The organism is Anaerobacillus sp. (genome assembly GCF_046314235.1).
In the GTDB taxonomy this organism is placed as follows: domain Bacteria; phylum Bacillota; class Bacilli; order Bacillales; family Anaerobacillaceae; genus Anaerobacillus.
Genome location: NZ_JBKBWN010000007.1, coordinates 115,343 through 172,845 on the forward strand (window position 1 = coordinate 115,343; position 57,503 = coordinate 172,845).

Sequence of the window (57,503 nt, forward strand, 5' to 3'; positions counted from 1 at the left end):
CAACAATCGATATAGAATTATTTGTAGAAAATGAGCAAATCAATATAGATGTAATTGATAATGGTTTTGGCATAACGGCAAGTGATTTTGAGTCAGTTTTTCAACCGTTTTACTCGTCGAAAGAGAGTTCAGGTTTAGGCCTGGCATTCTGCAAAAAGATAATCATTGAACATCGTGGCTGTATCAAGATCATCAATAGTAATAGTAAGGGGACGCATATTAGAGTGAGCCTCCCACAATTTGAATATAGCATGGCTGTAAATGTGTAAAATTCTTAAATGGATAGGGGAAATACAATGGCAGAAATTAAGTATGAAATCGAAAAAACATTTGGTGAGTTGTCAGAAAGTGCTAAAGGTTGGAAGAAGGAGTTAAACTTAATTAGTTGGAATGGCCGTGCAGCAAAATATGATTTACGTGAGTGGGATCCCAACCATGAAAAGATGGGTAAGGGAATGACGTTATCGAAAGAAGAATTGATCGCACTAAAGGAATTACTTAATAATATCGATATATCATAGACGGAGTATGAGTTAATCTCATGCTCTTTTTTTGTTTTTATAGGTTCGTTAAAGATGATTTTATAGAAATTGAATTCTCGTTATTTTTACCAATGATCAAATGTTCTTCGCGTTAAAAGTGAGAGGCACACTTTTTTCTCGAAGAACATTTGTTTTTAATGATAGGGAGGCTTTGTTCTTACCACCGCAGCGCTTCTAAATCAATTTCGGGAACAAGTCCTTCTTTTGCAGCGCGGCTTAGTAAGGCGAATACAGCTGCAAAACCGTCGTCGCCTAAATTGGCAGAAAACTTATTTACATATAAATCTATATGAGCTTGGGCAACTTCCACAGAAAGCTCCTGGGCATGGCTCATAATGTATTCACGGGATAATTCAGGATGAGCCCATGCATGTTCTACTGAGGACTGAATCCATTCGGTAATTTGTTTCAGATTCAAAGTGCGTCGCGCAATAATTGCTCCTAGCGGAATTGGCAAATTGGTATCTTCTTCCCACCAATTTCCTAGATCCGTTAAGAGTGATAAACCAAATGTATGATAAGTAAATCTCGCTTCATGAATAACTAGACCAGCATCAACTAGGCCATCGCGAACGGCAGGCATAATTTCATGAAATGGCATCACAACAATTTCTCCGACGCCACCTGGCACTTGTTGAGCAGTCCATAAACGAAATAATAAGTAGGCTGTCGAGCGTTCACTAGGGACGGCAACTCGTTTTCCTGCTAAGGTTGTTGGAGTCATTGAGTTGTCATTTGTTAAAACTAATGGACCACAGCCTCTACCTAAAGCACCACCACAAGGTAATAAAGCATATTCAGAAGATGCCCAAGGAAGAGCGCCATAAGAGATTTTCATAATATCTGGTCCATCGGGAGAAACAGCTAATTTGTTTGTAATATCAATATCTGCGTAAGTTACATCAAATGTTGGTGTACCCGGTATTAATCCGTGGACTAATGCGTGAAAGATAAAAGTATCATTTGGACATGGAGAAAAGATAATTTTCATTAAAGCACCTCCGTGAGTACTGAACTTACTTTTTCTAAAGCGCTAAGAGCTTCTTTGATTTTCCACGAGGCTTTGTTTCGTGGACCAACAGGGTTAGAGATTGTTCTAATTTCAAGAGTTGGTATGCCCATTTCTTTTGCAGCAAGTGCCACACCAAATCCCTCCATTGCTTCGACTGTAGCCCCAGGTATTCGAGCCGCTAGTTCTTCGGCTTTCTCACTAGTACCAGTTACTGTAGATAATGTAAGAATTGGACCGGTATATGTAGACAGATCTGCTTGATCTAGCGCTTTTGCAACTTTCTTTACCAGCTCATTGTCTACAGAAATTCTAGATGTCCCAAATCCTAATTGTTCGATACTAGAGAAGCCGTCACTAGATTCGGCACCTAAATCTGCAGCAATGATTTCAGTGGCAACGACAATTGAACCAACTTCGGCTCGGTTTTGAAAACCGCCACCAATCCCAGCGCTGATAACTAGATCGTAATGTTGCGCCGTTAATATTTTCGTTGTAGTAATAGCTGCCGCTACTGGTCCTACACCTCCAGCAACAACATCAAATCTTTGATCATTGTTTAGGCCACGCAATACAGCGTCGCGTTCGGCAGCTACGGCAGTCATAATTAATATGCGCATTTGTTTACTCTCCCTAATTAAGCTTATTATATGACCCAATTATACAACAACTATAGATACTTAACATACAACATGTAGTTTATGATTGTTTTGTTTTAAATAAGGGTATTAACCTTTGATAGATAGCAAAACCGAAAAGCACAACTTTTTGCTTTTCTTGGAAGAGTAGTTCTATGTATGTTAAGGTAATAGCAAGTGATTGTTTTGTTAGGAGGCAGGCGATGGACAAGAAAAGTGTTTTTATCATTGGCGGGATCTTCATTTTATTTTACTTTATGATTTTTCTAAAACCACCATCAGAGTTACCAACTGATGTACGAGCATCGATTTGGGATACAAGCTATTTAATAATGGTCGACATTTTAGTAGAGTCTTCTCCTTATGAGCCTTTAGCTGAAGAGGAAATTTCAGAGTATAATGATTTTATTGATAGCTTTAGTGCTGAGGCGACAGCAGATGAGCCTTTAACAGATAATGAAAAAGCAATTCTTTATCATTTAAAAGGATTAGTCTACCATGCTCAACAATTTCGGATCCTTTATCAAGAATGCGGTGAATGTTATACAGATGAAGCTAATGAGCAACTTAGTAAAATGGTCGAATCTGAATTAGAACTGCTACGGATTTATAATGTTAATGCAGCTGATTTTTATCCAAATTAAATTGCTAAAAAAAATTAAATATCGATGCGACTATGTTAAAATCAAGAACGCAAATCGCTTCCATGACAAAGTAAAATAAGGCTGTACCAAAGTGTCAGATCTCTTTGGTACAGCCTTATTTATTTGTGAGGAAGGGGGAGTCCTCATTTATCGAATAACCTACGTTATGAGTTCTCTTTCTTTTTTAACTTGGCACCTATCGCCCTAATGCGATCTTCCATTTCTGCTGCGGTTATCTTACCTTGAATAAATTTTTCATGTATTTTTTCTTTCATAACTGCCCTGTTCAAGCGATCTAAGTAATCCATTAATAACCACACCTTTCTATCAATCTACTAAACATCATTCCCAGGAATTGGCTAAGATATACTATGCTTTTAAAAAAAATTGAATATTTGAAATAAAAAATTCTGAAGTTTTTGAGAAAGCGCTTTAGATATGACGGTTTTTTGTCAATTATGGAAGAAAGCCTTTTCATTTTCGTTCGACCCAATCTTCGAAAAACATTCCCATTTTTGATCTGTTATAATTAGACACCGAAGTCAATTTTATCTAAGTGGAGGTTGTCATGACGTTATTAGATGATCCATTAATACTTATATTTGTTGTTTTGTTTGTAGGATCTCTTATTGGTCAGCTAGAGATTAAAGGAATAAATTTAGGGGCATCTGGAGTTTTACTGTTTGCAATGGTGTTAGGCCACTTTGGATATAAGATACCTGGAATTGTCCAAAACTTAGGGTTAAGTTTGTTTATCGTTGCAGTAGGACTTCAGGCAGGTCCGCGCTTTTTCCGAATGATGAGAAGTAGCGGATTAGTCTTTGCTATCTTAGGTTTTTTAATTATCGTAATTGCTACAATTACAACCATTATTGTATCGAAAGTATTTAACTTATCTGCGCCTTTAAGCATTGGGTTAATGACGGGCGCTCTTACGAGTACACCGGGGTTAGCGGCTGCACTCGAAGCAACAAAAGATCCGATTGTTTCAGTAGGGTATGGAATTGCCTATCCTTTTGGAGTAATTGCTGTTGTTTTATTTGTACAGCTTTTTCCAAGAGTTTTAAAAGTTGACTTACAAAAGGATTTACAAAAAACAATTAGTCCAATTAAACATAAAAGTTCATTAAAGAAAATAACGATTTTAATTGAAAATGATAGTGTTCATAAAAAAACAATAAAAGAACTGCAGAAAAGTTTAAAAAGTAATGCCGTTATAAGCCGTGTCATTCGTGGTGACCGAAATTTTCTAGGTCGAAATGATACTGTATTATTAAAAGGCGATGATATTATTGTCGTAGGATACCCAGAGGACTTAAATAAACTGAGAGATGCTTTTGGTTCAGAGGTTACAACGAATGTGAACATTCGCGAAAATCTCCAAATGTATCGAGTTGTTGTTGATTCAACTGCGATGATTGGTAAGAGTCTCCGCGAAATTAATTTGAGGGAAAAATTTAGTGTTACTGTTACTAGACTAGAAAGAGCCGGCTATGAATTTACCCCTACGGCAACGTGGCGTTTAGAACGAGGGGATGTCTTAACGGTTGTATGTAGTCGGGAACGAATTAAAGCAGTAGAAGAGTTATTCGGTACGAGACGACATGAAGAAGCGAATCTCCACATTTTTTCACTAAGCATCATATTGCTACTAGGAATTTTATTTGGGATGATGCCAATTCATATTCCAGGTTTAGGGACGATGACTCTAGGAGTCGCAGGTGGGCCATTATTAGTAGCTATCATTATTGGTCACTTCGGTAAACTCGGTCCAATTCAAGCGAGATTTTATCAGCCGTCCAATCGCGTTATCCGTGATGTCGGTTTGGTTTTATTTCTAGCAGGTGCTGGAACAACCGCTGGCGGTGGCTTAGTAGAAGTTGTCTTACAACAAGGTGTTGGTTTAATTATTGGAGGGGCGATCATAACAATAGTGCCAATGGTCGTTGCATTTTTTATCGCGAAAAAGTTATTCCATCTTAGTATCATCCATTCTTTAGGTGCAATTTGTGGTGGAATGACAAGTACCCCAGGGTTAGGGGCTTGTAACAACTTAGTCGATTCAGAAGACCCTGCGATTGCCTACGCTGCTGCTTATCCGATTGCATTAATCTTTGTAGCAATTTCTTCGCAACTATTAGTTCTTATACTTTAATATAGAGAGGTTGTCCAACGAGACAACCTCTCTATATTTATAAGACGATTATATGCTAGAATAGTTTTGTTGAGACAGCAAAGATAGGAGTTTTGCAACGATGAAAAAAACGCTTATTATTTTTATTCAATTATTTTTTCTTTGGCTTATAAATGAAGTAGGGTATTTATTAGTTGGAGTTTTCAATTTACCTCTGCCAGGAAATGTACTGGGGATGGTTATTTTGTTTGGTCTTTTATTAACGGGTGTAATTCCTTTAAAATGGGTAGAAGAAGCATCCACATTTCTAATTAAACATTTAGCTTTTTTCTTTATTCCAATTGCCGTAGGTTTAATGAATTTTGGACCGTTATTTTTACAAAATGGCATTTCCTTGCTTATTGTTATTATTGGAAGCGCCGCAATCGGAATTTACGTGACAGGTGCAATATCACAAAGCTTAGCTGAAAAGAAAGTAGGTGCAGAAAATGATCGTTCTCGTCACTCTGCTTAGCATTTCAATTACGGTGGCTGCCTATTTGTTATCAAAAGTAGTAGGGAAGCGTTATCCGTCGCCTTTTACAACACCTGTATTTTTCAGTACAGCTATTATCATGACTATTTTAGTTACGTTTGGTCTGACATTCGAGGATTACACAGTTGCCAAGGATATTATGACGTTTTTATTAGGTCCAGCTACAGTTGCTTTAGCTGTTCCATTATATAAAAATCGAATGATTATAAAAAAACATAGTGGACCTGCGTTAGTTGGGATCATCTTAGGAACAATGTCGACGATCGTTGGAGCAGTATTGTTAGCAAAACTGCTAACTCTTTCTAATGAAATTTTAGCATCTGTCAGTGTAAAGTCAGTAACGGTACCTGTAGCTGTGGAGATTGCTTCTATTATTGGTGGTGATCCAGCTTTAACAGCTGCCTTTGTTGTGGCAACTGGAATTCTTGGCACAATGATTGGACCATGGTTAATGAATTTGACGAACATTAATCACCCTCTTTCAAGAGGGTTAGCCCTAGGGACAATCTCTCATGGTCAAGGAACGGCGCAAGCGGCTACTGAAGGGGAGCTTCAAGGCGCTGTTGCAGGAGTGGCGATGGGCTTAGCGGCAATTTTCACAGCGATAGTAGCGCCACTTGTTGTCCCATTCTTTATTTAAAACAACGCTAACTAAAATTTTTGACGCTTCAAAGCCTTGGTATAAGTGAATTATTTATCAAAAAAAACCTTAATTAGAAATTAATGGTACTATTTATTAAAATTATACGTTATGATAATAGAGAAAAGTCTACTAGGGGAGTCCAAATTGCCGGACTGAGAAAAGAATGCATTCTTTGACCCTTGGAACCTGATCTGGATGATACCAGCGGAGGGAAGTAGTAAAATACAAGAGGGTGGCATTTTTGTCTCTTTCTTTGATTTTTCTTCTATCTACTACGAGTCGGGTTCTGTTAAACAGAGCCCGATTTTTTATGTAGAAAGGATAGTTTCCCGTTATTTGCTGTATCTTCAGTCGCAAATTCGATTTGAGGAGGAAGTTACATTGTCAATGCAAAAAGAAATGTCGATTGAGTTAAAGTCACAGTTTGCAGCTAGTAGGAAGGTTTATGTTCAGGGGTCTCGGAAGGATATTCAAATCCCAATGCGAGAGATTGAGTTAACGCCAACAACAGGGATTGCAGGCAGTAGCGAAAATGCGCCTGTACGAGTATATGATACTAGTGGCCCGTATACAGATGCGGGTTATGAAGTTGATGTTCGAAAGGGCCTACCGAAAATTAGGGCAAACTGGATTTCAGAACGTGGAGATGTAGAAGAATACGAAGGTAGAGAAATTAAACCAGAAGATAATGGTTATAAAAACGATGATCCCCGTGCTAATCTCGAGTGGTTTCCAAACAGAGTAAGCAAACCACTCCGTGCCAAAGCAGGGAAATGCGTCACGCAAATGCATTACGCAAAAAAAGGGATCATTACACCAGAAATGGAGTTTGTAGCGATTCGTGAAAATATGGATCCTGAATTTGTACGTGAGGAAATTGCTCGTGGACGTGCGATTATTCCGAATAATATTAACCATCCAGAAAGTGAGCCAATGATTATTGGTCGTAATTTTCATGTGAAAATTAATGCTAATATTGGAAATTCCGCGGTAACATCTTCAATTGAAGAAGAAGTTGAAAAAATGACGTGGGCAACAAGATGGGGCACAGATACGATTATGGATTTGTCGACTGGCAAAAATATTCATACGACAAGAGAATGGATTGTGCGTAATTCACCAGTTCCTGTTGGGACAGTGCCAATCTATCAAGCTCTTGAAAAGGTGAATGGGATTGCTGAAGACTTAACATGGGAAGTGTATCGTGACACGTTAATTGAGCAGGCTGAACAAGGAGTAGATTATTTTACAATCCATGCCGGGGTACTACTTCGCTATATTCCGATGACGATAAATCGAATGACCGGAATCGTCTCACGTGGTGGCTCCATATTAGCGCAATGGTGTTTAGCACATCATCAAGAAAATTTTCTTTACACACATTTTGAAGAGATTTGTAAACTATTAAAAGAGTATGATATAGCTGTTTCTCTTGGGGATGGCTTAAGACCAGGCTCAATTGCTGATGCTAATGATGAAGCGCAATTTGCTGAGCTGAAAACCTTGGGGGAATTGACGGATATCGCTTGGAAGCATGATGTTCAAGTCATGATCGAAGGACCAGGTCATGTCCCAATGCATAAAATTAAGGAAAACATGGATTTACAACTTGAAATTTGTAAGGAAGCGCCATTTTATACGTTAGGACCGCTTACGACCGATATTGCCCCGGGGTATGACCACATCACGTCGGCTATCGGAGCAGCAATGATTGGTTGGTACGGAACAGCGATGTTATGCTACGTGACACCAAAGGAGCATTTAGGTTTACCGAATAAAAATGATGTTCGTGAAGGTGTAATTACTTATAAAATAGCAGCACATGCGGCTGATTTAGCGAAAGGGCATCCCGGAGCGCAAATGAGAGATGACGCTTTATCAAAAGCTCGTTTCGAATTTCGTTGGCACGATCAATTTAACCTTTCCCTTGACCCAGAGCGAGCCCGCGAATTTCATGATGAAACTCTTCCGGTTGAAGGTGCCAAGACTGCCCATTTCTGCTCAATGTGTGGTCCTAAGTTTTGTTCGATGAGGATCTCACATGACATTCGCAATACCGCTTACGAAGATGGGAAGTCCGGAATAGAAGTAATTGATGAAGGGATGAAGCAAAAAGCAGAGGAGTTCGTTCGTGATGGAGCAAAAATCTACAAGTAACGTTGATCCTGTTCATCAGCTAATAGCAGAAATCCGATCATTAGAGATAAAAAAGAGGCAACTTCAGCTAAAACTGAAATTACTTCAAGATGGTTGTAATCACGACTTTTTAGAAACAGCTTTTATACGCAAATGCAAGAAGTGCAATTGGACTGAGAGTCTGTATTATTAATAGACAGAAGTGTCCGTCTACCTTAAGGAACGTTATAGAGAGCGGAGGTTTATCCCAAAGCTCTACTTAAACGGAGGTGACGGACACTTTTTGAAGTATAGTTTTAACATAAAAGCTGTCTTGCTCCTGCGATGGCTCGCTGTAAAGCAGATGTTTTCGAAGGAGTTTTCTTGCTCCTGTGATTACTCGTTGTAAAGCAGAAGTTTTCGAAGGAGTTTTCTTGCTCCTGCGATTACTCGTTGTATTGCAGATGTTTTCGAAGGAGTTTTCTTGCCCCTGCGATTACTCGTTGAATTGCAGATGTTTTCGACGAGTTTCTTGCTCTTGCAAAAAACCGTCACATATGCCGTGAAGGTCACGAGGTTGTAGCAGCTGGGGGCTTGTGTTTTTTCTTACATGTTCAGCTTTTTTATCACTGCTTTAAAAAAGATCCAATCTCTCAATGGTAATTAAGGTGATAATAACGAGAAATGGAATAGTCGTTTTTAAAATATCCCAGCGGTTAATTGCTTGTTTTTCACGATGGCGAATCGTTCCATTAAAACAGCGGGCAGTCATAGCGTTGTATACATTTTCAGCACGGTCAAGAGATTTAATAAGCAAACCTCCTGTGAGTTGCCCGTAAACTTTTAAGTTACGAATTGAAATCCCACCCGAAAAAAAACGAGATCTAGCAGCTAATTGCATTTTTTGAATATCATCAAAAAATAAAAATACATAGCGGTAAGATAGTAACAAAATCGTGATAATGATTGGCGGTACCTTTAGGTGGGCAAGACTGTCCATGAATTCATCGATTGATTGAGTATGCAGTAAAATCAACATAACTGTCATACAAGTAATGGCTTTTAAGAAAATGAGCGAGGCAAAAGAAACTCGATCAATTTCAATGGGGAAACCACCCCCTAAGATTAAGGGTACAGTCATAAGAAGTAAAAATGGTGTAATAATTAAATATCTCTTTAGCAATAAAGTGATCGATATTCCCATAGCAAGTGATCCCACCAAGGCGATGGCATAAGCAAACATAGCAATAGAAGTTGTTTTAAGACTAATTACCCCAAATATAAACAGGATGACTGCGATTAGCTTTGCCCGCGCTTCCCAGGAAAGAGCCCACTTCGTAATCCCTTCTAAGTCAGATTGAATATCCCCTTGTTCTTTTGCCAATTATCTCACCACCTTAAAACGAAGGGAGGAGTTCTCAAGTGTCGAGCCATCCTCATTTTTTATTGCGACCACCTTTTTTTAAGCTTATAAATGTGATTGATGCCCCCATCAATAAACCAATAATTAGGACTGCAATGTATGACAGTGGATTTGTGCTAGTACTAGCAGCATTATTTGCTGAAGGGTTAGTAGTATCGACTAATAGAGTTGTAGTCCTCCCTACTAATTCATACTCTGTATCTTCAAGAATTCCCGCTTCCTCTGTTTGGAAGCTTGCTTTGATTAACCACTCTCCGTTAGATTGAAGGTCAAATTCAAAGAAACCGTCATTAGCAGATACCCCCTCTAAAAGCTCCCCATCTGGCCCATATGCAGTTATAGTAGCTTCAGCAAGTGGCTCGCTTTCGAGTAACACTTTCCCTTTTAACTTTCCTTTTGTAAAGTTTCCTAAGCTAGTTTCTGGAACGATTTCTAACATTAGGCCAACCGGTTCACTAGCTGTTTCATTACCACTACCAACTTGGTGGACAGTTTTCGCCATCTGTAAGCTTAGTCTTGTAACTCCATCATCGGGAGTGTATGTACCAGGCTTTCGAGTCGCCCAAAAAACATATTCCCCTTTTTCAGTCGCAGGTATAAAGGCTCTTGCCTGAACCCCGATTTTCTCTAGATCTAGCTGTTCAACTTCGCCACTAGGATATCGGACAAAAAGTTCATAATTTTCATAGTTTGCTTGATCAAGAAAATCTCGTAAATGTCCCCACAACACATCAATTTGCAGTTCGTTGCTCGCTTTGTCTTCTTGAACTTGAATAAACAGCTCGTGAGCAAAGGCTTTTGGTGCGAAAATCAGAAATAGAACAAAAGTAGTTAAGAAAATTAACTTTTTCATTGAATGGATCACCTCTAGGTAGTTTTAGTTATGCTTACGATAATGAAAAAAAGTAGCAGTAAATAAAAGGATGGATACTCCTAATAGAGCTCGAATCCAGATAGGAATATCTAATTGGTTACTAGCGTGATCGCTTATCCACGTTGCACGATGACCGATTCCATCGTCAGCAATTAGTTGATGGACTCGTATCGTACGATCAAAGTATACATATCCGTTGTCATCGACATATTTTTCAAATAAGGAATGACCTTCTTCATCAAAGGCTTTAACAAGAGCAATCCCGGATTTAGTCCCATCATCATAACGAACTTTAATTTTACCAGGCTCGACTAGTTCTACAATCATACGATGTGCTAACACTGACTCAGGTTGTATGGCGAAAAATAGTAAGAAAAACATTAATAGCTTTTTTGTTCTGGTCACTTTTCCTGTCACCTCACCCCTTTTTCAAATATACTCGGCCGAGCAGCATCTAGATATTTCACTGAAAATCCGGTTAATACACCTTCTAAAAGCGCCAGTGGCAAATATGCAAATAATAGAATATTGATCACTGAAAAGGTGCCTTCACTATAGCGTTGGTCTGAAAAAAGGAGCAAGAGCATTAATAAGAGGACGCCACCACAAATAGCAGTAAAACCTGCAAGAAAGCCTTTCAGAAATGGCTTCTTTTTATAAAGTTTAGTAGAAAGCCAGTAAACGAACAAAGCAGGTAGCGACATTAGTAATGTGTTAGCGCCTAATGTACTTAAGCCCCCATGTTGGAATAAGGTGGCCTGGAGTATAAGCCCAATGAAAATCCCTAGCGGAGCTCTACGACCAAGCACTAATCCGAGAAAGCCACCTAATAGCGGATGTACTGAAGTCGGTCCAATCGGAATGTTAATTAGTGAGGATACGAAAAATGCCCCTGTCAGTAGGCTGATTTTTGGTACTTCTTCTTCTTTGATACCCTTTAATGAGTACGCGATAAGACCAACCGCCGCAATCGTTGTTCCGACTGCTACAGAGACGCTAAGCACACCATCTGCCACATGCATCTGACATCACCATCCTTTCGTGACTATTCATATGGTCTTAAATTCCAAAAAAGACCAACAACTTAGGTGGCACATCTTTGTGCATCATAGGTGCCTGGCACCCTAAATGGACAAAATAACAAAAAAGTCCACGTGGAGTGGACTTTTTCTGTTAAAGTATTCTGAATATAAATGGGAAACGATAATGCTCTCCCTCATATGCTCTAATAGCTGCAATGATAGTGAGAATAAAGGCTGCTATGCCTAGGACAATTAGTAGAAAAATACCGATGAGAAGAATGATTAAAATAGTGCTAATAATGCCATAGATAGTGAATGAGATTAAAAAGTTAAAATATTCTCTGCCGTGATGGTCTATAAATTCTGATTCATCCTTTTTTAAAAGCCAGATAACAAGTGGTCCGATAAATGCTGTAAAGAAACTAATTAAATAAATAAGCATAGCTAATGTGCGCTCTTCTTGTTCAACCATGGTTTTCACCTCCTTTTTAGGTTAATGTTTGTTATAATAGATCATACTTACTATACGAAAAAATAAGGAATGAGTTTCATGAGCATTATTTCTGTAGAAAATTTATATAAAACATATGGTGACAAAACGCTGTTTGACGAGCTTTCCTTCACAATTTCAGGAAAGGATAGAATAGGTCTGATTGGTGTAAATGGAACTGGAAAATCAACGATGTTAAAAATAATAGCTGGGCTTGAATCGATGGATCGTGGCAAGGTTACTCATGCTAATCAGTTTCACATTGAGTATTTACCACAACAGCCAGAGTTGGATCATTCGTTAACGGTCCTTGAACAAATTTATTATGGGGACTCAAGTATTATGACAGCAATGCGAAAATATGAGGAAGCATTAGCAAATTTAGAAGAAAATCCTGAAGATAAAAAACTACAGGAGCGTCTTTTTCAAAACCAGCAAAAAATGGATGAGCTAGATGCATGGGAGGCAAATACAGTTGCCAAAACAGTACTAACGCGCTTAGGGATTACTGATTTTTCAAAATCAGTTGGACTTTTATCAGGTGGCCAGAAAAAACGAGTCGCCATTGCTAAGGCGTTAATTCAACGTGCTGATCTGCTTATTTTAGATGAGCCGACGAACCATTTAGATAATGAAACAATTGAATGGCTGGAAGGATTTTTGTCTCAGTATAAAGGAGCACTTATTTTAGTCACCCATGATCGCTACTTTTTAAATCGAGTTACCAATCAGATTTTCGAATTAGATGGTGGTAGACTTTACACATATGAAGGAAATTACGAAATATTTTTAGAGAAAAAAGCTGAACGAGAACTGGTTGCTGAGCAAAATGAAGATAAGCGCCAAAACATCTTACGTCGTGAATTAGCATGGCTTCGCCGTGGTGCAAAAGCGCGGACAACGAAACAAAAAGCACGAATCCAGCGTGTTGATGAATTACAAAATCAAAAAGGGCCGACAGCTCATCAAAATGTAGAGTTTTCAATCGGTTCACAACGCTTAGGTGATAAAGTCATTGAAGTAGAAAACATTTCAAAGTCTTTAGGTGGAATGAAGCTGATTCATAATCTTAGTTATCTGGTTGTTCCAGGAGAGCGCCTTGGAATTATCGGGCCAAATGGAAGTGGTAAGACGACATTGTTAAATATCCTAGCAGGTCGAATGAAGGTTGACAGTGGCGTTATCGAGGTAGGAGAAACAGTTAAAGTCGGTTACTATACTCAAGGTGACGAGGAAATGAATGGTGAGTTACGTGTCATCGAGTTTATTAAAGAAGTTGCTGAAGTCGTTCATACGACAGGTGGTCATACCATTACTGCAGAGCAAATGCTCGAACGGTTTTTATTCTCAAGGCCAATGCAACGGACATTTATTAGAAGGCTCTCAGGTGGAGAACGCCGCCGCCTTTATCTTTTAAAAATTCTAATGTCCGAACCTAACGTTTTATTTTTAGATGAGCCAACAAATGATCTAGATATCCAAACACTAAGTATTCTAGAAGATTATTTAGATCATTTCCCTGGGGTTGTTATAACTGTATCCCACGATCGTTATTTTTTAGATAGGGTAGTCGATCGTCTCCTTGTGTTTAATGGCGATTCAATTAGCCGCTTCCAAGGTAGTTACTCTGACTATATGGAAGAAGAGAAAGAAAAGCGCGAGCTAGAAACTAATGCAGCACAAGTAACAAAGCAAGAGCAGCAGCCCCGCAAGGAAAAAAAGAAAAAGTTATCATATAAAGAACAGCAAGAATGGAACCAGATCGAGGACCTAATTGCTTCTCTTGAAGAAAAAAAGGAGACGCTTGAAGCTGAAATTGTCGCTGCCGGTAGTGATATTGGTAAGATTAATGAGCTCTTTGAAAAACAAAAGCAAGTAGAAGCTGATTTAGATACAGCGATGGAACGTTGGGAAGAACTTTCTTTATTGATTGAAGAAATTGAAAATAGTTAATTAATAAAGGGATACTCAAACGGTCGTTTTTTCATGACTTTTTGAGTACCCTTTTTATATTACAAGGAGGGTTGTAACATGACGATGGACATAGTGATTGCTGTTATAGCTATTTTTATTTTGCGTGAGCTTGTGAAAACAAAATCGGAACTAAAAGAGCTGAAGGAATATGTGAAAAAAATAGCAGAAAAATAAAAAAGGCGGGCTCAACGATGTTTGACAGAGAGGAGAGATCTCACTTTAAATAAACTACTGCCATGATAGTGAGGGAACTTTCATGGCAGTAGTTGAAAAAGCCTTTTGTTTGAAGTTTATTCTGTTACGAAAGCGTCCTTGAAGCCCTTGTCTTGAACGGTCTTTAGATTGAGAAATAACTCATAGTGTAGATATCCTTGAGAGAGCATTTTTTTGTATGAATTTAGGGCTAACTTAATTGATGTTTTCTTTATTTTGAGTTTAGTGGACTGGATTTACCATAAATTAGGAGTTAGTGTCCCTAAAGTTGAGTATAGTAGACTGAGTTTACCATAAATTAGGGGTTGCTGTCCTTAAAGCTGAGTTTAGTGGACTGAGTTTACCATAAATTAGGAGTTCCTGTCCTTAAAGTCGAGTATAGTGGACTGAGTTTACCAAAAATTAGGGGTTCTTGTCCTTAAAGCCGAGTATAGCGGACTGAGTTTACCATAAATTAGGAATTGTTGTCCTTAAAGCCAAGTTTAGTAGACTAAGTTTACCATAAATTAGGAATTGTTGTCCTTAAAGCCGAGTATAGCGGACTAAGTTTACCAGAAATTAGGAGTTACTGTCCTCAAAGTCGAGTATAGCGGACTGAGTTTACCATATATTACGAGTTGCTGTCCTTGAAGCTGAGTTTAGTGGACTGAGTTTACCATAAATTAGGAGTCTCTGTCCTTAAAGCCAAGTTTAGTAGACTGAATTTACCATAAATTAGGAATTACTGTCCTTAAAGCTAAGTTTAGTAGACTGAGTTTACCATAAATTAGGAATTGTTGTCCTTAAAGCCGAGTATAGCGGACTGAGTTTACCATAAATTAGGAGTTGCTGTCCTCAAAGCCGAATACAGCGGACTAAATTCTCCATAACCTGGGATCCCTTGTCCACGAAGCAAGGCTTCATGGACAGCCTTTCCCAAAAAACAAGGAGCTATTGTCCATGAACCAAGGTTTCTTGGCTGTATTATAGCTCCATAAACTCTGGAAGCGGATCTTTTAATTTAGTCCAATCCTCGTTCATCTCTTCTTGTGTCAGTAAACACTCGTTTAATCCAGCGATGATGCTTTCCTTATCAAAGCGAATGCCGATTAACACTAACTCTGTAATCCTGTCACCATACTCGGCGTCCCACATTTCTTTCAATTCAGGTTCTTCTTTTAATATAGCTTCTTGTTCTTCAGTAGAAAGCGATGCTATCCAGTAGCCAGCCGGTTCAAAGGAAACGGAAGGTCCTGCTTGGCTCATCAAAGCAATAATATTATTTCTAGTGGCTAGCCAGACCAATCCCTTTGCGCGGATGATTTCCTTTGGCCACTGTTCAATCCACTGCAACAGTCGCTCGGGATGAAATGGTTTTCGAGCTCGATAGACGAATGAGGAGATTCCGTACTCCTCGGTTTCGGGAACATGCTCGTGTTGTAACTCTTGGAGCCAGCCAGCTGACTGACTTGCTTCTTCTAAATCGAACAAACCAGTGTTTAGGATTTGATCTGCTTTTACTTGACCATGCGAGGAACGAATAAACTTTGCTCGTGGTTGTAATTTCCGCAAGATCGCTTCTAATTCAGTTAAATTTTCCTCGCTGACTAAGTCACATTTATTTAACACTAATACATCACAAAATTCGATTTGGTCAATTAACAGATCGACAACTTCGCGTTCATCTTCTTCATTAGCAGCTTGTTTTCGATCGGTAAGTGTTTCTCCTGATGAAAAGTCATGCCAAAAACGAAATGCGTCAACAACAGTAACCATCGTATCTAAGCGGCAATAGTCAGTAAGATCAATTTCACTTTCTTCATCCTTATATGAGAATGTTTGGGCAATCGGGAGTGGTTCTCCAATTCCCGTTGATTCAATCAAGATATAATCATATTTATTTTCCTCGGCTAATCGCTTTACTTCTATTAAAAGGTCCTCACGAAGAGTACAACAAATACAGCCGTTTGACATTTCTACTAGCTTTTCATCAATCCTTGATAGAGCTGCCCCTCCTTTAATAAGATCAGAATCTATATTAACCTCACTCAAATCATTTACGATAACAGCGACTTTTAAGCCTTCGCGGTTGTTTAATACATTATTTAGTATAGTTGTTTTTCCTGAGCCTAAATAGCCAGTCAAAACTGTAACAGGAATTCGTTTGTCAGCCACTAAAAACATCCTTTCTCTAAAAACCGTAATTATTACGTTTTGTATTGTAGCATAAAAGCCACTAACTAACAAAGTTTCACCTTAAAATTTGCATTCTATTAATACAATTTGTATATTAATTAAATAATAATTATTTCGATTTACGGAGGGAAGAACAACATGAAGAAATGGCTCATCATCGGTGGTGGTATCCAAGGTTGTACAATGGCCAGTTACCTAAGAAAAAGCTTATACATCCAAGCAAATGACATGGTAGTCATTGACCCGAAACCGCGTCCTCTAGAAAATTGGCGTAAATTCACAGAGAAGTTAGGAATGGCTTATTTACGATCACCTTCCATTCACCATTTAGATCCAAGTCCATTTTCACTAGAAAAATTTGCGAAACAACATAGAGATAAAGAATTTGTCCATTTTTATGCTCCGTATGACCGCCCAGATTTGCAATTGTTTAATAAACATTGTGAAGAGCTATTCTCACAAATAGATATTGAAAAAAGTTGGGTCCAAGGTAAGGTCAGCGGTTTAACGAAATCGACGAAAGGTTGGCTAGTTACTTTAGCAACTGGAGTTGAGTTAAAGGCAAAAAATGTGGTAATTGCGATTGGCTTAAGTGAGCAACTAAGATGGCCACAGTGGGCTTTGGAAGGGAAAGCACTTGGAGCCAATATTGCTCATGTGTTTGACGAGAAAGAGAACTTAAAAGAACGTGGCTCAGTTGTGATCGTTGGTGGTGGAATTAGTGCAGCGCATGCAACGATTAAATGGAGTGAAATGCTACCTGGTAAAGTCACATTGATCACTCGCCACCCGTTAACTGTTCATCAGTTTGATTCGGATCCTGGATGGTTGGGACCAAAATATATGAACAAATTTAGCAAAATTGAATGTTTTAAGGAACGTAGAGAAGCGATAAAGGCAGCAAGATATCCCGGCTCATTGCCATCCGAGTTAAAAACAAGGTTAGAAAAATCTAAAAAACAAGGCAATATAGATATATTAATTGATGAGGTATTGCAGGTCGCTACTGTTAAAGAGGAACTTCTCAAGTTGCAACTGAAATCTGGCGAAGAACTTGTAACAGGCGGAGTATTATTGGCTACAGGGTTTGAACAAAAACCTCCAGGGATGGATTGGTTACAGTTGTTAATCAAAACGTACTGCCTACCATGTGCTACTTGCGGCTATCCAATTCCTAAACCATCATTAGAGTGGGAGGAAGGTTTGTATTTGTTAGGTGCATTAGCAGAACTACAACTAGGACCAGTTGCCAGAAATATATCGGGAGCACGAAGAGGGGCGGAACGGATCATATCGACTTTTTAAAGAGGAGGACATTTGTGCTCCTTTTTTTGTTTGCTTCTATGATATAAAAAAAGGTGCGTTGCTTTCAATAAGTTCATTCGCAAAAAGGTAAGTCGAACATATGAATAAAAAGATGCAAATGATCAAGCAATATTCACCTCAACATATTATTGATAATTTTACTTTGTTAAAGGGTATGATAATAGGGTAAAACAGAAATAACATGGAAAATCAATCCTTTTTTTGTGAAAAAGTGACTAGTAAATTCGACCGCCGTTCGATATAATCCTTTAAGAACAACAATGAAAACGGTTTATAAACGGTCAAAGTTTGTTCACTGTTTCACAAACTTTTTTGTGCTACAATAAATTCAAGATAAGAAAAGGAGTTGAGCTAAATGATCTTATGTGAATGGAAAGACTTCTCAACAGATACTGATACTTACTCACAGCAAATGTTTGAAGAACTTGTTGGAGATGAATTCGATGCAATGATGTTTGAAGAGGGGAAGGAAATTCCTTCGTACATTTGGACAGTAAACTATGTTTGCATCATCAAAGAGAACTCAAAAATGTACAAAGACATCTCAATTACCAAAATCCAAAGAAACCCTGTTTGCGAGTAAAGAACCTTTTACTTTAAATATTTTTTAAAAAAATCACGTTGTAGCACAACTAAGGAGGATTTTCAAATGGCAGTAGTAGAGAAAGAAGTCAAAAAACAAGATGATGTTTCAAAAATGATTAACGCATTAGTTGAAAATGGTCAAGTTGCGTTAAAAGAATTTTTAACGTTTGACCAAGAAACAATTGATAAGATCGTAAAAGAAATGGCACTAGCTGGACTTGATCAACACATGCCGTTGGCTAAACTTGCAGTTGAGGAAACTGGCCGCGGTGTTTATGAAGATAAAATTATTAAGAATATGTTTTCAACAGAATATGTATACCACAACATTAAGTATGATAAAACAGTTGGTGTTATTAATGACAATGAGCACAGTGGTGTCATTGAAATTGCTGAACCAGTAGGAGTTGTCGCTGGGGTAACACCTGTAACAAATCCAACATCAACAACAATGTTTAAAGCGATCATCGCTATTAAAACTAGAAATCCAATTATTTTTGCTTTCCATCCTTCAGCACAAAAATGTAGTAGTGAAGCAGCTCGTATCGTTCGCGATGCAGCAGTAAAAGCTGGAGCACCAGAACATTGTGTTCAATGGATTGAAAAACCATCAATTGATGCGACACAACAATTAATGAACCATCCTGGTACTGCATTAGTACTTGCAACAGGTGGAGCAGGAATGGTTAAGTCAGCGTATAGCACTGGTAAACCTGCGTTAGGTGTAGGCCCTGGTAACGTTCCATGCTACATTGAAAAAACAGCTTCTGTAAAACGTTCAGTAAATGATTTAATTCTATCGAAATCATTTGATAATGGAATGATTTGTGCTTCTGAGCAAGCAGTAATCGTAGATAAAGAGATTTACGAAGAAGTTAAAAATGAAATGATTGCAAATAACTGCTACTTCTTAAACGAAGAAGAGAAGAAAAAAGTAGAAAAGTTAGTAATTAACGAGCAATCTTGCGCGGTAAATCCTGATATCGTAGGAAAGCCAGCATTTGAAATTGCCAAAAAAGCAGGAGTAAAAGTTCCTGAATTTACTAAAATTCTTGTTGCTGAATTAACAGGAGTAGGACCAGATCACCCACTATCAAGAGAAAAATTAAGTCCAGTATTAGCTTGCTACAAAGTAAACAGCACAGAAGAAGGCTTCAAACGTGCTGAAGAAATGTTAGAGTTCGGTGGTTTAGGACACTCTGCAGTTATTCACTCTAACGACGAAGAAGTTCTTACTAAATATGGTATTAGAATGAGAGCTTGCCGTATTATCGCTAACGCTCCATCATCTCAAGGGGCAATTGGTGACATTTACAATGCGTTCTTACCTTCACTAACTTTAGGTTGTGGATCTTATGGTAAAAACTCAGTATCTCAAAACGTTAGTACTGTTCATTTATTAAATATTAAGCGTCTTGCGAGAAGGAATGTTAATATGCAATGGTTTAAAGTTCCACCAAAGATTTTCTTTGAAAAGCATTCAACTCAATATTTAGCAAAAATGCCAAACATCACAAAAGCTCTAATTGTTACAGATCCGTTCATGGTTAAATTAGGCTATGTTGATAAAGTATTATACTACCTAAGACAACGCGCTGACTATGTGCATTGCGAAATCTTCTCAAATGTTGAGCCAGATCCATCAATTGAAACGGTTATGGCTGGTGCAGAAATGATGCACAACTTCCAACCAGATTGCATTATCGCTCTTGGTGGTGGTTCAGCAATGGACGCAGCAAAAGGTATGTGGGTATTCTATGAGCATCCAGATGCAGACTTCCATGGCTTAAAGCAAAAATTCTTAGATATTCGTAAGCGTGTCGTTAAATATCCTAAGTTAGGTAAAAAAGCTCAATTTGTAGCTATTCCAACAACATCTGGTACTGGATCTGAAGTAACTTCATTCTCAGTAATTACTGATAAAGCTAATAACACAAAATATCCATTAGCAGATTACGAGTTAACTCCAGACGTAGCGATTATTGATCCACAATTTGTTATGACTGTACCAAAAGGTGTAACAGCTGATACAGGTATGGACGTATTAACTCATGCAATTGAGGCTTATGTTTCTGTAATGGCTAACGATTACACTGATGGTCTAGCATTGAAAGCTATTCAACTAGTATTCAAGCATTTACCAACAGCATATCGTAATGGTAACGACGAAGTAGCACGTGAAAAAATGCATAATGCGTCAACAATTGCTGGTATGGCATTTGCAAATGCATTCCTAGGTATTAATCACAGTTTAGCTCACAAACTTGGAGCAGAATTCCATATCGCTCATGGTCGTGCAAACACAATCTTAATGCCACACGTAATTCGTTACAATGCGACAAAACCTAAGAAATTTGCTGCATTCCCTAAGTATGAGTCTTTCGTTGCTGACGAGCGCTATGCAGAGATTGCAAGAATGCTAGGATTACCAGCTAGTACTACTGAAGAGGGTGTTACAAGCTTAATTCAAGCAATCGTTAAATTAGCTAAAGAGTTAGATATTCCAATGAGCATCGAGGCTTGCGGAGTAGATAAGAAAGACTTTGAAGCAAAAGTAGATAAGTTAGCAGATCGTGCTTTTGAAGACCAATGTACAACTGCAAATCCGAAACTACCATTAGTAACAGAATTAGCAGATATTTATCGCAGTGCTTTTAAAGGAGTTTAATATATTTAAAGGGTCAGTTTTCCAAAATGGAGACTGACCCTTTTCCTTTTTCTTCAAATAAAGCGTTTTCTTTGAAAATAACTTAACACTATGGTAATGTTGTAAACGTAAAATGTATGATAATTATCTGATTTTTTATGGGAAATAGAGCAAGGTAAGAATGATCTTTAATTATTTGGAGGGTTTCTTGGAATGGGAAGAATGATTAGCAACAGCGAAGATCCATGGCAAAGTTTCTCTGGCCCTAATTTGGCGTATCTTATGGATATTTACGAGATTTACTTGGAAAGACCGGGTGAGGTCGAAGAAGAGTTAAGAAATATATTTGATATGTGGGGTCCACCGCTATCTATAGACGAAGCACAACTGACACCAAAGGTAACATCGAGTGTACCTGATTTAATGAAGGTAGTATCAGCAACAAAATTAGCGGATCATATACGGAATTATGGTCACTTATATGCTAACTTAAATCCAATTGATAATTCGAGAAAACAGGAATTAAATTTAGCAGACTTCCAACTGACAAAATCAGATTTAGAGAGGTTACCAGCGAATATCATTTGCGCTGTTGCCCCAATAAAGTTAGAAAACGCTTATGATGCTTTCTTATATTTGAAAGAATGTTATACAAAGACGATAGGTTTTGAATTAGGTCACGTCCATAAAGACGATCAAAAGCAATGGCTGACTGAACAAATTGAAAATAGAGCATTGCACCCTACGTTTAATACCGATAGGAAACTGAACCTTCTAAAAAGATTGACTGAAGTAGAAGAGTTTGAAAATTTCTTGCAACGCACATTTGTCGGGCAGAAACGATTTTCTGTTGAAGGACTAGATACACTTATTCCAATGTTACAAGAAGTAACTGAACAGTCCGTTGTTGATGGCTTTAAAAATGTCATGATCGGTATGGCTCACCGAGGGAGATTAAGTGTCTTGGCCCATGTTTTAAACAAGCCATATGAGAAAATTTTTGCGGAATTTCAGCAAGCCCCTAATAAAGAGCTTGTTCCTTCTGAAGGCTCTACAGGAATCAACTTTGGTTGGACTGGGGATGTAAAATACCATCTAGGTGCAGACTTAGAAATTATGAAAAAAGCAAGGGTGACACTAGCGAATAACCCTAGTCACCTCGAATTTGTTGCACCAGTTGTCCAAGGATTTACGAGAGCGGTTCAAGATAACCGATCAACAAAGGGGTATCCAGTTCAAGATACAAACAGTGCCTATTCAATTATTATACATGGTGATGCTGCTTTCCCGGGACAAGGAATTGTTTCTGAGACCTTGAATTTAAGCCGTTTAAATGGCTACTCTATTGGTGGGAGCATTCATATTATTGCTAATAACAATATCGGTTTTACAACGAATAGCACCGACTCAAGGTCTACATTATATGCAAGTGACTTGGCCAAAGGATTTGAAGTACCGATTATCCATGTAAATGCTGATGACCCAGAGGCTTGTCTATCAGCGATTTTGTTTGCATTTGAATATCGGAAAAAGTTTAAACAAGATTTCATTATTGATTTAATCGGCTATCGTCGTTATGGTCATAATGAAATGGACGAACCAGCAACTACTCAGCCAAAAATGTATGATATCATTCGTCAGCATCCAACCGTAAAAACACTTTATAAAGATTTATTAATAAAAGATGGGTTGTTGAAAGAAGACTCTACTCATTATGAGCAGGAGGCAAAACGAAGGTTACAGTCAAGCTATGAAACAGTTAAAAAACTAGGCAATGAAAAAGTAGCGAACGTAAATCGCTCTGGAAATGTCATTCACCCATTTGACGACATTGAAACGAAGGTCTCAAAGGAACTGCTTATTGAAATAAACGAACAATTACTAAAATGGCCTGAAGAGTTTGCAGTTTTTCCAAAACTAGCAAATATTTTAACGCGCCGTAAAGCAGCTTTCGGTGATGAAGGTAAAATTGATTGGGGTCAAGCAGAAACTTTAGCCTTTGCGACAATTTTAAATGAAGGAACGCCAATTAGGTTAACTGGTCAAGATTCAGAGCGGGGCACCTTTGCACAACGACATGTTGTCTTAAATGATTTTAAAACAGGAAAGAAATTTTCACCTCTTCACCACATCAACACAAGCAAGGCATCTTTTGCTATTCATAACAGTCCACTATCAGAAATGGCTGTCGTAGGCTATGACTATGGTTATAACGTCATTGCACAAGAAACGTTAGTATTATGGGAAGCACAATATGGTGATTTTGCTAATGGAGCACAAGTGTTGTTTGATCAGTTCGTTGCTGCCGGTAGAGCGAAGTGGGGGCAAAAATCAGGCTTAGTTTTATTACTGCCGCATGGCTATGAAGGGCAAGGACCTGAACATTCTAGTGCTCGTCTTGAACGGTTTTTACAGCTGTCAGCAGAAAATAACTGGACGGTTGCCAACTTAACGAGCTCGGCTCAATATTTTCATATTCTTAGAAGGCAAGCAGCATTATTAGGGGAGGAATTTGTCCGCCCGCTTGTGCTTATGACGCCAAAAAGCTTACTTCGTCATCGGTTAACAGCTTCAAGTGGCTTAGAACTTGCTGAAGGGAAGTTTCAACCAATTATTGAGGACAAAGTTTCTAAGAATGTTGAGTCAGTAAAACGGCTTGTCTTATCTACTGGCAAAATGGCCATCGATTTACAAGAGACGTTAATGGAGCAATCTAAGAATACCGATTGGCTTCATATCATTAGAGTAGAAGAGTTATATCCGTTCCCAAAAGAAAAGATTAAAGAAGTATTGTTACGTTACCCCTCTTTAGAAGAGATTGTTTGGGTGCAAGAAGAGCCACAAAACATGGGGGCATGGTCTTATATGAATTTAAAAATTCGTGGAGTTGCTCCTGAAAACGTTAGAATTCGCTATATTGGTCGACCATACCGATCAAGTCCCGCTGAAGGAGATCCGACAGCTCATAAACTAGAACAGAAAAGAATAATTGCTGAAACGTTAAAGGGAGGGCATCAGGGATGATCGAAATTATCGTTCCCCAACTTGCAGAGTCAGTTACTGAAGGAACAATTGCAGCTTGGTTAAAGCAACCTGGAGATAAAATTAACCCAGGTGATTATATTGTTGAGCTAGAAACAGATAAGGTTAATGTAGAGATCAACGCCGATACAGGCGGGATCTTAAAAAAAGTCTTAAAGCAACCAGGTGACACCGTTTTGGTTGGTGAAGTGATTGCGTATATCGCTACCGCTGATGAAAATGTCGTTACACCTGAGCCGAAAGTGGTAGAAGAAGCTAAAGAAGTAATTGAAACTGAGCCTGCATTACCTGAAGCTAGCAATGAACGCCCACTTGCGTTTCCTTCAGCACGGAAGCTTGCCAGAGAAAAAGGGATTAACTTAAATGAAGTTGCGACGAATGATCCACTCGGTAGAATAAGAAAACAAGATGTAGAAGCTTATCAAAAATCTGAAGCACAGATACCTGCGCCTACTCCAACGGCAAAACAAGTTGTAGAAGCTCCTAAGGCTAGCGCCGGTTCTTTTGCGAAGCCAACAGAAAGAATTAAAATGTCACGCCGTCGCCAAACAATAGCAAAACGTTTAGTTGAAGCGCAGCAAACAGCAGCGATGCTAACAACGTACAATGAAGTCGATATGTCAGCGTTATTAGATTTACGGAAGCGTCGCAAAGATAAATTTTTCGAGCAAAATGGTGTCAAACTAGGCTTTATGTCATTTTTTACAAAAGCCGTTATTATTGCTTTGAAGAAGTTCCCATTAGTAAATGCAGAAATTCAAGGTGACGAAATTGTTTTGAAGAAATTTTATGACATTGGTGTTGCCGTATCAACAGATGAAGGCTTAGTTGTTCCAGTTGTAAGAGATGCAGACCGCTTAGGCTTTGCTGAAATTGAGCGTGAAATTGGTGATCTTGCGAAAAAGGCTAGAGATAATAAACTAAAGCTTGATGACCTCCAAGGTGGTACATTTACAATTACAAACGGTGGTGTTTTTGGATCGTTATGGTCAACACCAATCTTAAATGCTCCTCAAGTTGGTATCTTAGGAATGCATAAAATTCAGATGAGACCTGTGGCAATTGATGATGATCGTTTTGAAAATCGCCCAATGATGTACCTGGCTCTATCATATGATCACCGAATTATTGATGGGAAAGAGGCAGTAGGCTTCTTAGTAAAAGTAAAAGAATTACTAGAGGACCCAGAATCGTTGTTTCTAGGATAATTATAATAAAAAAGGGTCTGCTCCAGCGCTAGGAGCAGACCCTTTTACTAATCTAAAATTCATGTGTAGGATGACCGCTTTTACTAACCTGATATTTTAGTGTAGGGTGACCGCTTTTACTAATCTAAAATTCAAGTGTAGGCAGTACGCTTTTTTCTAGTCTAAAATTCCAAGTGTAGGATGGATCCTTACTTCAGACATACTAGTTAACTCATAGCGCGGGAAGTAAAGAACGATATTGCCATCCCAATCTGACAAGTAGAATGAATGATCTTTTTTAATCGTTATTTCTTCCTTGAGATCCGACCAACGCTCTTTAATAATTCCCCTTATTTTTTCTTCTAAATAAGGTAGTTCCTTCTCTGAGACAAAATCTAAAAGTTCCATTGCTCGGCCTTTTCCTAAGTCAAAAGTGAGAAACGTTGATTTACTGTACGGATGTGCGAGATCCTCAGAACTCCACTCTGTCTCAAACTCGATACTCAAAACAGAGGAAATTTCATAAACGATTTTCGCTGTTACATTGCCATGTAAACCAAGGTAGTTGTCGTAGGAGGCTAATAGAGCATGATTTTGAATGAGCCTATTTAATTCATCGATGCTGCTACTTTCGCCAACTCCCCTTAACTCGCCTTGGAAATATGGAAAGACAATTGTAGCGCCATTTTCTTCAATAATTTTCCTTTGGATAAAGTAGCTATGTTGATTTTTGATCCAATCCAATACTTGACCGTAATATCCAGTGAGGACATAGTCGATTTCCATTAAGCTTCCATCATAGGATTGATACTGGGCAGTAATGAAAAAATCTGGTTCGGCTAAGCTTCTTTCGATATTTGTAATCGTTAATGTAGACAAATCAATATTTTTTTCATAGTAAGCGATGACTTTTGGGAGGATAGTCTCTTTTTCATAGCTAGAAATAAATCCTCCATAATCGCTAATCATATCGACATCCTTCGTTAATAACCCGTACTGATAGAGGATAAAGGCATTACTTTTGCCATGTTCAACGCCAAATTCCGTTAATTGATCATACTGAGCTTTTAAAGTTGGGTGATTATTGAGAATTTCATCAAGATCAACATGACTATTTTCCAACATTTCCTTTTCTTCTTTAGAAACTTGCTCTTGCTCCTCTTTAGCGTCAGTCGGTTCCCCTCGATAAGCCTCTTCACTACTACTGTACTCGTCTTCGGATTTTTTAGTCATCAGTAGTTCGAGAGGGTTAATAATAATCAGTAAAAGAAGGACGGCTACAACCCCTAAACGGAATTTCCAGCTTGCCATTGATCTTCTTCGTTTCACTTCTTCAAACATTTTTTCATGTAAGCTATCTTGAAATTCTTTTCGTGGAGTAGTATCTGGGCGCTTTCGTAATGGTTCTAAAAAGTCATCATTTGGCATCTTCATGAAAAATAAACCCTCCTTCCTTATTTTTCGTGACGAAACTTTGTAGCTGCTTTAACGCACGATGATAATCTACTTTTACTTTTGATTCTTTCCAGTCCAATATTTCAGCAGTTTCCTTTATGCTTAGTTCTTTAAGACCTCGTAAAATGACGACATTTCGAAAGTCAGGTTTTAATTTAAGCAAGGCCAATTGGAGCTCTTCCCATTCTTCTAAATGTTCGACATTTGCCTCGGGATCTCCATATGAGGTTGGAGAAATCCGCGAAAATAACTCAGGGAGGAACTGCTGAATTTTTCTTTTTCGGAAATAGTCGATCGTTGTGTTACGGGCAATTGATAAAATCCAAGTTTTTGCTGACGAATTCCCTTGGAACGAATGAAAGTTTTTCATTACTTTCATAAACGTATCTTGGGTTAAGTCTTCAGCTTCAGACTCACTGTTTGTGAAATACAAACAATACTGGTAAACATCATGTAAATAGTCATCGTATAATTGCTGAATTATTTCTTTCTCATTCGCGTAGGACAAATGCTAGCCCCCTTTCAAATCCAATTTACTATATAGTCGAATAGCAACAAAAAATAGTTTCAACTTTCCGATAAAAATTTTCTGCAATGACCCACACTCATAATAAGGAATTCACTAGGGCATGTTATGTATGATGCTTAGGCAAAACCAATACGTTGGAGGTGAATGTATCATGGCAAGAAAGCCAAGACCGACAAAAGGAAATAGAGATACCGCCATTCCTGGTGAACCAAGTGTAAACCCAATGGGCGTATCTCCAGATCATGAATTCTCAACTGAGCCGTTAAGTAAAGGTGCTTTAAAGGCGAAGAAGAGCAATACAAAAATATAATTAATTTGTAAAATATAGAGGCGAGGCTGACTCATGAATATAAGTATTAGTTACCTCAAGTGCAATATGTAATGTTGGTATCGGTCCTCCAACTATATATCGCAATAAACTTGTGGCGAGCAAAAACTTATGAGTTACCTCGCTTTATTTAATAAGAAAAAAAATAATGTTCTAGTTCCGAGCCGTTTTGCAGAAGCTTGGACTTTTTTCGGCCTTTCATGCTGGTTTGTGCGCTGTATGACACATGTCTATTTTCTTATTTAATCTTATAAAATTTGTCGTTCAAAAATCTCCATTTACTAGTATAATATAAGTTACTATTATTTTTGGAGGTCACTATGGTTCGAACAGCTATTTGGTTTGCATACTTTTGGTATCGTTTAATTATTACATATCCAGCACTACTTAAGGCAAAAAAATTATACAAAAGCGGACAGAAAAACGAGATGGAAAAACTGATTTTTAAAACAGCCGAAAAATGGGCGTATAGCCTTGTTAAACTGACAGGTTCTACAATTGAGGTAAGAGGTAGAGAGAATTTACCTGAGACAGGCCCTTTTGTCATCGTCAGTAACCATCAAGGTAATTTTGATATCCCAATTTTATTAGGTTTCTTAGAACGTCCTATTGGCTTCATTTCAAAAATTGAAGTGAAGAAATTACCGATCGTTAGGGATTGGATGGTCTATATGAATTGCGTATTTCTTGACCGTCAAGATCGCCGTCAAGCAATCAAGGCGATTAATCAAGGCGCTGAAAATATTAAAAAAGGTACGTCTATCGTTATTTTTCCAGAAGGAACTAGAAGTAAAGGAATGGAGATGAATCCTTTTAAGTCTGGTAGCTTTAAACTAGCGCAAAAAGCAGAGGCGACGATTGTTCCGATCGCCATTAATGGTTCTTATAAGATCATGGAGAAAAATGGCAATCGCATAAAGCCAGCAAATGTTACGGTGACAATATTACCTAATATTCAACCAGCTGTTTATCAAGAGAAAGATTTGAAGGAACTTGCCCTTGAAGTTCATCAGTTAATTAATAATCAATTAAAAAAATAAAGACTGCCCTGTAGGTATCAGCTTATCTCGAAGTACTTTTAGAAGTGTATGTTTGTGGGCTTTTAATAGTAAACGAGGTGACTGATACTTTTCCTTTTAGATATTCCATTAGTTTTGAACAATCGATAGAAAAATCTGAAAATAAAAAGGGAATTTCGTTTTATTAGCTAATTATATTACTATAAGTAAATTTAATTAGGAGGTACACGATCATGACAGTAAAAGAAACGTTGGATAAGCTTGCCCAAAAAATGAATAACCATTCAGAAGGGATTAGCGGAGTGAATACTGCCTATCAGTTTGATTTAAGTGGTGATGAGGAAGGAGTATATCAGGTTGTTATTAGGGATGAGCAAGTTCAAGTTTTTCAAGAAGTAAAAGAAGACCCAAATTGTACATTGCAGCTATCAGATAAAAACTTGTTGAAGTTAATTGCCGGTAATTTAAACCCTACTGTAGCATATATGAGTGGTAAGCTAAAGATTAAAGGTGAACTTGGGTTGGCCTTAAAGCTACAGGCGATTTTAAAAAAATACGAGTAAACGCTATTTTTTATTAGAAACATAAATGAATATGAAAACGAGGGCAATTCAGAAGTGGAGCGTTCAACTCAAGCATAGTAGAATGAAAAATGCATCTCTATCTATACTACTTGAGATGAGCGACACTTATGAGTCACCCTCGTTTAAATTGGCAGCGTTATCATTTTTAATTAAACGTTTGATTAATATTTTTTAGAGTAATCGACCTGCTTATTTTCCAATTTATTTTCAATTTTCTTTAGGGCATCAGGATCACTTAGTAATTGTCGTTTATTTTCCTCTACAAGTTCCTCAAATGATTTGCTATTTACTTTCCTCATTTAGCATCGTTCCTTTAATTGTATTTAACACTTTCATTATAACGTATCATAAAGGTCAGAAACACGACCAATTGTTACAATAATTCGAATTATCAGTAAAGTTATTGTTAAAGTTCCGTTACATTCACCTACTTTAGATATCGACATACATTATATAAAGGTTTAATTGTATGCAAAGTTTTAAAAAGGTGGAGTGTGATTTCATGTATTATAGTAGCTTCCAACCAGTGTCTTCCCGTGACATTGCAAAGATGTTAAATTTGGTTATTGAAGTAGTAAGATTTGAGGCAATTACAGAATTGACTTTTGATTACTTGAACGTAATTGCGCCTACTAAGGAAGATAGCAGATTTTTACGGATAATGCTAGAAGATGAACGAGAGCATTTTGATGAATTAAAAAAAGTGTACTTTACATTAACAGGGCAGCATCCAGGAGGTGATCCGCCGACATTTGAAGTTCCAGAATCATTTCTAAAAGGAATCCATGATTTGTTTTTTCAGAAGTTAGACATTATTGCTATCTATAAGAAAATAAAAAAGCTATCTCCCTATGTAGAACTTCAAAATAAGGCAGATACCTTTATTCACGATGAATTAAAACACCTCTCAATTTTAAACTATATCCTCATCAACCAAAATCGTCGTGACGAAACTATATATCAATATCGGGAGCTTCCTTTTCAATATTCTTCTCCGTATTCACAGTAAGCTCGTTATATTCCTTTTTGAACCACTATTTGACTTAGTAGGTGCAGTCCAAAAAGGAATTATTACATAGTCATGTTCAAGTGAAGCAGGGTTGATCTAGATTCTTGAGTATGAAAGACCCCTAACTTAAAAATAATTGGCAAGTGATAAACGAAATACCGGTCACATTGTTCTAACACTATTAAAGGCGTTTCGATATATTTTAATAGTTACCCACATATTATTTTATAGGAAACCTTATCGCCACAGGAAAAAGGACAAGCTTTTGGTGAGTTTAATAACAACCTTGTGGATAATATAAGCACTTACCAACAGACTTATCAACAAAATTAAAAGTTATCAACAAACCGCGTCACAAAAAAGTCACAATTGTAACCGTTTACAGCGTTAAATCGCTATTTACTTTTCTGTTTTAATTTATTAGAATATTCACATAAGTTAAATTATTTATAAGTTAATTATTAAAAAAGAGGAGGACATCTAATGACAGTATCTATTGATGTAAAAGTTCTTGAGGAAATGGAAAGAAAAATTGAGCGTTTAACTAGAGAACTTAAAGAGTTGAAAAAAACTGAAGTAAACAGTTTTGAAAGATTAGATACAGACGTCTTCCTAACAGAAGCATATAATTAATTAATTATGTAAGGGGCTGTCCCATAAGTGTCAGAACACCTCGAATTCGTACTATTGATAGATGTGTATGTTTGTACATAATCTATTTATAGTAGACGAGGTGACTGATACTTGTCTTGGGATAGCCCCTTTTATCATTTCTGGCCAATAAATAAATGCTTTAAGTGATTAATTATTTGGTGCTATTGATAGAAAATACTAACAATTCAAACTTTATTATTGTACAATAAATATAGAAAAACAATTATAGGAGGCAGGTATGATCGCTAAAGCAGAGACAATCGAAAAAATAATCTTACCGACACCGTTTTTAGTTGGACCAGTTAATGTTTATCTCATTAAAGGAGAGTTATTAACGCTTGTTGATACAGGTCCTAATAGCGCTGATACGAAAGAAGTATTAAAGCAATCGCTAAATAAATTTGGCTACTCACCTAAAGACATTGATCAAGTAATCTTAACTCATCATCACCCAGACCATGTTGGTTTAGTTGAGGATTTGTTTTCTCATGCGAGAATTGTAGGCCATAAAAAGTCTGATGCATGGCTTAGAAAAGACATAACCTTTACAACGTTTATTGAAAAATATTTTTATGAATTTTTCAGGAAGCATCATGTACCAAGTCAATTAATTGAAAAAATGGTAGAAGCAAATCGACAGTTTTTATCTTATACGGGTAGGAAAGGTCTCGATATCGAAGTAGAAGAGGGCGATACAATTGAGGGACTACCAGGTTGGAAAGTTATTGAGACTCCTGGACATGCCCAAAGTCACATCTCACTATTTCATGAAGCAGATAAACTGTTAATTGGTGGGGATCATATTATTTCGCATATTTCATCCAATGCTATCTTAGAGCCGCCATATAGTGATGACGAGGAGCGTCCACATACATTGTTGCAATATCGAGAAGCTCTGCAGAAATGTCTAGATCTTAAGTTGAGGAAGGTTTATTCTGGGCATGGCGAGGATATCGTCGATCTACAACGGTTATTAGAAATCCGCTTTAAAGAACATGAAGAAAAGGCTAAACGGTTAAAGAGTATTATTCCTAATGAAGGTATTTCAAGTTTTGAATTATGTAAACTATACTTTCCACATATTTATCAAAAACAACCGATGCTTACAATGTCGGAAATTATTGGACATTTAGATTTATTAGAATCAAGAGGCGAGATAACGACTTTAACTAGAAAAGGTCTTATTTTTTACATTAAAAACTGAGTGGTTGTTCATTCATTTTCATAAATGTAAGAAAAGTGAACATCTACCTAAAAAACATCGTTTAAGGCTAAAAAAGGTTGTACGACTTAATCAAAATATTGTTAAAATATAACTAAGATTTTAGCTGATAGGGGTGTGGAATTTGGAAGAGAGTAGAAAGAAGCTATTGATACAAAGTATTGTCATAGGTGGAATTGTTGGATCTCTCGCGGTTGCTTTTAAGTCTAAATCAAAGATGTGTTCGTGCTTATCAAGTTCTTATGAAAAGACGACAGAAATTTTAAGTTTTGTTAACGAAAATCGTGCAGAAATTATTGGTCAGTTGAAAACAACATCAGCCAAAGTTACTAAGGCAATGGATGAAACAAACCGCGATCTAAAAGCCATTACAGAAAACATTAAGCATTTGAAGAATAGTTCATCACAAATGATCTCGACCGTTCAAGAAACGAAAGACGCCCTTATTAATATGTATGTAACGGGCAAGCAAAATTTCGAGGCAGAAGCTAACCAAAAGTTGGAAGATGAAAAGAACGCATAACAACTTACTTCGTAGCACATGATAATTAGCAAGGAGGGCGTTTCAGTCCTCTTTACAAAAACCATATTCACTAGTCAATCATTCAAGAAGATGTAAGGAAAGTGAAACTGTTTTTAGAAGCAACATCTCAAATTGAGAGGTGTGATAGCCTTGAACATGGTAGTGCATTAAAGCAATTACCTATGAAAGAGGTGTTACCAGCAGACAAAAACCGCTACGGCCCTAGAACATCGATTTTGAATAGGCAGTAATGTGTTTATGGTTTTAGGAAGGTAATCACAATCGTGGTTGCCTTCTTTTTTTATAGGTAAGAATGTTTAACTTTTTCACTTTGAAAGTTGTCCACCTCTGCGTCTTTCTAATATTAGAAAAATTTCAGGGAAGACTGATAATAGGTATGTGCTTAATTCAAATCGCAATTTTGGCAGCAAGTAATTTTCCACATTGATGAAATGATTTCGTAACAGTTTCTTATATACAAAGCCCTTTTTGTTTTGTACATTAAAAATAGATAACTGCCGTTTTGGAATTATCCTATAGCAAATGAGAATGGGGTGTCTTAATGAAGAGACATGTAGTTTTTTTAGAAGTAAAAGGTGGCAATGACAAAGGAGCAGATGGTTTTAGGCCCGACACAATGCCGATGGTTAAATCTTTAGAAAAGATGGGTTGGACCGCTGAAGTTATTTTTTATACAGAAGCAAAGAAAGAAGAAATATTTCAGACGATTGTTAAAACGGCTGATGCATATATTAGCCGGATTAACCCCGGAAACTTAGAGGATGAAACAAGCTATTTCGCAATGTTACGTCAATTAACTAAGCAAGGGATCATCGGAATGGAACGCCCAGAAGTGATGATGAGCTATGGCGCTAAGGATGTACTTGTTAAGCTTAGAGACACAAGTTTGGTTCCTACAGATACATTTGCTTACTACACGATGTCTGATTTTATAGCGAACTTCCCAAAGCAGCTTGTTAAAGGTGAACGTGTCTTAAAGCAAAATCGTGGTTCGACGGGCGAAGGGATTTGGCGTGTTGAGTTAATTGATTATAGAGAAGTTGATGAAAATGGCGCGCTTTTTTCGGCGTATGTTAGATGTACAGAAGCGAAGGATAACAAAGTCCTAGAATTTCGATTAGGTGAATTTATTAATTTTTGCGAGCAGTATATTGAAGGTGAAAATGGAATGCTTGTTGATATGCCTTTTTTACCAAGGATCGTTGAAGGTGAAATTCGTATCTTAATGATAAATGATAAACCAGTCAATGTAGTTCACAAAAAGCCTGCCGAAGGAGATAACGCATTTTCGGCAACACTCTTTTCCGGTGCTAAATACCGTTACGATACACCAGAGGATTGGCCCGTATTAATTAGCCTTTTCAAAGAAAAACTGCCAATGATTGTAGAAATTTTAGGGAATTATGACTTACCACTCATTTGGACAGCTGATTTCATTTTAGATACAGATGAAAACGGTCGTGACAAATATATAATTGGTGAAATGAATTGCTCTTGCGTAGGCTTTACTTCACATCTCGAATTAAGTGATGATGTTGCAGAAGCGATTATTAAACTTGTTACGAAAAATAAAAATAAAGAATTAGAAGGACAACTTTAAAGGAAAACCCTAATTGGTGCCTGGCACCAATTAGGGTTTTTTGTCCGTATCAAAATAAAATGTTTGTTAAATGAAGAATTAGGTTATAGACAAGTAATCCATTATAAGGGGGACTTAAATTGGCATTACGAAATGTAATTAATGAATTAAAGGAAATTGAAAACAAAGGGAAAGTATTAACGATTTACTTAAATACTGATAGAGCTGAGTGTCAAAGTGGGTCTTGGAAAATAAAATTAAAGAATGGCTTAAAAAAGCTGGAAGAGTATATCCGATTGGGTAGTGATGATAAGGAAGTTAAAGAATTTAAAAAGTTAAAAAAGAAAGTAGAAAAAACAATGAACGATTCGGTAACGAATTTGCAGAAAGGTGCGATCATCTTTGCTTCAAATGTGGACAAGCTATTTTCAGTACATTTTTTGCAGGTACCTGTAGAAACAGAGTTCTTCTGGGAGGATGAGCCTAAGCTTGCACAATTAGAAGAAATTCAACGTTCATATCCAACAAGTGGTGTTGTCATTGCCAATGTAGATGAACTTATTTTAATGCACTCTGAACTGGGGGAGCTAGAAGTAATCGCTCAATTTGAATTTGAGGCTTATACAGATGATTGGAGATTATTTGAAGGGATAGCAGCTGCAGATCGAACAGCATCAAGTGCTAATCATCGTGACGCGTTTCAAGATCGATATGAGGCCAACAAACAACGTTGGATCAGAAATATGATCCCAGTAATCGAGCGCGAATCGAAGGAAAACCGTTGGAATCATATCCACATCATCGGTCAAGCTGAATATTTATCGTTGTTAGAGAACGAGCTAAATTTAAAGATAAAAAATGTCCTTAGAAAAACAGTTTCAAATATCGATCAGAAACAGATGATTAATCGCGAAGTATTGGCGATGTAGTGACAATTTTAGGAACAATGTCGTTCGCAACTAATAGTAAAAGAAAACTAAAAGTGAAAAAATGAGGCTGTCCAAAAGGGGCTCAGCTCACCTCCAAACTATAAATTGTGTAAATGCACGATCTATAGGGGACGAGGTGAATGAGCATTCTTGTGGACAGCCTTTTCCTATTACACTGCATTTTGCTTCATTACATTTACTTCACTATCCTCTTGTCGCTGCTTGAAAACAAGACCAGCAATTAGTACAAAGAGCAGCATCCCACTAATTGAGTAATAAATACTACCTGTTTCAAACAGATCGATAAAGATCCCACCAACAACTGGACCGACAATACTACCTAAAGCGAAGCAAATTGAGACCATGACATTTCCTGTAGGGATTAATGAGCTCGGAATTAAGTCTGCTAAATAAGCAATACCTAGTGAGAAAAGTGAACCTAGAAACATCCCTGCGATAATAAAGCATAGTAAGAGGCCTAGCATAGAAGATTCTAAAAAGGCCATAGCGGCGAAGGATATCGACCCAAGAAAAAGTACAGAGAGTAAGACGTTTTTTCGCCCGATTTTATCGCTTAGAATTCCTAATGGCAGCTGAGTAACTAAACTTCCCACCACAAAAGAAGGCAAAAGAATTGAAACCCATTCAATCGTAATTCCAGATCGTAAGGCGTAGACAGGGAAGCTGCCATGCAACGATGCTTCCAAAAAGCCATAGCAAAACCCTGGTAATAAAGCAAACCAAGCTAATGAAAGGACCTTTTTATATCTACCAAACGTGTTTAGACGAGACCCGGTCTCAATTTGATTATCTGGCCACTCATTACGAAGTAGCATAATAAACCCCCACGACAGAAGGCTAGTAACAGAAGCAATAATAAATGGTAAGTATTCATTAATTGCTAGTAATCGGGTCATTAAGGGCCCGATTCCAAATCCAATTCCAAAGGCTAATCCGTAAATGGATAGATTTCGACCGCGCTTTGCTTTAGGACTAGTTGAGGTAATCCAAACTTGGGTTGCGTAGTGAATTAAATTATCGCCAATCCCAACAATAACGCGAAGCATAAACCAAAACCAAAACACTTGCCAAAATGGAAACAGCAGTAATGAAGTTGCGACTAAAATTAAACCGGTGACAATGACGGGTTTATAGCCGAAGTGACGTACCGGTTTTTCGATAAATGGTGAGACTAATAATATTCCAATATAAAGACCTGCTGCGTTAAGCCCATTTAAAGATGATGAGATTCCGATTTGTTCAAGCATAATCGCAAGTAGCGGCAGCAACATCCCTTGGGAAAAGCCCGCAATCATGACCATCGCTACTAACACCCAATAACGATATACAGGATTGTTTTCCTTTAAAGTATGCATAAAAAAACTCCAATCGAAAAGTATAGGGTTAAGAGCAACCACTTCTTATTGTAACTTTTCTTACAGATGATTGAAACTAAAAAAACACGATAGTTCATTTTCATCAGGATACATCTATAATAATGAAGCTAGCGATTATTTTTTAAGTATAGCTTTTTCATAAAAAGGATGACGAAACCTGTGAGAATGTTTACAATGAGAAGCAAGAAGAAAAAAGGAAGTGATCGCGCATGAAGTTTTTTATGAAAGAAAAAAGCTTTGAAACTGAAGTGGAGTTCGGCAAGCTTCAAATTTCTGGTGATGACAAATACGGATATCGCCCATATCAACTATTAGTCTCAGCAGTAGCTGTCTGTAGTGGTGGCGTTCTTCGAAAAGTGTTAGAAAAAAAACGTCTTACATATTCTGATATTACGGTGACAACTGAAATAGAGCGCAACGAGAAAAAAGCAAACAGCGTTCAGAAGATCCATATGCATTTTGTTATTACTGGAACAGGGTTAACCGAAGAAGTGATTGAAAAGTGTTTGAAAGTAACGCGGAAAAATTGCTCAATGGTTCAATCTGTTGAAGATAGTATTGAAATTACCGAATCGTTTGAGATCATAAATCAAAATCGTTAACATGCCCTTCTCAAGATAGGAAAAAGAAAAAACTAAGGTTCGCGCTATCCAGCGAAAACCTTAGTTTTTATATCCTTACATAATGGTTGTTTCGTTATTGCCGTCAATCAGTTCGATGTGTTCTGGATTGATTTGTAATAAGCAGTATTCAGGATCGTTTGGACCATCTAACCAAGGAGTTAATTGTTCATTCCAATATTTCTCTTTTAACTGTTGGTCATTTACGATACTAGCCTTACCTTGAAGCTCAATATACTTATCACCTTTATGATCAAACCCTAAAAGAACATGGACATTTGGGTTATTTTCAATTTCCTCAACTTTATGTGTTTTCTTATTTGTTGCAGTATAAAGCTGTAATTCATCGTGAAAAAACATCATATACCTTGCATGTGGCTTGTTTCCTTGCATCGTTGATAAAACACCGACATGGTCGTTATCAATTATATTGATTACTTCTTGGATATTTTTATTTTCCATTTTCGTTACTCCTTTCAAAATATATTGGTGGGAAACATCCCTCAATATAATTTCTGTTTAAAATTGGTTTTCATTCATTTATCTTTTTAGAGAAATAGAAATGGGTAAAATAAACCAAGCTTATGAAAGATGACCATGGGATTTTTGGTTTGCACCTTTTGTTTTCACTTCGGTGAATAGGTTCTTCTCGCCGACCGATGATTTCACGATCGTCGGTGGTTGAATTTTTGTTCCGGGAAGCTGACTATGCAAATAATTGATCAAAATTTGAATATCTTGCTTTGTCGCCGGCTGAGCATATTCTTTTAATAAAAGTCCTATTTGGCCACTTGGCTCGATCGTTGCTAGTTGAACATCAGCTATCGATTTAACGTTTTCTTGACGGAGTCGAACTTCAAGTTGGTCAAAGGTTAACCGCAACTTCTTAAGGTTTTTCTCGATAGCAACTCCGTTTTCGATAACAAGGATTCCTTTTCCGGTAATAAAGCTTTCAAATTTATCATTTTTTGTTTGAATGTATTCCATGAGGATGAGGACGAGCACGAGGAGCAACGCAATTAAAAATGTAACAAAAATGTTTCGGTTACTAACTGGTTGGATCATTAAATTCCCAATTGAAATCATAATGACCGTTTGCGATACCGTAAGCTGGGAAATCGATTTTCGCCCTGCTAAGCGTAAAACAAGCGACCCTACAATGACGATCAAAATTGATTTCCACACCCAATGAAAGTCCAACATCTTCTTCACCTTCTTCTGAATAAAAATTAAAAGTAATATATCACGTAAGTTTCCATAAATAAGTAGTTATTATTCTACATCAATGAATTTCAGTATTCGCTACTAAGTTCTAAATGTAGTTGCGATAAAACCATTCGCAACTACATTTTAGTTTCATATAGCTCGATTAAAATTATGAAATTCACTCACATGTTAAATAAAATAACAGTTTTATAAGGAGTTAGTTAAATGAGTACAAAAGTAAAAAGAGCTTTAAGTTTTTTGTTAGGTTTAGGTATTCTTTCATTAGGAATTAGTTTTACAATTCTCTGTGATCTTGGTGCGGGAGCATGGGACGCTCTAAATGTGGGGCTTTCCAACTTAATAGGCTTTACTGTAGGTACGTGGGTCATCTTAATTGGAGTATTTTTAATTTTCATTAACGCATTATTATTAAAAAAGCGACCAGAGTTTATTTCAATAGTAACGGTATTAATCATCGGTTATTTTATAGATTTTTGGTTGTTATTTGTTTTCCCTGATTTAAAGCTCGAGACGATGTTGGTCCGATTTATTATATTAATTATCGGTGTTCTCCTCATGGGGTTTGGAATTGCGACTTATTTACAAGCGAAATTTGCAATCATCCCTATTGATCGATTTATGATGGCGATTCAATTGCGGTTAAAGGTAAGCTTAGGGGTCGCAAAAACGATCGCTGAAGTTACTGCTTTAGTATTTGCTTTTATTGTCGGGGGACCTATCGGAATTGGTACGATCCTTGTAACTGTTTCAATTGGGCCAATGATCCAATTGTTTTTCCCACATTTAGAACGTGTTGTTCACGGTTCTAAATAAATTGAAATAAAGAGGATAATTTTATATACCTTCGAAAAAAATAACGGTAACCAGTCTTGTAAATATCGTTATTTTAGGAGGAAGAACAACTTGAAGAAATTAATCATTGTTTTCACTTTGCTAAGCTTATTAGTTATTCAACCTTTTGTAGCTTTAGCAGATGATAAGAAGGAAGAAGAAAAAGCAATACCAAATTATGTGTTGAATATCTCAAAGGAAAATACGTATCCGAATCCGACCCAAGATTTGCCTTATCTGCAACCAAGTGAGTTAACGCAAGAACTGTTGGACACAGCGAACGTTTCCATTGAAAATCCTGAATTAATTCGAATTTTAAATGAGTCATCTATTAAAGGGAATAAACTAGGTTTTGCCTTGAATGCCTCTATTTATTTAGGGCAGTGGCCTTTAGTATATGAGTCCAATGAAACAAGTGTGAACTGGGAATATCAAAAAGTAAACACAAACTATCATGATAATCGTGGGGCTACTACGCCAAAAAGAATCCAATACGTTCAAGAGCAACAAAAGAAAATTACTGGTGGTTTAACCGCACAATTACCTAATAGTGATGAAGTCCAAAAAATGATGATGATTAAAGCCGCTCAAAATACGGGGTTACCACTCGCGTTATCTACCGTTATTGGCCATGGCACTAAAAAGGAGCAGGTTTATAATATCCCTGTTAAACAGGTAGGATATTTATATTCGTATGTACCAGCAGCTAATGAAAAAGGAAAGGTTACCTATGGTGAAGTTTTCCTCGTCATTAAAGGTGGTAAAAAGCGGATCGAAGTTAAAAATGTTACACAACAAGGGATTGGCGCGTGGATCCCTGTTCAAGACCATGTTGCTTTAAAATTCTTCTCAGCTAATCAACCACGCTAAAAAAACTTCTTAGGTGCCAGGCACCTAAGAAGTTTTTTTAAAAGATAAGAAAGTAAAACATTTTGAACTTTAAAAGTTGTCTAGCTCCGAGCGCCAGCTGCTCCTGCGGTTACTCGTCGCAAAATCGCGGAGAAGTAGCTCAAAGAAGTATTTGGCTCGAGGTCAAATAACCTGCCGAGGAAAAAGGATTTCACTTTTTCTTAGATAAAAAAGTGAAAAAGCCCACTTCCTTGCTCCTGCGGTTACTCGTCGCAAAGCTTGCAAAGATGATTATTCAAGAAGTTGCTTGTCAGAACATTTGCTTGTCGCCGCTAGGCGGGCGCTCTGCGCTTTTCTTACTTTAAGACAATCTTTGAACTTTGCTTGGTAAAATCCGTGGTTGGATAGTAAGTATCTTTTACAAGCAGATTTGGTCCTAAGCATTTCACGTTTTTACAATGGCATGAAAGGCTTTTGGCAATATCAGTATTAATCCAGTGATGATAAGCGTCTAATAGTGAAGTATCTTTCACATTGCCAAGCGGCGGCGCATCACCGAAATCAGTAACAATGATTTCACCGTCAAATATGTTAACATTAAGCCGCGAACGGCCATCGGGATCATTACGAACCGTGACGTTTTCTTCATTATATAGACGATCTAAAAGTAATAAATCCGCTTTATTTTCACTGCAAGCATAAAACGGCAGCGTTCCAAACAACATCCATACATTTTTATCGCGATGGTTTAACAGTCGCGCAATCCCATTTTGAAGCTCGAAAATAGAAGCGACTTCAAGGCTACTTGCAAAATCGCTAGGGTACATGGAATGTAAAGAATTTTGCATCTCTGTAGGCTCAGTCATACCAACAAATCCACTATCATACATAGGGTGAATTTCATGTCTTTTACATCCCATCTCCTCTACTACCTGCTTATGAATTTTTTCTAAGTGAGGTAATGTATTTTTATTAATCATTGTCTCAGCAGATACTAAAACTCCCATTTCAGATAAAGCCTTAGAATTAGTTATCATCCTGTCAAATAATTCTTTTCTTTGTTCCCTTGTAGGCTTTCTTTTCATCATAGCAAAGCCAGTATCTATAAACTCCTCTACTGTTCCCCAGTTATGAGAGATGTGTAATACATCTAGGTAAGGAGCTATGAGCTTATATCTCTCAAGCTCCAATGTTAGGTTAGAGTTTATCTGAGTGTAGATACCTCTCTCATGTGCATACTTCAATAAAGGTAATACATAGTTTTCTACTGACTTTAAGGACATCATAGGCTCTCCACCTGTGATGCTTATTGTTCTAAGTGTAGGTATTTCAGCTAATCTTTGCAGTAATAGCTCTAAAGGAAGTGCCTCAGGGTCTTTATGTTGGAGGGTATGTCCTACAGCACAATGTCTACATCTCATATTACAGAGGTTAGTAGTGGTAAATTCTATGCTAGATAGGGTTGTTTTACCATAAAGCTCTATATCTAAGTAAGCCTCCCAAGCATCATTTTGAGGACTGCTTTTAGTTTTGTTTTGAATTTGATTCATTTCAATTACTCCTATCTTATTTATACCTAACTATTATGATTAAATTGTATAACATATGTCAATGAGAAGTACATATAACCATCCTATGTAAAACATCTTGCAACATTATAAATACCTGTTATAATAGGGTTTATGATAGCCTGTTTGAGTTAATATGCTTTTATAATAGACAGGTCAAAGAGAGAATAGGAGCAAATACAACATGAGCAACATGAGCAAATTACAAAAAAAGCTAGTAGCTATTTATGTCAGAAAGTCTAGGTTAAAGGATGCTGATGCCCTAGAGATAAACAGGCAGTTAGAGCTACTTACTGACTATGCAGAGTCTAACAATATGGAATATGAGGTATTTTCTGAGGAAGGTAGCTCTGAGGATGATAATAGACCTGAGTATCAGAGGATGAAAATGGAGCTTAAAAGGAATATTTATGATGGAGTCCTTGTTACAGACCAAGACAGATTAACAAGAGATAGAACAGACTTTGGTATGTTTGTAAGGTTTATGAAAAGTGAGGGCTTATTGCTCTTTACTCTCCATAAAACTTATAACTTTTTAAATGATGATGACATCTTTGTATCAGGTATCCAGTCAGAAATGGATAACCATTTTATGAGGATGACTAAAAGAAAGCTCAAGAGAGGTAGAATACAAGCTATCAAAAAGGGAGTTTACTTTGGTATAGCTCCTTTTGGATATACAAAGGATGACAATAAGCATTTACTACCTCATCCTGAGGAGGCTAAGGTAGTAGAACTTATTTATGATCTGTATGTTAATCAGGGTTACAATCAGACTGAGATAGTAGAACAGTTAAGCCTCAGAGGTATTACAAATAGAGCAGGTCAGCCCTTCTCTGTTAGAGGTCTCTCTTTAATCCTCACTAATGTAGCTTATAGAGGAGTAGTACATTATGAGTTACAGGGAGAGGATGTTATAAATGTTGAGGAGGCTCATCCTGCTTTAGTAGATGCAGACACATTTAATAAGGCTCAGCAACTAAAAGAAAAGCATAGGAAAGTACCTCAGTCATCTCAGAGAGGAGTATATACATTATCTAAACTGCTAGTATGCCCTGAGTGTAAACAGACCTTATCTTTTTGTATGAAGTATGGTAACAGGAAAGGTAAAGCTGAGTTAGATAAGGACAGTAGGGAGCTTTATGTACTTAACTGTCATTCCTCTAAAGGTCATAAAGCTAAGCAGGAGGCTAAGGATAATCCTAGATGTATCAATAATGGAGTTAAAGCCTCTAGGGTAGAGGAGGCAATACTTAAAGAGCTAACAGAGCATCTCTCAGAGTTAGATAATGCTATAGAGGCTATTATTGCAGGAGATAACAGCTTTATCAGTAAAGTAGCTCAGAAACAACAAGAGCTAACTCTACAATATAACAAGCTAGATGAACAAAAGAAAAGGGTACAGGATGGTTTTAAAGCAGGTATCTATGAGCAGGATGAGGCTACTCAGGAGATTAAGAACATTAAGGAGAAACAGCAGTATATAACTCAGGAGCTAAGCTCTCTAGAGGGAGCAGATGCTAAGTCTGAGATAGATAAGCATAAGAAAGCAAAGGATAAAATAGAAAGACTCTTATCTTTAGATATGGATGCTGATACTACTAAGACTAATAAGCTCCTCTTAGATGTAATTGATAGGGTCTATTATTGGAAAGAAAAAAGTGATGTAGGAGGAGAAAAGCCTTTTAGCATCAGAGTAGAATATAAGTAAGCAGGACTATTAGAGAGTTTTCTAATACTAGGAGGCTTTAGATGAGCAGGACATTAGGTTACATGAGAATATCAACTAGAAAAGAGGAGCAAAAGTTTGACAGGCAGGAGGAACAGCTTAAAACAAACTGCGAATACATCTATTCAGATAGAATATCAGGAGCTAAGAGAGATAGACCTGAGCTTAACAAGATGCTAGAGGAGTTACAGGCAGGGGATACAGTTTTAATAGTCAGTATTGACAGACTAAGCAGGTCTACAAAGGACTTACTAGAGATAGTAGAGCTGATAAAGTCTAAAGGAGCTTATCTAAAGTCAGTCTCAGATAGTTGGTTAGATACTACTGCTGATAATCCTATGTCAGACTTTCTACTTACTATAATGGGAGCTTTAGGGCAGATGGAAAGAGCTATGATTACTCAGAGAGTAAAAGAAGGAGTTAAGGTAGCTCAGGAGAAGGGTGTTAAGTTTGGCAGACCTACTAAGAGCTGTACAAAGGTAGGTTATGCTCTAGAGCTTTATGATGCAGGTAAGCATACTGCTAAACAGATTGCAGACATTACAGGAGTAAGTAAGGCTACAATATATAGAAAATTAAAGGAAAGAGGGATTAGCTGATGGCTAGTCTCTTTTTTGTCTACTTTTGTTTTGCTAAATAAATATCATATCTAGGAATAAAATGGTAATATTAAAAATAAGAATATAATACAAGCCTATTTTACTAGGTTTCTAATCTTGTTATAAGGAGGAATACAATGTCTGAGGAAAATAATCAATTAGAGCAACAGGAACTTTCTGAGATTGAACTTAATGCCATTATTGAGAGGGCAAAGGATTTTTTTAGGAATGAAATTGTACCAAATCATATTGCTAGGACTGAGGAATGTAGAAACCTTAGTAATTTTAGGTTAAATCCTTTTCTTGATAAATATAAAGCTACCTTTATTAAGGGTAATGATAATCCTAGAAGTATTGCTGAGGCTTTAGTATATCCAAGAGTAATAGGTACATCCCTTAATACCATCTTTGGAAATCAGGTACAAAAGTTTTGTCATGTTGTCTTAGAGGGCTTTTCATCATTAATCCCAGGTCTTGATATTGAGTTTGTTGACAAAATTGATGGTAGAAGAAAGTATTGTCAAGTTAAAGCAAGTACAAATACCATTAATTCTGGTGATGTAAAAACAATTAAAGATCATTTTACAGATATTAGAAACCTTGCTAGGACTAATAATGCTAATATTGGTTTTAATGACTTAATTGTAGGAGTTTTCTATGGTGAGCCTGAGGAACTAAATGCACATTACAAAAAAGTACAACTAGACCATCCTGTAATTGTTGGTGCTGAATTTTGGCATAGGTTAACAGGTCATGAAGATTTTTATAATAGAATTACAGGGGCTATAAGTGAGGTAGCCTTAGAGTATGATGGTACTGAATTAGTTGAAAGTGTAATTGTGGATTTAGAAAGGCAAATAGAAAACTCTTTAAACTCTGACAATTTACAAGCATCTCTTTTTGATGAAGAGAATTAGTTAAAAAAGGGATACTACATAGAGTATCCCTTTTTTTATGTTATTTCTTTAGATGTTTAATCCACTCATCTAAATCTGCAACAACCTCATCAAAACTTTTATCAAAAGGATATTTCTCTGCTAATTGGTTCTGCTCATCATCAGAAAGAGCCTCCCATTGTTCACTGGCTTGTAGCATATTCTCTTTCATTTGTTCCAACTGATTGATTAATTTGTTCAAGATTTTTGCCTCCTGTTTCATTAATAAGATTTAATGTATTAACAATAGATAATCCAATAGCTTTAGCCATGTTTACAGGAACAGCATTCCCAATTTGTTTATAAGCATTACTCATTGAGCAATCAAACTCCCAATTATCAGGGAAACTTTGTATCCTAGCATATTCTCTTACAGTAAAAGGTCTAGTTTCATCAGGGTGACATCTTTCAGTCTGTTTTTGGGCAGGTGAGCAGGTTAATGTTAAAGAGGGCTCATCCCATGATAACCTCCTAGCCATTCCTGTTCTGCCTCCACCTGAGTAATAACTTTTACCCATATAATCCTTAGCTATTTCATCAGGAAGGTCTCTCCAATAGCCTCCTGGAGGTACAAGGTCTAAAACTTTCTTTTTAGTATCAGGATACTTTACTCCATCAGACTTAGGTACATCTTTTAGTATATCTTTAAGGGTTAGCTCATAGCCATAAGGTTTTGGGAAAAAGTATTCTAATTCCTCTTTTTTTACTAAGTCATTCCTAATCCCTACAATTACAATTCTTTCCCTTTTTTGAGCTACATCATAATCTAATGCTCTAAGAACTTTCCATTTTACTTTATAACCAATATTAGAGAATACCTCTAGCATAGTCTTTAATGTATTACCTCCATCATGGTTAACAAGCCCTCTTACATTTTCAGCTAGAAACATTTTTGGCTTTAGCTTGTCCAAAATTTTGGCATAATAAAAGAACATTGTGCCTCTAGCATCCTGTAAGCCACCTTTTTTTCCTGCATAGCTAAAGGCTTGGCATGGATAGCCTCCTGATAGTAGGTCAAGCTCCCCAACATCAGGTACATCCATATAATTTTCTAGTCCATTTTCAGTAACCTTCTCAATATCTTCCTCAATTACATGCCAATTAGGTCTGTTTTTTCTAAGGGTTTGACAGGCATGTTTGTCAATTTCAATATGCCCAATAGCATCAAAACCTGCATTCTCTAGACCTAATCCTAAACCTCCTGCACCTGCAAATAACTCTAGAACACTATATTTTTTATTAGGTGTTATACCCCTTACCTCAACAAAATCATTGTTATCATTTGCTGTCTGATCAGTAATCTTTTTCCCTTTTTTATAGATAATAGATGACTTACTATTTCCATCATCATCTTCTCCAAAATCTAAATCCAACTCCAACTGTTCAGTAATTTCCTCTAGCTTTACATCAAGTTTTTCACATAGTTTCATAGCATTAGATTTAATAGGGTTAAAGCTAGGAGAGAGTAACATAGAAAGCTGATTTTTACTAAAGCCTAGTTGTTCAGCTAATTCTTTTTGAGTAGATATACCATGTTTTTTCATATGTAATCTAACTTTATCCTTGCTGATAGTATACACAAGTAACCCTCCTATAAGTTAAAAATTATTTGAACTTTAGTTAGGGTTATTATAAAGGCTTGTACACCTATAAGTCAACAAATTATAACATATTTTTACCAATGATATTTTAGTAGGATAATGTAGTAATATCATAAAATATTAGCAGAACCACTTTAAAAAGATATTCCTCAGCTCCTAAGATTAGGGCTATTAACAGCTTAAATTTTACTACTCTAGAGGAGGATTGGTTACAATATAGGAAAGGTGCTTTATCTGCATCATATCAAAGGAGTAGAGCTAAAAGACATGAGACAGCAGGTAGGTAAGGGTATCCCTACTATTACTATAAAAGCTATCCTAAGAGGGTTTAGCAGGCAAGCAGGGCAAGAGACAATACTAGCATATAATACAGCTATGGAGATGCCACAGAATGAGCAGGAGAGGGTTATAATGGACAGGATGTATAAATAATTAAATAGGTAGTATTACAGGAGGTGGAGCTTAAAGGCTTTGCCCCCTCCTTTTCTGTATATAGGAAATAGTGATTTATATAAAGCATGAGCCATTTTATATAGTGCTGTTTACTGGATACCCCCTTAACAGTAGAGGAGCAGTAGAATAGTTTTAGTTATTGCCTCCTGCTACTGCATTTTTAGGAATTATATATTTACTGCATAACCCTACCAATAATCCCTACCCCCTTTCCCCCTATATACCCCTCAGAGCCTCTCATACCCTTTTATAAGAGTCTTTGTCCTGATATGTACAATAGTCCTGAAAATACTTACTGTTCAATCTGAGTTAATATAAGTAGTCTGAGAGCTATTGACAAAGAGTAGTTATTATGTACCTTGCTAACTGTAAATGTACCCCTACTTTTACTGATGCTGTAGGTCTCTCAAAAAGAGTAGTTATTGAGACTAATAATCTGCCAATAGTTTTAAACATAGCTTTAAGGCTTAAAGCTGTCTCATAAGTAAGTATCAAAAGTATGAGCCTCTACCTGTAGCCCTTAACAGTTAGATACTCCCCCTATAATAGTAAGCCCTCCCTATAAGACTGTTTAGCCCTCCCTATTGTAAATGTACCCCTATACTAAACAGCCCTCCCTATGTCCAGTAGATAGCACTGCTCCTAAGTCCTGCTGATTTATTTACTGAGAGGACTGGCAGGAGTGGAGCTGATGTAATGCCTGATAGAATGTAAAGTTAAAATACTTGACAGGAGGGAGGGAGCTACTGGTTGTGTTTGTTGCATCTATTACCTCTCACTATACTTTCCCTATAATCTCCTGCCTCTACCTGTAGCCCTTACTGTATAAGGCTTTAGAGCCTCTCACTGTACTCTAACTGCTCACTAACTGTACCTTTCCTGTCTATTCCTACAGGCTCTATTTACATCCTCTGACAGCCTCTTAACTGTCCTCTATTTCCTCTTATAGTCCTGTTTATTTCCCATACCTTAACTATAATCCTTAACTGTTATAGCAGTAACATTAGTCCTAGCAGAGCTAGTTCTAGAGTCCTGAGCAAGCTCAGTCCTCAATACAAAGATTAAATAGATGTGTAATACAAAAAGAGAGATACAACAGCTCAGGTTATTATTGTAGTATGGATGCCCTTTAGGGCAGACATAAGGCTTTAGCCTTTGCCTTTACTAACTGTATTTGACAAAGTGGTGAAAGTATGTACAGTACCTAAAAAGAACAAAAAAAGAGAGCCTAACAACTACAGAATTAACTGCAATAATTAGGCTTAAATAGAGTATGAGAGAACTGCTCATACAACTAACTATATAGGAGATACTGTTACTAATGAACAGTAATGAATATGCCCTCACATAAGAGGTACATACTATAGCTCATCTCCTACAGCATATTTAAAGTTATTTGTCAAATACAGCTAAAATACTGCTTAGAGTCTGTCAGGTTTCTTTATGTAAGATAAGAGAGAACCTACTTTTGTAAAACAGGGTTGAGCCTTAGAGACACAAGGGATATAGCTGTTTTAGTGATGTGCATTTTTACCCCCCTATTAGCCCTAAAAGGTGCATTTTTACCCCCCAATAAAGTCCAAGATATACACAGCTACAGATACAAAAAAAGAGAGAGTTTAAATGCTCTCCCCTGTTAAAGTAAAGTCAGCTTTTAGCTCCTCATCAGGCATAACTCCTCTAAAGAATAGGCTAGGATTAACCTTATAAATAGAGTTTTTACCTGCTCTAAAAGTACCAAAAACATGTATACTTGACAATTTTATTTTAATATGATTTTTAACATTCTTCTCATCTAGTCCAGTAATCTCTATTAAGTCCTTTTGTGATAAAGCTTCAGCCTTAGCATAGTCCCTCTCAAAAGGGTATCTTACAAGGTGATTAGACTGATAGTGCATGTAAGGTAACAGCATAAATAGAAAGCCAATGTCAGCAGGTTTAATCTCCTCCTGATTGTACAGCTCCTGTACTGAGCCTATGAACATCTTAACAACTTTATCAGACCTGTTAGAGCCTCTAAAGCAGTATTTTTTAGCAATATAAAAAGCCTGATACTCCTTATCATAAAGAGTAACAGACTCCTGATACATCAGCCCTAACTCTATAAACTTGTTAATTACTTTAGAGTATGCTCTCCTGTCTTTCATCCTTAAAGCCTGTCCTATCTCTTTCTTAATCATTGGCAGAGTAGACTTAGGCTGTCTTAACATATTGTCATAGCTAATATAGCTTTGTAAGATTAGAAAGTATCCTAGCTCCTTAGTGTTAAGCTCCTCTAGTCCAGTAAGCTCCTTAGATGCCTCCATATTTACAATAGTAAAAGGATTATCTGCTTTGTTCCTGTAGGTCTGTAACTCTTTCCTCTTTTTAGACTGCTCCTGCATCAGAGGAGTAACTACTTTTACATCCTGCCTTACCTCACCATTAGCATCTACTACAGTAAATACCTCTTTAGCTATTATTCTTTGTTCTACATCATTCATTATCCTGCTCATGTTGTTCCTCTCCTTATAGTTAGTTTTCTGGAATAAAAAAGAGCCTCTGCTTATGCTGATAGCTCCTTAAACACCTCTTTTAATTTGTTTGGCTGTCTTGTTTTCAGAGTCATGAAAGCATGATAACAATCTTTTCTGCTCTTTCCATTGACAATATTTTTAATAGTAGTCCTGCTTACTGGAAACTGCTCCTCTAGCTGATAAGGTAACTTTCCCTCAACTTTGTTAAGGTAGAGCATCCTGTAAACATCCTTATCTGTTAGCTTTACATTGTAAAAGTCATTACTCATTAGACTCAGCCTCCTTAGCTTTCCTGAGAGCCTTAGTTAGCTGATGCTTAGCAGGTCTAGCTTTTTTCCATTCCTTGTACTTATCTAACTTAGCCTCTATTTCTTTATCAAAATAGTCCTGATATATGCTTACTGCTGTTCTGTTCATTGTTTATCCTCCTAATAGTTTAATTGTAGGCTATATCTTCCTACATACTTATATCCTGCTGAGAGTGAGCTATTAAAGTGACTACAGAAAAAAACTACAATTTATTTAGGTAGTGTAGTATCTACTACTGGTATTAGAGACATTTGACAAATTATGATTAATATGCTTATGTACCAAAAACTTGTACCTATCTTTACAGCTTATATATCTCTATCTTTTTATTAGTAATTAAAGATATGTCTCAGAAACTGGTACAGGGAAAGTTAATCTATATATTTCCTACTTTTATTCCTCCTGATGCTTTAAAACTATGTACCTCAGTCAGACATAAGTAGTGAGAGGGTAAGGAGGCTTTTTAGGAACTTACTCAATTAAAAAAGGAGGTAATAACATTGTTGAAATATGAGTTTAAAGATGCTCCAGTAGAAAGAAAGCAGGAGCTGTTATCTGAGATTATTGACAAATATAATGTAGCTAATAGAAATGAGCTAATTCAAGCTCTAGGACATGCTCAGGCTGTACTAGACTGTAATCAGGAGGAATTTGCTAAGCATCCATCAGTTAGCATCAGCTCTAGACAGCTAAGGTCTCATAAAAAGGAGTATTTAGACCTTTATACATCAGCCTATGATAAGTACAGTAATACAGCTCCTGAGCTAGTAGATGTAAAGACTGAGGTAGATGAGGATGTATTAGAGCAGACATATCAGAACTTACTGGCAAGGTTGAAAAGCCCTAAGACAAAGACTGCTGATATTGCTACTATTTTAGAATACTTTGGAATTACTAAAAGGGACTTTAAGCAGTATGCTGATTTTAGAAACAAGACTATGAGAGGTTTTATGTCTGATAACCTTACTCAGATTATTACAGATGGGGATAAGGCTCAGATGGTTAAGACTATTGTAGCTGAGAGTCCTTATCTCTATCAGGGTACAGAGAAAACATTAGGTAGAACAGCTAACAGCCTTAACATTGATATGAGCAGTAACTTAGCTAGGTTAGAGGCTCAGACATTAGGGCTTTTATTCATGGGCTTAATTAATGGTAGATTGTCAGAGCAGTTTATTAATAATGCTGAGACATTAAGACTATTAAAGTTAGCATCAGGAGACATCTCAGCTAAGGATACTCCTGCTATAGAATTTGAGAAAATGGATGGCAGACAACCTAAGTCTAAAGAGATTAAAGAGGCAGACCTTATAGAGCTTTTTGGTGAGGTTGAGGGTAAAGAGGTCTACAGACAGCTAAACAAAGTAAAGGACAAAGTAGCTAAGAATACTGCTTTAAAACTACCTAACTATGAGGATGATGTTAAGCCTGATTATGAGGCTCATCTAAAGGATTATCCTGAGGTTAAGGAGATGCCTTTTAGAATTTTGATTGCTAAGCTGGATGCAAGATATGACAGGGAATTCAATGACAGATACAAGCAGTTTTTAAATGTTAATGAGGACTGAAATACAACAACTAAAAGGAGATTGATTACAGATGAAAACAGAAATGATTAAAGAGATGACAGCTAAGGTATCAGATGTACAGACAGCTCAGGAGGCTCTATATGCCCTGCTAGAAAAGATTGAGGTAGAACAGTCTGAGAATAAGCAGACAGTAGCAGAACTACAGGGGCAGATTGAGACAGCTCAGGAGGCTCTTACTTTGGCTGTAGACATATCAGAGGCTAAACTGCTCAGACAGCAGGTAAATATCTTACAGGAGGAGCTAGAGCTTACTGAGACAGTATCAGGAGCTAAAGCTAATGCTTATCATGCTGAGATTGAGGCTAAGGCAGAGGTTTTCTTTAAGGTGCATAAGGGAGCTAAATTCTTATTTAGTACAGTAGATAATTACTTTGTAGCTCATACAAGTATTGCAACTCTAGAGCAGGATAAGGAGGCTCTACAGGGCTTTACTAGAGACCTTAACAGTAGCTTTAGATTTGTAAGGCAGGTCTTACTAGATACAGGAGTTATTACACTAGCTGAGGCTAATTTGACTTATAAGGGCATTCATCTAGGAGCTAGGGATATTGAGACTGAGCTAATTAGGTATGGGCTTAAAGTTAAGGCTTATATTCAAGAGCTAAAACAAGCAGGTAAGCTATAGAGGGCTGATAAAAGAGAGAGGCAACTCAGACTAAGTATTGAGGAGGTCTATTAAATGGAGTATGTAGCAGGTGTATTAATTTCTATGGTTATGGTAAAGGCATTTAAAACAGGTAGAAAGTAATGGAGGGCTTAGGCTCTCCTTTTTTAATTTCAGCTAACATAGGAGGAGTTTAGAGATGAATGAACATAAGTTTAAATTAAATGAGGATATGAATGATAATAAGCTATGGAGCATCATGGAGGCAGTAGAACAGCCTACAAAGTGGAAGGTAGACCTAAGACATAACATTATAGAGGTTTATCCTCATCCAGTGTTAGATGCAGAGGGCAGAGTTATGGATATTGTATATAAATCATTTAAGTATAACCTGAGGACTGATATTACTAACTATGAGGTAGCTGAGAGGTATCTACAGCTAAAGGAGGATATTAAACAGGGTAATGTAGATAAGTATTACTCAGGTAAAGTACAGCCTAAGAGGAGACAAAATAAAGTTACTGAGGACATGGTTAAAACTATTATAGAGCTTTACCTAAAAGGAGTAACTAGGCTTGATATATCTTATAAACTAGGAGTAAGTAAAACTACAGTTAATAACTACATTGTTAAGGAGTTAGGTAATCAAAAGACTGATACTGTAGCTCCTGCTACTCAGGTCTTAGAGGACTGGAAAGAGCTTAGGAGTCAGGGCTTATCATTTGCTGATATTGCTAGTAAATACAATGTAACAGCATCTACTGTGCATTATCACACTAATAAGGTGAGACAGACTAAGGTAGCAGGTAGACCTAGAAAGTATACTCCTGAGATTGTTGTCAAGTGGGTAGAGATGAAAAGTACTGGTGCTACTTATAGGGAGATTGCAGAAAAACATCAGGTAGCTCCCACTACTGTTAAATATCACATTACTAAGGTTAAGGAGGTTAGTTAAGATGGCAGATAAGAGAGCAGATGCTAAGTCAGAGTTTAAATCAAACAGATTTGGTAAAGAGTCTAAGTCAGCTATAGCTAAGAGAGAGAGTATCAGGGCTAAAGCTCTAACTAGGATTTCTAAAGCATTGAAAGAAAAAGGAATGAAATAAGTTACAGAGTAGGGCTTAACAGTCCTGCTCTTTTTTTATGCTCTGATGTCACAGTTTTATAACTCCCTCTAATGAGAGTAATGAGTACAAGACAAACAGACCTAACATTCATTAGGGAGAGGATACAGATGGACAAAACAGCAGTAGAGCCTTATTGTATCATATCAGAAAAATTAGGAGAGCCTCAGCCTCATACTGATGATATTTATGTAACTGATAAAGGGATAATAATAAGTAGAAAAGGTAAGCCTGATGTAGATAAACTAATTAGAAAAGCCCTGAGCCTATAAAGGTTTGGAGGCTTTTTCATTTGTGTTAAAATAGTCATGAAATTTATGAATATGGATACATTGGATGAACTTCGTGACGCTGACAGCCCATTTCGACAATTTGATCATGGATCGCTTCTAAATGCGGAAGTGTACGTTTATTTATCATTGTTTCTGCCGAGACGATGACCCCTTGGGAGGTTAGTGCTTTAGCATTTTCAATCATCCTCGTAAAATAAGCTGCTCGTTGCTCATATGAAGGCTTTTTCTCCATCATTGCAAAACCAATCTCGACAAAGTCGTCGACACTACCGTAATTATGTGAGATGTGGAGCACGTCTAAGTACGGAACAATTTTCTCGTAGCGGCTTAATTCCATTGTTAAATTAGAGTTAATTTGCGTTCGAACGCCCCGATTATGGGCATACTTCAAGAGGGGAACGACATACTCATCTACTGATTTCATTGATAACATCGGTTCTCCGCCGGTGATACTAAGTGAGCGTAAATGAGGAATTTCCTCTAATCTCATCAGTAATAAATCCAAAGGTAGTGGTTTCGGATCTTTTGATTGAAGTGTATAACCAACGGCACAATGCTCACAGCGCATGTTACATAACGTCGTTGTTGTAAATTCAACATTTGTTAGGCGCATTTCGCCAAATTCTTCGATATCCAGATAAGCTTCCCACGGATCATAGGAAGGGGTAATAGCTTTCAAGTTTCTCAAACAAAACTTCCTCTCTAATGCTAATCTGTTTAACATTTTACCATAGGTAAACTTAAGCGTGTACAGATTACAACTGGCAAAAGTGAACTACCCACTTTATTTGAAGTGGGGGTCTTCTGGCCAAAAATGATAAATGTTTTATAGATTGGCCCTTTACAGAAGCTTTTCGTATAAGTTCAGCGTTAGTTTGAATAATAAAAGTAAAAACTTTGTCTTCAAAGCAAAACAGTAATATACTAAGAAAGTAAAGAAGTGAAAGGGGTAGTTACAACTTGGGTAAATCAATTTCTGATCAAAAAGAACAACTTAATTTTTTACATTCGAAAATGGAGCTTCTGATGACAATGCTGGATTCCATTGAGCCGGAAGCAGCTGGGGTTGAAGACATCGATCGTATTATTGAAATGTTAGATGATATTGAAAATAAATGTAAGAAATTTAGAAACGACTTAAAAGAAGACTAGAAGCAAGTTTAAGGGAGAGGTACGATTGATTTTATATTTAATTCGTCATGGACAGTCTGTCGCAAATGAAAGTGGGATCATTCAAGGGCGCAAGGAATTTCCTTTATCGGCTGCTGGCAAGAAGCAAGCTAAGCTGTTAGGGGAATTTTTTGCTGCAAAATCGATTGACTACCTATACTCTAGCGACTTAGGAAGAGCATTTGAAACAGCTACGGCGATCAGTGCTCATCAGCCCGTAGATGTTGTTGGCTGGGATAAACTTCGCGAAATAGGCTTAGGACCTCTCGAGGGGAAAACACGTCAAGAAATCCTATTACAGTTTCCTGAGATTACTGAAACCTCTTCAATCTTGACAACCGGCTTAGCTGGAACTGAAACGGTAGAAGAAATTACCGTTCGTTGTCAGTATGTACTAGAGCAACTGCTTGCCGGGCATAAGCGTCATCATGTAGCCCTCGTTTCTCATGGCGGCTTCATTAGCATCTTCCTGATGTACTTAATGTTTGCAGAAAAATGGAATGAAGTTCATCGTCCTTTTGTTATTGGCAATACTGGCGTAACAAAAGTCGAGTTTACGGAAGCTGGAAAACCAGTGTTTCATTATGTAAATCATGATGCCCATCTATTAATGGGTAATATGCAAAATGAAAATATATTATATTAATAGTTTTTAAGTTGAGAGTTTTAAGTTAGTTGGTACAAGTTTCTTTAGGATCAACAAGACTTAGCTCGAAACTTTAAAAAAAGTTGGTAACGCTTCCATAGATATTTCTTAATTTTTGGATAAATCACTACTATGTCTTGTATAATGAAAAGGATAAAAACAATATTTTAGGTAAGGAAGGGGAAATTGGAGTTGGAAAAGTTTAAAGAAAGCATGTATAAGCTAATTGTTGAAACGTCTACAAATCTTCCAAACGATGTACGTCGTGCTATCCTTCAAGCTAAACAGAGAGAAAATGCCGGAACAACCGCTGCGCTATCTCTTGGAACGATTACAAAAAATATTAGTATGGCAGATACGAACGTATCGCCCATTTGTCAGGATACGGGGATGCCGACATTTGAACTAAAAGTTCCAGTTGGAGCCAACCAAATTGAAATGAAAAAAGCAATCAAAGAAGCGATTGCCGAGGCGACGAAAAATGGTAAGCTGCGTCCGAATTCTGTAGATTCACTTACTGGAGAAAATAGCGGCAATAACTTAGGGGATGGAACACCAATCATCCACTTCGAACAATGGGAAAAAGATGAAATAGATGCCCGCCTAATTTTAAAAGGTGGCGGCTGTGAGAATAAAAACATTCAATACAGTCTTCCGGCTGAAATTGAAGGCCTAGGTAGAGCCGGGCGAGACTTAGATGGCATTCGAAAATGCATCCTCCATTCTGTCTACCAAGCGCAAGGACAAGGCTGTAGCGCCGGATTTATTGGTGTAGGTATTGGTGGCGATCGGATCACGAGCTACTCGTTAGCAAAAGAACAGCTATTCCGATCGGCAGAAGATGTCAATCCTATTGAAGAGTTACAGAAGCTTGAAGATTACGTAATGGAACACGCCAACAATCTTGGAATTGGCACGATGGGCTTCGGTGGTGAAGCGACATTGCTCGGCTGTAAGATTGGGGCAATTAATCGCCTACCAGCAAGCTTCTTCGTTTCAGTAGCCTATAATTGCTGGGCATTCCGTCGCTTAGGTGTGACGTTAACTAGCGATACTGGGGAAATTAAAGAATGGCTTTATAAAGACGGTGAAGAAATTAAGTTTACTCAAGATGAAGCAGCAGAAGCGACAGAAGTGAAGTCAACGAGTCGTGAAGTGGTTCTAGAAGCGCCAATAACAGAAGCGCAAATCCGCGATTTAAAAGTCGGTGATGTCGTTATACTCAATGGCGATCTCCACACAGGACGCGACGCCATCCATCATCACTTAATGGATCATGATGCACCAATTGACTTAAACGGTCAGGTCATTTATCACTGTGGTCCCGTCATGTTAAAGGATGAAGCGGGTGAGTGGCACGTCAAAGCAGCAGGACCAACGACAAGTATTCGTGAGGAGCCATACCAAGGAGATGTCATGAAGAAGTTCGGTATTCGCGCAGTCATTGGTAAAGGCGGTATGGGACCAAAAACGTTAAAAGCACTCCAAGAGCACGGCGGTGTCTACTTAAATGCAATCGGTGGGGCGGCTCAATACTACGCTGACTGTATTAAAAAAGTTGAAGGTGTAGATCTCTTAGAATTTGGGATCCCAGAAGCGATGTGGCACCTCAAAGTTGAAGGATTTGCAGCGATCGTAACGATGGATTCACACGGAAACAGCTTACACGCTGATGTTGATAAATCATCGTTTGAAAAGTTGTCTGAGTTGGCCGATAGAGTATTTTAAAATGTCCATTTGTGGTGCCAGTCACCACAAATGGTTTTTTTTTGCCGAATTACGCAAATGGCTAACTGCGTATCGGAAATCTTCACGAACTAACATTAGGTGAAAGTCGTTGTTTCTAAAAACAAAGAAAGAAGGCGGATATTTTTTGCTGCAATGAAAAAAACTAACACAAAATACTGTGGAGAGGTTGATTAGATGAGAAAAGTCATTTACTTGCTACTATTTATGTTCGTTTTTTTTATGACACCGCAACTGAACGCCGAGGCTTACAGCAATAAAGGCTATAATTGGAGCTTTAATCCTAAGCCAAAAAATCAACCAGCAACAACTGAACCGATTTACGAAGAGTTGTTGCAGAAGTACGGTGGCTTTTGGATTGGCGACACAAACAAAAAAGAACTATATTTAACATTTGATAATGGCTATGAAAATGGCTACACACCAAAAATACTTGATGTCTTAAAAGAGAAAAAAGTTCCTGCAGCATTTTTCGTCACTGGCCATTATTTATTAGATCAACCTGATTTAATCAAGCGTATGGCAGAAGAGGGGCATATCGTCGGCAACCACTCGTGGCATCACCCAAGCTTAGTTGAGATTGATGATGCGAGGTTAAAAAGAGAGCTTGAAAAAGTAAAGGTGAAA

The 57,503-nt window shown here is 37.3% G+C and carries 60 protein-coding genes, 1 pseudogene and 1 riboswitch (2 of these 62 running past the window's edge); of the genes and pseudogenes, 39 read left to right on the plus strand and 22 right to left on the minus strand.

All coding sequences use genetic code 11. From position 1 onward, the window contains the following. Positions 1-269: the 3' portion of an ATP-binding protein gene (locus ACK4M9_RS11730; protein ID WP_409850601.1), read on the plus strand. The gene continues 214 nt to the left of window position 1, outside the view; only the last 269 of its 483 coding nucleotides appear in the window; its start codon lies beyond the left edge, outside the window; the stop codon is at positions 267-269. 27 nt (positions 270-296) lie between these two features. Continuing rightward, the gene (locus ACK4M9_RS11735) at positions 297-521 is read left to right on the plus strand and encodes a YdbC family protein (protein WP_409850603.1); all 225 of its coding nucleotides are present in this window, start codon (positions 297-299) and stop codon (positions 519-521) included. Between the two features lie 178 nt (positions 522-699). Here the strand turns inward: ACK4M9_RS11735 and ACK4M9_RS11740 are convergent, their stop codons facing one another. Together ACK4M9_RS11740 and ACK4M9_RS11745 are read right to left on the minus strand one after the other, a co-directional pair. Continuing rightward, positions 700-1,533 carry a 1,4-dihydroxy-6-naphtoate synthase gene (locus tag ACK4M9_RS11740; RefSeq protein ID WP_409850605.1) on the minus strand — a complete coding sequence of 278 codons (834 nt, stop codon included), beginning with the start codon at positions 1,531-1,533 and terminating at the stop codon, positions 700-702. Beyond that, positions 1,533-2,171 carry a futalosine hydrolase gene (locus tag ACK4M9_RS11745; protein WP_409850607.1) on the minus strand — a complete coding sequence of 213 codons (639 nt, stop codon included), beginning with the start codon at positions 2,169-2,171 and terminating at the stop codon, positions 1,533-1,535. The genes ACK4M9_RS11740 and ACK4M9_RS11745 overlap by 1 nt, the downstream gene beginning before the upstream one ends. Before the next feature lie 221 nt (positions 2,172-2,392). On the opposite strand from ACK4M9_RS11745, the gene ACK4M9_RS11750 reads away from it, so the two are divergent. Continuing rightward, on the plus strand, positions 2,393-2,833 hold the full coding sequence (locus tag ACK4M9_RS11750) for a hypothetical protein (RefSeq protein ID WP_409850609.1): 441 nt from the start codon (positions 2,393-2,395) through the stop codon (positions 2,831-2,833). Between the two features lie 164 nt (positions 2,834-2,997). Here the strand turns inward: ACK4M9_RS11750 and ACK4M9_RS11755 are convergent, their stop codons facing one another. Continuing rightward, positions 2,998-3,141 carry a hypothetical protein gene (locus ACK4M9_RS11755; protein ID WP_409850611.1) on the minus strand — a complete coding sequence of 48 codons (144 nt, stop codon included), beginning with the start codon at positions 3,139-3,141 and terminating at the stop codon, positions 2,998-3,000. 260 nt (positions 3,142-3,401) lie between these two features. On the opposite strand from ACK4M9_RS11755, the gene ACK4M9_RS11760 reads away from it, so the two are divergent. From ACK4M9_RS11760 to ACK4M9_RS11780, 5 genes are all read left to right on the plus strand, one after another. Next, a complete protein-coding gene (locus tag ACK4M9_RS11760; RefSeq protein WP_409850613.1) occupies positions 3,402-4,988 on the plus strand; it encodes an aspartate:alanine exchanger family transporter in 1,587 nt (528 codons plus the stop codon). A gap of 100 nt (positions 4,989-5,088) precedes the next feature. Then, a complete protein-coding gene (locus ACK4M9_RS11765) occupies positions 5,089-5,481 on the plus strand; it encodes a CidA/LrgA family protein (RefSeq protein ID WP_409850615.1) in 393 nt (130 codons plus the stop codon). Continuing rightward, on the plus strand, positions 5,456-6,142 hold the full coding sequence (locus tag ACK4M9_RS11770; RefSeq protein WP_409850617.1) for an LrgB family protein: 687 nt from the start codon (positions 5,456-5,458) through the stop codon (positions 6,140-6,142). The genes ACK4M9_RS11765 and ACK4M9_RS11770 overlap by 26 nt, the downstream gene beginning before the upstream one ends. A 124-nt stretch (positions 6,143-6,266) precedes the next feature. Next, positions 6,267-6,375: riboswitch (TPP riboswitch) on the plus strand. A 157-nt stretch (positions 6,376-6,532) separates the two neighbouring features. Next, positions 6,533-8,302 carry a phosphomethylpyrimidine synthase ThiC gene (gene thiC, locus ACK4M9_RS11775; RefSeq protein WP_409850873.1) on the plus strand — a complete coding sequence of 590 codons (1,770 nt, stop codon included), beginning with the start codon at positions 6,533-6,535 and terminating at the stop codon, positions 8,300-8,302. After that, positions 8,280-8,474, plus strand: coding sequence for a hypothetical protein (locus tag ACK4M9_RS11780; protein ID WP_409850619.1), 195 nt, complete (start codon positions 8,280-8,282; stop codon positions 8,472-8,474). The genes thiC and ACK4M9_RS11780 overlap by 23 nt, the downstream gene beginning before the upstream one ends. 420 nt (positions 8,475-8,894) lie before the next feature. Here ACK4M9_RS11780 and cbiQ read toward each other — a convergent pair whose 3' ends face one another. From cbiQ to ACK4M9_RS11805, 5 genes are all read right to left on the minus strand, one after another. After that, positions 8,895-9,644, minus strand: coding sequence for a cobalt ECF transporter T component CbiQ (gene cbiQ / locus ACK4M9_RS11785; protein WP_409850621.1), 750 nt, complete (start codon positions 9,642-9,644; stop codon positions 8,895-8,897). Positions 9,645-9,696: 52 nt separating this feature from the next. Then, entirely contained in the window at positions 9,697-10,536 is an 840-nt protein-coding gene (locus ACK4M9_RS11790; protein WP_409850623.1) for a DUF4198 domain-containing protein, read from the minus strand. A gap of 24 nt (positions 10,537-10,560) precedes the next feature. Beyond that, positions 10,561-10,962 (minus strand): hypothetical protein, encoded by a 402-nt coding sequence (locus tag ACK4M9_RS11795; RefSeq protein ID WP_409850625.1) that lies wholly within the window; start codon positions 10,960-10,962, stop codon positions 10,561-10,563. A gap of 8 nt (positions 10,963-10,970) precedes the next feature. Next, complete coding sequence (locus ACK4M9_RS11800) at positions 10,971-11,579, minus strand: CbiM family transporter (RefSeq protein ID WP_409850627.1); 609 nt, start codon at positions 11,577-11,579, stop codon at positions 10,971-10,973. Positions 11,580-11,730: 151 nt separating this feature from the next. After that, on the minus strand, positions 11,731-12,051 hold the full coding sequence (locus tag ACK4M9_RS11805; protein ID WP_409850629.1) for a DUF4870 domain-containing protein: 321 nt from the start codon (positions 12,049-12,051) through the stop codon (positions 11,731-11,733). A 78-nt stretch (positions 12,052-12,129) separates the two neighbouring features. Here ACK4M9_RS11805 and ACK4M9_RS11810 point away from each other — a divergent pair, with 78 nt between their 5' ends. Continuing rightward, entirely contained in the window at positions 12,130-14,022 is a 1,893-nt protein-coding gene (locus ACK4M9_RS11810; RefSeq protein ID WP_409850630.1) for an ABC-F family ATP-binding cassette domain-containing protein, read from the plus strand. A gap of 1,197 nt (positions 14,023-15,219) precedes the next feature. On the opposite strand, the gene ACK4M9_RS11815 is transcribed toward ACK4M9_RS11810, so the two are convergent. Continuing rightward, complete coding sequence (locus ACK4M9_RS11815) at positions 15,220-16,410, minus strand: GTP-binding protein (RefSeq protein WP_409850632.1); 1,191 nt, start codon at positions 16,408-16,410, stop codon at positions 15,220-15,222. 159 nt (positions 16,411-16,569) lie between these two features. Here ACK4M9_RS11815 and ACK4M9_RS11820 point away from each other — a divergent pair, with 159 nt between their 5' ends. The 5 genes from ACK4M9_RS11820 to odhB all read left to right on the plus strand — a co-directional run bounded on the left by ACK4M9_RS11820 (position 16,570) and on the right by odhB (position 25,239). Beyond that, positions 16,570-17,736: an FAD-dependent oxidoreductase gene (locus ACK4M9_RS11820; RefSeq protein WP_409850634.1), complete on the plus strand. Its 1,167-nt coding sequence runs from the start codon at positions 16,570-16,572 to the stop codon at positions 17,734-17,736. A 376-nt stretch (positions 17,737-18,112) separates the two neighbouring features. After that, positions 18,113-18,340, plus strand: a complete 228-nt coding sequence (locus tag ACK4M9_RS11825) for a hypothetical protein (protein WP_409850636.1) — start codon at positions 18,113-18,115, stop codon at positions 18,338-18,340. Between the two features lie 66 nt (positions 18,341-18,406). Further along, the gene (gene adhE, locus ACK4M9_RS11830) at positions 18,407-21,010 is read left to right on the plus strand and encodes a bifunctional acetaldehyde-CoA/alcohol dehydrogenase (RefSeq protein ID WP_409850638.1); all 2,604 of its coding nucleotides are present in this window, start codon (positions 18,407-18,409) and stop codon (positions 21,008-21,010) included. Between the two features lie 192 nt (positions 21,011-21,202). After that, positions 21,203-24,013, plus strand: coding sequence for a 2-oxoglutarate dehydrogenase E1 component (locus tag ACK4M9_RS11835; RefSeq protein ID WP_409850640.1), 2,811 nt, complete (start codon positions 21,203-21,205; stop codon positions 24,011-24,013). Then, entirely contained in the window at positions 24,010-25,239 is a 1,230-nt protein-coding gene (gene odhB / locus ACK4M9_RS11840) for a 2-oxoglutarate dehydrogenase complex dihydrolipoyllysine-residue succinyltransferase (protein WP_409850642.1), read from the plus strand. The genes ACK4M9_RS11835 and odhB overlap by 4 nt, the downstream gene beginning before the upstream one ends. 156 nt (positions 25,240-25,395) lie before the next feature. Here odhB and ACK4M9_RS11845 read toward each other — a convergent pair whose 3' ends face one another. Next, entirely contained in the window at positions 25,396-26,652 is a 1,257-nt protein-coding gene (locus ACK4M9_RS11845) for a hypothetical protein (RefSeq protein WP_409850644.1), read from the minus strand. Next, entirely contained in the window at positions 26,636-27,181 is a 546-nt protein-coding gene (locus tag ACK4M9_RS11850; protein ID WP_409850646.1) for an RNA polymerase sigma factor, read from the minus strand. Before ACK4M9_RS11850 ends, ACK4M9_RS11845 begins: the two co-directional genes overlap by 17 nt. Positions 27,182-27,353: 172 nt before the next feature. Here ACK4M9_RS11850 and ACK4M9_RS11855 point away from each other — a divergent pair, with 172 nt between their 5' ends. The 3 genes from ACK4M9_RS11855 to ACK4M9_RS11865 all read left to right on the plus strand — a co-directional run bounded on the left by ACK4M9_RS11855 (position 27,354) and on the right by ACK4M9_RS11865 (position 29,112). Further along, positions 27,354-27,512, plus strand: coding sequence for a small, acid-soluble spore protein L (locus tag ACK4M9_RS11855; RefSeq protein ID WP_261176692.1), 159 nt, complete (start codon positions 27,354-27,356; stop codon positions 27,510-27,512). A 338-nt stretch (positions 27,513-27,850) separates the two neighbouring features. Next, entirely contained in the window at positions 27,851-28,570 is a 720-nt protein-coding gene (locus ACK4M9_RS11860; RefSeq protein ID WP_409850648.1) for a lysophospholipid acyltransferase family protein, read from the plus strand. A gap of 212 nt (positions 28,571-28,782) precedes the next feature. After that, positions 28,783-29,112, plus strand: coding sequence for an SCP2 sterol-binding domain-containing protein (locus ACK4M9_RS11865; protein ID WP_409850650.1), 330 nt, complete (start codon positions 28,783-28,785; stop codon positions 29,110-29,112). A gap of 182 nt (positions 29,113-29,294) precedes the next feature. On the opposite strand, the gene ACK4M9_RS11870 is transcribed toward ACK4M9_RS11865, so the two are convergent. Then, the gene (locus ACK4M9_RS11870) at positions 29,295-29,432 is read right to left on the minus strand and encodes an FbpB family small basic protein (RefSeq protein ID WP_409850652.1); all 138 of its coding nucleotides are present in this window, start codon (positions 29,430-29,432) and stop codon (positions 29,295-29,297) included. A 203-nt stretch (positions 29,433-29,635) separates the two neighbouring features. Between ACK4M9_RS11870 and ACK4M9_RS11875 the strand changes: the two genes are divergently transcribed. The 7 genes from ACK4M9_RS11875 to ACK4M9_RS11905 all read left to right on the plus strand — a co-directional run bounded on the left by ACK4M9_RS11875 (position 29,636) and on the right by ACK4M9_RS11905 (position 35,070). Then, positions 29,636-30,142 carry a hypothetical protein gene (locus tag ACK4M9_RS11875; protein ID WP_409850654.1) on the plus strand — a complete coding sequence of 169 codons (507 nt, stop codon included), beginning with the start codon at positions 29,636-29,638 and terminating at the stop codon, positions 30,140-30,142. 483 nt (positions 30,143-30,625) lie between these two features. Beyond that, positions 30,626-30,775 carry a hypothetical protein gene (locus tag ACK4M9_RS11880; RefSeq protein WP_409850656.1) on the plus strand — a complete coding sequence of 50 codons (150 nt, stop codon included), beginning with the start codon at positions 30,626-30,628 and terminating at the stop codon, positions 30,773-30,775. Positions 30,776-31,034: 259 nt separating this feature from the next. Continuing rightward, the gene (locus ACK4M9_RS11885) at positions 31,035-32,000 is read left to right on the plus strand and encodes an MBL fold metallo-hydrolase (RefSeq protein ID WP_409850658.1); all 966 of its coding nucleotides are present in this window, start codon (positions 31,035-31,037) and stop codon (positions 31,998-32,000) included. A 142-nt stretch (positions 32,001-32,142) separates the two neighbouring features. Further along, entirely contained in the window at positions 32,143-32,541 is a 399-nt protein-coding gene (locus tag ACK4M9_RS11890) for a hypothetical protein (protein WP_409850660.1), read from the plus strand. A 101-nt stretch (positions 32,542-32,642) separates the two neighbouring features. Next, positions 32,643-32,792 carry a hypothetical protein gene (locus ACK4M9_RS11895; RefSeq protein WP_409850662.1) on the plus strand — a complete coding sequence of 50 codons (150 nt, stop codon included), beginning with the start codon at positions 32,643-32,645 and terminating at the stop codon, positions 32,790-32,792. Positions 32,793-33,103: 311 nt separating this feature from the next. Further along, positions 33,104-34,162: a Cj0069 family protein gene (locus tag ACK4M9_RS11900; RefSeq protein ID WP_409850664.1), complete on the plus strand. Its 1,059-nt coding sequence runs from the start codon at positions 33,104-33,106 to the stop codon at positions 34,160-34,162. A gap of 119 nt (positions 34,163-34,281) precedes the next feature. Further along, positions 34,282-35,070 (plus strand): VLRF1 family aeRF1-type release factor, encoded by a 789-nt coding sequence (locus ACK4M9_RS11905; RefSeq protein WP_409850666.1) that lies wholly within the window; start codon positions 34,282-34,284, stop codon positions 35,068-35,070. Between the two features lie 170 nt (positions 35,071-35,240). Here ACK4M9_RS11905 and ACK4M9_RS11910 read toward each other — a convergent pair whose 3' ends face one another. After that, positions 35,241-36,446 (minus strand): MFS transporter, encoded by a 1,206-nt coding sequence (locus ACK4M9_RS11910; RefSeq protein WP_409850668.1) that lies wholly within the window; start codon positions 36,444-36,446, stop codon positions 35,241-35,243. A gap of 230 nt (positions 36,447-36,676) precedes the next feature. On the opposite strand from ACK4M9_RS11910, the gene ACK4M9_RS11915 reads away from it, so the two are divergent. Then, a complete protein-coding gene (locus ACK4M9_RS11915) occupies positions 36,677-37,069 on the plus strand; it encodes an OsmC family protein (RefSeq protein ID WP_409850670.1) in 393 nt (130 codons plus the stop codon). A gap of 75 nt (positions 37,070-37,144) precedes the next feature. Here ACK4M9_RS11915 and ACK4M9_RS11920 read toward each other — a convergent pair whose 3' ends face one another. Continuing rightward, positions 37,145-37,549 carry a pyridoxamine 5'-phosphate oxidase family protein gene (locus tag ACK4M9_RS11920; protein WP_409850672.1) on the minus strand — a complete coding sequence of 135 codons (405 nt, stop codon included), beginning with the start codon at positions 37,547-37,549 and terminating at the stop codon, positions 37,145-37,147. 120 nt (positions 37,550-37,669) lie between these two features. Beyond that, positions 37,670-38,290, minus strand: a complete 621-nt coding sequence (locus ACK4M9_RS11925) for a DUF421 domain-containing protein (RefSeq protein ID WP_409850674.1) — start codon at positions 38,288-38,290, stop codon at positions 37,670-37,672. A gap of 228 nt (positions 38,291-38,518) precedes the next feature. Here ACK4M9_RS11925 and ACK4M9_RS11930 point away from each other — a divergent pair, with 228 nt between their 5' ends. Then, positions 38,519-39,127 carry a YczE/YyaS/YitT family protein gene (locus ACK4M9_RS11930; RefSeq protein ID WP_409850676.1) on the plus strand — a complete coding sequence of 203 codons (609 nt, stop codon included), beginning with the start codon at positions 38,519-38,521 and terminating at the stop codon, positions 39,125-39,127. 90 nt (positions 39,128-39,217) lie between these two features. Beyond that, the gene (locus tag ACK4M9_RS11935) at positions 39,218-40,015 is read left to right on the plus strand and encodes a YfkD family protein (RefSeq protein ID WP_409850678.1); all 798 of its coding nucleotides are present in this window, start codon (positions 39,218-39,220) and stop codon (positions 40,013-40,015) included. A 335-nt stretch (positions 40,016-40,350) separates the two neighbouring features. On the opposite strand, the gene yfkAB (ACK4M9_RS11940) is transcribed toward ACK4M9_RS11935, so the two are convergent. Further along, positions 40,351-41,544 (minus strand): radical SAM/CxCxxxxC motif protein YfkAB, encoded by a 1,194-nt coding sequence (gene yfkAB / locus ACK4M9_RS11940; RefSeq protein WP_409850680.1) that lies wholly within the window; start codon positions 41,542-41,544, stop codon positions 40,351-40,353. Positions 41,545-41,746: 202 nt separating this feature from the next. On the opposite strand from yfkAB (ACK4M9_RS11940), the gene ACK4M9_RS11945 reads away from it, so the two are divergent. From ACK4M9_RS11945 to ACK4M9_RS11955, 3 genes are all read left to right on the plus strand, one after another. Continuing rightward, positions 41,747-43,273 (plus strand): recombinase family protein, encoded by a 1,527-nt coding sequence (locus tag ACK4M9_RS11945; RefSeq protein WP_409850682.1) that lies wholly within the window; start codon positions 41,747-41,749, stop codon positions 43,271-43,273. A 41-nt stretch (positions 43,274-43,314) separates the two neighbouring features. Beyond that, complete coding sequence (locus tag ACK4M9_RS11950) at positions 43,315-43,890, plus strand: recombinase family protein (protein WP_409850684.1); 576 nt, start codon at positions 43,315-43,317, stop codon at positions 43,888-43,890. Between the two features lie 137 nt (positions 43,891-44,027). Continuing rightward, positions 44,028-44,807, plus strand: a complete 780-nt coding sequence (locus ACK4M9_RS11955) for a PmeII family type II restriction endonuclease (protein WP_409850686.1) — start codon at positions 44,028-44,030, stop codon at positions 44,805-44,807. 40 nt (positions 44,808-44,847) lie between these two features. Here ACK4M9_RS11955 and ACK4M9_RS11960 read toward each other — a convergent pair whose 3' ends face one another. The 5 genes from ACK4M9_RS11960 to ACK4M9_RS11980 form a co-directional block, all read right to left on the minus strand. Further along, complete coding sequence (locus ACK4M9_RS11960) at positions 44,848-45,027, minus strand: hypothetical protein (protein ID WP_409850688.1); 180 nt, start codon at positions 45,025-45,027, stop codon at positions 44,848-44,850. After that, entirely contained in the window at positions 44,969-46,369 is a 1,401-nt protein-coding gene (locus ACK4M9_RS11965; RefSeq protein WP_409850876.1) for a DNA cytosine methyltransferase, read from the minus strand. The genes ACK4M9_RS11960 and ACK4M9_RS11965 overlap by 59 nt, the downstream gene beginning before the upstream one ends. A 2,129-nt stretch (positions 46,370-48,498) precedes the next feature. Continuing rightward, positions 48,499-49,374, minus strand: a complete 876-nt coding sequence (locus ACK4M9_RS11970; RefSeq protein WP_409850690.1) for a hypothetical protein — start codon at positions 49,372-49,374, stop codon at positions 48,499-48,501. A 50-nt stretch (positions 49,375-49,424) separates the two neighbouring features. Beyond that, entirely contained in the window at positions 49,425-49,664 is a 240-nt protein-coding gene (locus tag ACK4M9_RS11975) for a hypothetical protein (protein WP_409850692.1), read from the minus strand. Beyond that, positions 49,657-49,812: a hypothetical protein gene (locus tag ACK4M9_RS11980; protein ID WP_409850694.1), complete on the minus strand. Its 156-nt coding sequence runs from the start codon at positions 49,810-49,812 to the stop codon at positions 49,657-49,659. The genes ACK4M9_RS11975 and ACK4M9_RS11980 overlap by 8 nt, the downstream gene beginning before the upstream one ends. 392 nt (positions 49,813-50,204) lie before the next feature. Between ACK4M9_RS11980 and ACK4M9_RS11985 the strand changes: the two genes are divergently transcribed. The 5 genes from ACK4M9_RS11985 (at position 50,205) to ACK4M9_RS12005 (ending at position 53,293) form a co-directional block, all read left to right on the plus strand. After that, positions 50,205-51,272 carry a hypothetical protein gene (locus tag ACK4M9_RS11985; protein ID WP_409850696.1) on the plus strand — a complete coding sequence of 356 codons (1,068 nt, stop codon included), beginning with the start codon at positions 50,205-50,207 and terminating at the stop codon, positions 51,270-51,272. 31 nt (positions 51,273-51,303) lie between these two features. After that, positions 51,304-51,918: a hypothetical protein gene (locus ACK4M9_RS11990; protein ID WP_409850698.1), complete on the plus strand. Its 615-nt coding sequence runs from the start codon at positions 51,304-51,306 to the stop codon at positions 51,916-51,918. A gap of 178 nt (positions 51,919-52,096) precedes the next feature. Beyond that, positions 52,097-52,852 (plus strand): hypothetical protein, encoded by a 756-nt coding sequence (locus ACK4M9_RS11995; RefSeq protein WP_409850700.1) that lies wholly within the window; start codon positions 52,097-52,099, stop codon positions 52,850-52,852. A 1-nt stretch (position 52,853) separates the two neighbouring features. Further along, positions 52,854-53,003, plus strand: coding sequence for a hypothetical protein (locus ACK4M9_RS12000; RefSeq protein WP_409850701.1), 150 nt, complete (start codon positions 52,854-52,856; stop codon positions 53,001-53,003). Between the two features lie 128 nt (positions 53,004-53,131). After that, entirely contained in the window at positions 53,132-53,293 is a 162-nt protein-coding gene (locus ACK4M9_RS12005) for a hypothetical protein (protein WP_409850703.1), read from the plus strand. 52 nt (positions 53,294-53,345) lie between these two features. On the opposite strand, the pseudogene yfkAB (ACK4M9_RS12010) reads toward ACK4M9_RS12005, so the two are convergent. Then, positions 53,346-54,038: pseudogene (gene yfkAB / locus ACK4M9_RS12010) on the minus strand (radical SAM/CxCxxxxC motif protein YfkAB); the annotation flags it as partial. Positions 54,039-54,274: 236 nt separating this feature from the next. Here yfkAB (ACK4M9_RS12010) and ACK4M9_RS12015 point away from each other — a divergent pair. The 4 genes from ACK4M9_RS12015 to pdaA form a co-directional block, all read left to right on the plus strand. Next, positions 54,275-54,466 (plus strand): SE1561 family protein, encoded by a 192-nt coding sequence (locus ACK4M9_RS12015; RefSeq protein WP_409850705.1) that lies wholly within the window; start codon positions 54,275-54,277, stop codon positions 54,464-54,466. A 25-nt stretch (positions 54,467-54,491) separates the two neighbouring features. Beyond that, positions 54,492-55,130, plus strand: coding sequence for a histidine phosphatase family protein (locus ACK4M9_RS12020; protein WP_409850707.1), 639 nt, complete (start codon positions 54,492-54,494; stop codon positions 55,128-55,130). A gap of 192 nt (positions 55,131-55,322) precedes the next feature. Beyond that, the gene (locus ACK4M9_RS12025; RefSeq protein ID WP_409850709.1) at positions 55,323-56,858 is read left to right on the plus strand and encodes a fumarate hydratase; all 1,536 of its coding nucleotides are present in this window, start codon (positions 55,323-55,325) and stop codon (positions 56,856-56,858) included. A gap of 195 nt (positions 56,859-57,053) precedes the next feature. Beyond that, a protein-coding gene (gene pdaA, locus ACK4M9_RS12030; RefSeq protein ID WP_409850711.1) for a delta-lactam-biosynthetic de-N-acetylase crosses the window boundary here: on the plus strand, positions 57,054-57,503 show its 5' portion. It continues 342 nt past the right edge of the window; 450 of the gene's 792 nt are visible here — the first part of the coding sequence; its start codon is at positions 57,054-57,056; its stop codon lies off the right edge, out of view.

Excerpts from the sequence above, each read along its gene's own strand:
- ACK4M9_RS11735 (WP_409850603.1), top strand. The coding sequence starts at position 297 with ATGGCAGAAATTAAGTATGAAATCGAAAAAACATTTGGTGAGTTGTCA.
- ACK4M9_RS11740 (WP_409850605.1), bottom strand. The coding sequence starts at position 1,533 with ATGAAAATTATCTTTTCTCCATGTCCAAATGATACTTTTATCTTTCAC.
- ACK4M9_RS11745 (WP_409850607.1), bottom strand. The coding sequence starts at position 2,171 with ATGCGCATATTAATTATGACTGCCGTAGCTGCCGAACGCGACGCTGTA.
- ACK4M9_RS11750 (WP_409850609.1), top strand. The coding sequence starts at position 2,393 with ATGGACAAGAAAAGTGTTTTTATCATTGGCGGGATCTTCATTTTATTT.
- ACK4M9_RS11755 (WP_409850611.1), bottom strand. The coding sequence starts at position 3,141 with ATGGATTACTTAGATCGCTTGAACAGGGCAGTTATGAAAGAAAAAATA.
- ACK4M9_RS11760 (WP_409850613.1), top strand. The coding sequence starts at position 3,402 with ATGACGTTATTAGATGATCCATTAATACTTATATTTGTTGTTTTGTTT.
- ACK4M9_RS11765 (WP_409850615.1), top strand. The coding sequence starts at position 5,089 with ATGAAAAAAACGCTTATTATTTTTATTCAATTATTTTTTCTTTGGCTT.
- ACK4M9_RS11770 (WP_409850617.1), top strand. The coding sequence starts at position 5,456 with ATGATCGTTCTCGTCACTCTGCTTAGCATTTCAATTACGGTGGCTGCC.
- thiC (WP_409850873.1), top strand. The coding sequence starts at position 6,533 with ATGCAAAAAGAAATGTCGATTGAGTTAAAGTCACAGTTTGCAGCTAGT.
- ACK4M9_RS11780 (WP_409850619.1), top strand. The coding sequence starts at position 8,280 with ATGGAGCAAAAATCTACAAGTAACGTTGATCCTGTTCATCAGCTAATA.
- ACK4M9_RS11790 (WP_409850623.1), bottom strand. The coding sequence starts at position 10,536 with ATGAAAAAGTTAATTTTCTTAACTACTTTTGTTCTATTTCTGATTTTC.
- ACK4M9_RS11800 (WP_409850627.1), bottom strand. The coding sequence starts at position 11,579 with ATGCATGTGGCAGATGGTGTGCTTAGCGTCTCTGTAGCAGTCGGAACA.
- ACK4M9_RS11805 (WP_409850629.1), bottom strand. The coding sequence starts at position 12,051 with ATGGTTGAACAAGAAGAGCGCACATTAGCTATGCTTATTTATTTAATT.
- ACK4M9_RS11810 (WP_409850630.1), top strand. The coding sequence starts at position 12,130 with ATGAGCATTATTTCTGTAGAAAATTTATATAAAACATATGGTGACAAA.
- ACK4M9_RS11820 (WP_409850634.1), top strand. The coding sequence starts at position 16,570 with ATGAAGAAATGGCTCATCATCGGTGGTGGTATCCAAGGTTGTACAATG.
- ACK4M9_RS11825 (WP_409850636.1), top strand. The coding sequence starts at position 18,113 with ATGATCTTATGTGAATGGAAAGACTTCTCAACAGATACTGATACTTAC.
- adhE (WP_409850638.1), top strand. The coding sequence starts at position 18,407 with ATGGCAGTAGTAGAGAAAGAAGTCAAAAAACAAGATGATGTTTCAAAA.
- ACK4M9_RS11835 (WP_409850640.1), top strand. The coding sequence starts at position 21,203 with ATGGGAAGAATGATTAGCAACAGCGAAGATCCATGGCAAAGTTTCTCT.
- odhB (WP_409850642.1), top strand. The coding sequence starts at position 24,010 with ATGATCGAAATTATCGTTCCCCAACTTGCAGAGTCAGTTACTGAAGGA.
- ACK4M9_RS11845 (WP_409850644.1), bottom strand. The coding sequence starts at position 26,652 with ATGAAGATGCCAAATGATGACTTTTTAGAACCATTACGAAAGCGCCCA.
- ACK4M9_RS11855 (WP_261176692.1), top strand. The coding sequence starts at position 27,354 with ATGGCAAGAAAGCCAAGACCGACAAAAGGAAATAGAGATACCGCCATT.
- ACK4M9_RS11860 (WP_409850648.1), top strand. The coding sequence starts at position 27,851 with ATGGTTCGAACAGCTATTTGGTTTGCATACTTTTGGTATCGTTTAATT.
- ACK4M9_RS11865 (WP_409850650.1), top strand. The coding sequence starts at position 28,783 with ATGACAGTAAAAGAAACGTTGGATAAGCTTGCCCAAAAAATGAATAAC.
- ACK4M9_RS11870 (WP_409850652.1), bottom strand. The coding sequence starts at position 29,432 with ATGAGGAAAGTAAATAGCAAATCATTTGAGGAACTTGTAGAGGAAAAT.
- ACK4M9_RS11875 (WP_409850654.1), top strand. The coding sequence starts at position 29,636 with ATGTATTATAGTAGCTTCCAACCAGTGTCTTCCCGTGACATTGCAAAG.
- ACK4M9_RS11880 (WP_409850656.1), top strand. The coding sequence starts at position 30,626 with ATGACAGTATCTATTGATGTAAAAGTTCTTGAGGAAATGGAAAGAAAA.
- ACK4M9_RS11885 (WP_409850658.1), top strand. The coding sequence starts at position 31,035 with ATGATCGCTAAAGCAGAGACAATCGAAAAAATAATCTTACCGACACCG.
- ACK4M9_RS11900 (WP_409850664.1), top strand. The coding sequence starts at position 33,104 with ATGAAGAGACATGTAGTTTTTTTAGAAGTAAAAGGTGGCAATGACAAA.
- ACK4M9_RS11910 (WP_409850668.1), bottom strand. The coding sequence starts at position 36,446 with ATGCATACTTTAAAGGAAAACAATCCTGTATATCGTTATTGGGTGTTA.
- ACK4M9_RS11915 (WP_409850670.1), top strand. The coding sequence starts at position 36,677 with ATGAAGTTTTTTATGAAAGAAAAAAGCTTTGAAACTGAAGTGGAGTTC.
- ACK4M9_RS11920 (WP_409850672.1), bottom strand. The coding sequence starts at position 37,549 with ATGGAAAATAAAAATATCCAAGAAGTAATCAATATAATTGATAACGAC.
- ACK4M9_RS11925 (WP_409850674.1), bottom strand. The coding sequence starts at position 38,290 with ATGTTGGACTTTCATTGGGTGTGGAAATCAATTTTGATCGTCATTGTA.
- ACK4M9_RS11930 (WP_409850676.1), top strand. The coding sequence starts at position 38,519 with ATGAGTACAAAAGTAAAAAGAGCTTTAAGTTTTTTGTTAGGTTTAGGT.
- yfkAB (WP_409850680.1), bottom strand. The coding sequence starts at position 41,544 with ATGAATCAAATTCAAAACAAAACTAAAAGCAGTCCTCAAAATGATGCT.
- ACK4M9_RS11945 (WP_409850682.1), top strand. The coding sequence starts at position 41,747 with ATGAGCAACATGAGCAAATTACAAAAAAAGCTAGTAGCTATTTATGTC.
- ACK4M9_RS11950 (WP_409850684.1), top strand. The coding sequence starts at position 43,315 with ATGAGCAGGACATTAGGTTACATGAGAATATCAACTAGAAAAGAGGAG.
- ACK4M9_RS11955 (WP_409850686.1), top strand. The coding sequence starts at position 44,028 with ATGTCTGAGGAAAATAATCAATTAGAGCAACAGGAACTTTCTGAGATT.
- ACK4M9_RS11965 (WP_409850876.1), bottom strand. The coding sequence starts at position 46,369 with ATGAAAAAACATGGTATATCTACTCAAAAAGAATTAGCTGAACAACTA.
- ACK4M9_RS11970 (WP_409850690.1), bottom strand. The coding sequence starts at position 49,374 with ATGAGCAGGATAATGAATGATGTAGAACAAAGAATAATAGCTAAAGAG.
- ACK4M9_RS11975 (WP_409850692.1), bottom strand. The coding sequence starts at position 49,664 with ATGAGTAATGACTTTTACAATGTAAAGCTAACAGATAAGGATGTTTAC.
- ACK4M9_RS11980 (WP_409850694.1), bottom strand. The coding sequence starts at position 49,812 with ATGAACAGAACAGCAGTAAGCATATATCAGGACTATTTTGATAAAGAA.
- ACK4M9_RS11990 (WP_409850698.1), top strand. The coding sequence starts at position 51,304 with ATGAAAACAGAAATGATTAAAGAGATGACAGCTAAGGTATCAGATGTA.
- ACK4M9_RS11995 (WP_409850700.1), top strand. The coding sequence starts at position 52,097 with ATGAATGAACATAAGTTTAAATTAAATGAGGATATGAATGATAATAAG.
- ACK4M9_RS12000 (WP_409850701.1), top strand. The coding sequence starts at position 52,854 with ATGGCAGATAAGAGAGCAGATGCTAAGTCAGAGTTTAAATCAAACAGA.
- ACK4M9_RS12005 (WP_409850703.1), top strand. The coding sequence starts at position 53,132 with ATGGACAAAACAGCAGTAGAGCCTTATTGTATCATATCAGAAAAATTA.